The organism is Aliiroseovarius sp. Z3 (assembly GCF_029105185.1).
Classification (GTDB): domain Bacteria; phylum Pseudomonadota; class Alphaproteobacteria; order Rhodobacterales; family Rhodobacteraceae; genus Aliiroseovarius.
Window position 1 is genome coordinate 1 of record NZ_JAFMZK010000004.1, and the last position, 57,162, is coordinate 57,162.

The window sequence follows — 57,162 nt, forward strand, 5'->3', positions numbered from 1 at the left end:
TTCGGTGCTTCGGTGCTTCGGTGCTTCGGTGCTTCGGTGCTTCGGTGCTTCGGTGCTTCGGTGCTTCGGTGCTTCGGTGCTTCGGTGCGTCTAAGAGGGCGCTGCTCGTGTGTGGCATTGTCGGCGTGACAAATTGCATACGGTCGAATAGGGCAGCGATTTCGTTGTTTCTTTGCGGTTTCCATCCTAAGCTAAAATTGAATTTCACTATGAGCGAGCAAATGAGCGAAGAACGGTTTAAACAACTGATGTCGCGTCTCGACCACATCGAGTCGAACATGCTCACGAAGTCCGATGTTTGCCAATCGGTTCTGACGGCTCAAGGTTTCATGCTCGCGATTGTTGTTGGTGTCGTCGTCTTGAACTCGATGATCGGCTTCGGTTGACATGGCTGCGGTCGAGGCAAGCTAAGGCTATGTGCTGACGGGCGGCACCTGAGGAAGTAAATTGCCTGTCGAACCCAAATTGCCGAAATTCGGTGATCCAATGTGCGAGCGCACCTCTTGAAGTATGTGAAGGGGTTTGTCGCGTTGAAGATGAAGGAAGCGCGATGACTGATTCAAACACTTTGCAGAGCTGGAACCATCCAGATTCTCACGAGCTGAACGACTGGCATCTCTTTGGCCCCAAGAATTCGGAAGTCGCTGATCTGGTCCTTAGGTTGGCGTACGAGAAGGGAATGCGCCTTGCTGACATAGAACAACTGATGGTGAAGGCGCTGAGCGAGCGGCTTTTTCGAGACGACTAGAGATGGTTCAAGAACTGGTTCAGGCGGGTCAATCCTGGTGTTTTCCAAACACCTTCTTTATGCGATCTTCCAAGCCGTCCAGGTCAACATCATCGGTTACCCAATCAAAAAGCCCGTTGCCGTCCATTTCTCGCACTGACGTTACGCGGTTCAACGCGTTATCGATCACGTCTTTTTTGCCGGTGGAGTAGGCATCCGAGATCATCTTCAATTGCGCTGCAAGGCTTTTAGCAAGATCTTTGTCTTCGATTGTAGTACGCACAAATGCCTCCTTTCTGCTGTGGTAATGTTTGCTCGGGGAGCGGGTCAGAATGGCCACTTAACCACGAAAGCCGCTCGGCTTTAGATTGCCAACTATGTCTGGCAAAGTGCTTTTCGATTGTGTCCATTGTTTTTCATTTTCAATCACCTGCTTACACTTTATGGTTGCGGAGAAATTGAGGTGTGAACGAATTGAACGAAATCAACCAAAATCCGGAACAGATTGCACGCGACAAGATTGATGAGCTGCTTCGGTCATCGGGTTGGGTTGTTCAAAACAAGTCAGAGCTTAATCCCTCGGCATCACTAGGTGTCGCGGTGCGTGAATACCAAACCGATATCGGTCCGGCTGACTATGTCTTGTTTGTTGACGGGAAAGCTGTGGGGGTGTTGGAGGCCAAACCCGTGGAATGGGGGCAGAAGCTTACAACAGTAGAAGAGCAGTCCGGGGGCTATGCGTCGGCGCAGCTGAAATGGATCAGCAATTCCAGCCCGTTGCCGTTTGTATACGAAAGCACTGGCGCAATTACCCGGTTCACAGACGGTCGTGATCCCAAGCCAAGATCTCGGGAAGTGTTTTCGTTCCATAGACCAGAGACTCTGGCGGAGTGGAGCAAACAAGCCCAGTCTCTCAGAGCAGCGCTGCAAGACCTGCCTGAGCTGAACGAAGATGGGCTAAGGGAATGCCAAACAAGCGCGATTTCTAGGCTGGAGGGGTCTCTCAAGGAAAATCGTCCCAGGGCGCTGATCCAGATGGCGACGGGATCGGGCAAGACCTTCACAGCGATCACAGAAATCTACCGGCTGCTCAAGCACGCGGACGCCAAGCGGGTTCTTTTCCTTGTCGACACCAAGAACCTTGGGGAACAGGCCGAACAAGAGTTCATGTCCTTCGTCCCAAACGACGATAACAGGAAGTTCACCGAGCTTTACAACGTCCAGCGCCTTAAGTCGCGCCACATCGCCGGGGATAGCCAGGTTTGCATCTCAACCATCCAACGCATGTACGCGATCCTCAAGGATGAGGAGCTGCCAGAAGGCGCAGAAGATGAAAACCCGGCCGAACAATGGAAGCGGAAACGAGAGCCTCTTCCAGTGGTCTATAGCGACAAAATACCGCCTGAGTATTTCGACTTCATCGTCATCGATGAGGCGCACCGCTCGATCTACAATTTATGGCGTCAGGTCATTGAGTATTTCGATGCCTTCTTGATTGGTCTTACTGCCACGCCCGATGATCGCACCTTCGGGTTTTTCCAAAAGAATGTTGTGAGCGAATATACACACGAAGATGCCGTTGCTGACGGTGTGAATGTCGGCAACGAAATTTATGTGATCGAGACCGAGGTTACCCAGAAGGGTGCAAAACTGGTCGCGAAGCAGCAAGTCGAACGCCGTGAAAAGCTGACCAGAAAGAAACGCTGGGAACAACAAGACGAGGATGAGGCCTACTCGGCAAAGCAGCTCGACCGGTCCGTAGTGAATGCTGACCAGATCCGGACAGTCATCAGGGCCTTCAAAGACAACCTGCCCAATATTTTTCCGGGTAGAAACGAAGTGCCAAAAACTCTCATTTTCGCCAAGACCGACAGCCATGCAGACGACATCATTCAAACCGTCCGGCAAGAGTTTGGCGAGGGCAACGAGTTCTGCAAGAAGATCACCAGCAAGACGGATGGTGACCCGAAATCCGTTCTTGCGGCCTTTCGCAATGACTTCTACCCGCGCATCGCGGTCACAGTGGACATGATCGCCACGGGAACGGACGTGAAGCCGCTCGAATGCCTCTTGTTCATGCGCGACGTGAAATCAAAGAACTACTTTGAACAGATGAAAGGGCGCGGCACACGTGTGGTGAAAGCTGACGATCTGAAAAAGGTCACGCCATCAGCCCGCGCAAAAAGCCACTACGTGATCGTCGATGCAATCGGCGTGACGAAGTCGGTGAAAACGGCAAGCCAGCCATTGGACACCAAGCCCTCCGTTCCTCTCAAAGACCTCGCAATGGGTGTTATGATGGGCGCGGCGCGGGATGAGGCATCGGTCACGTCCCTTGCGGGCCGTCTGGCGCGGATAGATAGGCAAATTGACGATCAGCAACGCACGCAAGTTGAGGCTGCTGCGGGTCGCACCTTGCGCTCGGTGATCAAGGGCCTGTTCGACGCGATCGACGCCGATGCTGTCTTGGCCGATGCCAAGGCCGCAACGGGCCAGGATGAACCTGATGAGGCCGCTCAGGACGCCGCGCGGGCCAAGCGTGTGGGTGAAGCGGCAAAGATGCTGAACGGCACGCTCATCAATACGCTCGACACCATCCGCCGCGACTTGGAGCAAACGGTCGATCACGAAAACCTTGATCACGTGACCAAGGCGGAATGGGCGGGTGATACGGATGAAAACGCAAAAGCGCTCAGCCAGGATTTTGAAACCTACCTCAATGACAACCGCGACAGGTTGGAGGCGTTGACGATCTTTTTCAACCAGCCCGCCCGCCGCTCAGAGATCACTTTCGCCATGATCCGCGACGTGTTGGAGGCATTGCGCGCCGATGCCCCGCGCTTGGCCCCGCTCAATGTGTGGCGGGCCTACGCGCATCTGGACGAGGTGCAAGGGGCCGCACCCGAGAAAGAGCTGGAAGCCCTGGTTGCCCTGATCCGCCGCGTGGTTGGGTTGGATGACAAGCTGACGCCCCATGCGGATCGTGTTCGCAAGAATTTCCAGAACTGGGTTCTGAAACGCCACGCGGGCAAAGGCGCGAAGTTCGACGAGATGCAAATGACCTGGCTGCGCATGATCCGAGATCATCTGGCCAGCAGTTTCCATATCGCGCGGGATGATCTGGACTTTGCCCCCTTTGACGGGCAAGGCGGATTGGGCCGGATGTATCAACTGTTCGGTGATGAAATGGAGCCTCTGATGGCCGAGATGAATGAGGCTGTGGCGGGATGAGTGAGTTACCGAGTGGGTGGGTTTCCGTCACTATTTCTGACTTGGGCGAGGTTGTTTCCGGCGGGACGCCATCAACTAAGGTGCCAGAGTATTGGGGAGGCGATATCGTCTGGTTTTCCCCTGCTGATCTTACGGGGTACACTCGGAAAACCATTAGGACCGGCGCGAAAAATATCACCGAGAAGGGGCTTGCGAACAGCTCAGCGAAACTGATGCCTGCTGGCAGCATTTTGTTCTCGTCCCGCGCGCCGATTGGCTACGTTGCAATCTCAATGTCAGAATGCGCGACAAACCAAGGTTTCAAGAGCCTTGTCCCGTCGAAGCATATCAGCAGCGACTACGTTTTCCACTACTTGAAGTCCGCTAAGCAGCTGGCTGAAAAACATGCTAGCGGAACCACGTTTAAAGAAGTCTCTGGCAGGGCATTTGCGAGATTGCCCGTGCCTCTCCCTCCCATCGACGAGCAACGCCGCATCGTTGAGAAGATCGAGCAGCTCTTTGGTCTGCTGGACAAGGGCGAGGAGAGTTTGCGGGTGGCGCGGGACAAGGCGGGGCTGTACCGGCAATCCCTGCTCAAACACGCGTTTGAGGGCCACCTGACCGCCGACTGGCGCGCCGCCAACCCCGACAAACTCGAAGCCCCCGAAACCCTCCTGACTCGCATCCAGGAAGAACGCGACACCCGCTACAAACAGGCCCTCGACGATTGGCAAGACGCCATGGCCAAATGGCGCGCGGAGGGTGAGGAAGGGAAGAAGCCTGCGAAGCCGAAGCGGCTCGCAGAAGTAATTGGCAAACCTCAGATCCCCGATGATCTTGCCCAACATTGCTTCGAGGATTGGACATGGTTGCCGGTTTCCGATGTAGCAGTTGTCACGGGTGGGCTGACCAAGAACCAAAAGCGAAACTCGCATCCGTTGAAGATGAAGTACCTTCGCGTAGCCAACGTCTACGCAGACCGGCTTGAGCTGAACGAGATCACTGAGATTGGCGTCACCAAAGAAGAGTTCGAGAAGCTCAAATTAGAAGAAGGCGACCTTCTTGTTGTCGAGGGCAATGGGTCAATCGAGCAGATTGGTAGGGTGGCACTTTGGAACGGCAGACTGGATGACATCGGCCACCAGAATCATTTGATCAGAGCGCGGTTTGAAACAGCGATTGTCCCGCGTTTTGCGCTGCTGTTCTTGATGTCGCCTCTGGGTCGCAAGCTGATCATTAAGAAAGCAAATTCGACATCCGGTCTGCATACCCTGAGTATCTCGAAGGTCAGCTCATTGGCCTTGCCAGTGCCATGCGTTGCAGAACAAGCCGAAATCGTCAGCCGCCTCGAAGCCAAACTCTCCACCCTTGACGCGCTCGAGGCGGATATCGACCGCCAGCTCGCCCGCTCTCGCGCACTGCGCCAATCGATCCTCAAACGCGCCTTCGAGGGCAAACTTGTCCCACAAGACCCAACAGATGAACCCGCCTCAGCGTTGCTGGAACGCATCAAAGCCGAGCGGGATGCAGCCCCAAAGCCTAAACGCAAACGAAAGACGCCCGCATGACATCGCAAGGACGCTCAATCGAACTCTTTTTCCATGACGGCGATCCCGATGGGATGACGACGGCAACAATCCCATTTCAGTGGACAGGGCATGTCTTAGTCACAAACCGAACGCAGGTTTTCGATGCGCTCAAGGAACCGGAGGCGTCTCAGCCTGGCATCTACCTTCTGGTCGGTGAAACCGAAAACGGCCTGACGCTTTACGTAGGAGAGACGGACGAGATCCGCACAAGGATCAATCAGCATATTAAGGATGCGTCCAAAGACTGGTGGGAGCGGGCTATCTTTGTGACGGCACAAGGCGAGCCACTCAACAAGGCGCATGCGCGCTATCTTGAAAGCCGGATTTATGGGCTGGCATCGCGGATCTCAAAGGTTGCACTGGCAAACAATAAGGCTCCTACTGAAAGCCCGCTCAGCAAAGCAGCCCTCGCACATATGGAGGACTTTCTGAAGAATTTGCGGCTGGTTTTGCCTGCATTGAGGTTTGATTTCCTGACGGAACAAACCAAGCCGAAGGTTGCCACCACGTCGAGTGAGCCTGAAAATCAGCCCGTGTTCTTTGTGCTTTCGACTAAGGAAGTAGCCGCTCGAGCGAGGCAAGAGGGTGGAGATTTTGTCGTTGAGGAAGGTTCCGACGCACGTAGTAAGTGGGTCGGATCAACAAGCAAGGATTCAACATACGGTCGGCTCTATGAATCGCTCGTGTCGCAAGGCGTGATCGGGGATCAAGACGGGGCTAGGAAATTTCTGCAAAGCTATGCCTTCAACAGTGTGAGCGCTGCCGCATCGGTTGTGACCGGGCGACCAACGTCAGGCACAGGTGCTTGGCTGCTGGAGAGTGATCAAACGAAGAACTATGGCGACTATGAAGCCGCGAAGGCAGAGCAGACAGAGGAAGAGGCAACAACATGAATACAGCCCCCATTGTTTCAAAGGTCTGGAGCTTCTGCACTACTCTGCGTGACGACGGCGTGGGGTATGGCGACTATCTGGAACAGCTGACTTATCTGATCTTTCTCAAGATGGCTGATGAGTATTCCAAGCCACCACACAATCGGAGCGTCGGTGTGCCTGAGGGTTTTGACTGGGCATCGCTGAAGGCAAAGCGCGGCGCGGAGCTTGAGGTTCACTACGTCGATCTGCTTCGAACGCTTGGTACTAAGCCGGGGATGTTGGGACAGATTTTCACGAAGTCGCAGAACAAGATTCAGGATCCAGCGAAGCTCTACCGGTTAATCGACATGGTGGATGGCGTCGATTGGGTCATGCTTGGCGCGGATGTTAAGGGTGATGTCTACGAAGGGCTTTTGGAAAAAAACGCTGAGGATACGAAATCCGGCGCGGGTCAGTACTTTACGCCTCGTTCCCTTATTTCAGCCATGGTGGAATGCCTGGCGCCAGAACCGGGCAAGACGATTGCGGACCCAGCTTGCGGAACCGGTGGCTTTTTTCTTGCCGCATACGACTATCTGAATGACCCGAAACACGGTGGTCTAGACCGAGATCAGAAGGCGTTCCTTAAACATGATACCTTTTTCGGGAACGAGATCGTCGCCAATACGCGCCGGATGTGCCTGATGAACATGATGCTGCACAACATCGGCGAGATTGATGGTGACAGCCTTGTATCGCCCAACGATGCATTGGTGACCGCTTCACCGCAGACCTTTGACTACGTCCTAGCGAACCCGCCGTTTGGCAAGAAAAGCTCAATGAGCTTTACCAATGACGAGGGCGAGCAGGAAACCGATGATCTGACCTACAATCGTCAGGATTTCTGGGCGACCACATCGAACAAGCAGCTGAACTTTGTCCAGCACATACGGTCGATGCTGAAGAGTACTGGCCGCGCAGCTGTGGTTGTGCCTGATAACGTGCTTTTCGAGGGCGGTGCAGGTGAGACGGTGCGGCGCAAGTTGCTGCAATCCACCGATTTGCACACCATTTTGCGCCTGCCGACAGGTATCTTTTATGCGCAAGGCGTGAAGGCGAACGTCCTGTTTTTCGACAACAAGCCGGCGAGCCCAGAGGCCCAGACGAAAGAGGTCTGGTTCTACGATTACCGCACGAATGTCCATCACACGTTGAAGAAGAAGCCGATGACCTATGAGCACCTGGCCGACTTCGTGGCGTGTTTCAAAGCTGGCGAGACGCACCATCGGGTCGAAACCTGGTCTGAAGATGCGCCAGACGGCCGCTGGCGGAAGTATCAGCTGAAAGAGCTGCTCGACCGGGACAAGGCCAGCCTTGACGTGTTCTGGCTGAAGGACAAGAGCCTGACGGACATGGAGAATCTGCCTGCACCTGACGTGCTGGCTGAAGAGATTATTGAAGAGCTAGAGGCAGGGTTGGAGAGCTTTCGAAGAGTGCGGGCGGAATTGACCGTAGTAGAAGAGTGATCAGGCTGCCGAGGTTGGAGAGTAATTGATGGCTAAAGAGTTTCTCGGAGCAGGTGACAAGGGCGCACACTATCACCGCTGCGATTTTCAGGTGCACAGTCCAAGGGATCGCCAGTGGAAAGGTGATGCGTGCGTCACTGACGAAGAGCGGGCGCAATATGCAGCCAGCTTAATTGCCGCATGCCGCGAGAAAGGCCTCGACGCTATAGCCGTGACCGATCACCATGACATGGCTTTCGTGAAATATGTGCGGGAAGCGGCTGCACAAGAAACCGACGCAGAAGGAAACGAGTTACCAGATCGAGAGCGCATTGTAGTTTTCCCTGGTATCGAGCTGACTTTGGCCGTTCCGTGCCAAGCTATCCTTATCTTGGATGCCGATTTTGAGGATAATCGCTTCGATTCTGTTCTAACAGCGTTGGCGGTCAATCCCGCGCCGGGTGCTGACGCAAAGACCGCTCAGACAGAACGCCTGGAAACCATCGACTCTTTCAAATTGCTCAAAACGAAACTCGATGAACATAGCTGGCTTAAGGATCGCTACATCATATTTCCAAATGTCAGTGGCGAGGGGAAATTCTCGCTTCTGAGAAATGGTATGGCTCCAAAGTACAAGGATATGCCGTGCGTCGGCGGCTATCTCGATGGCTCCAAAAGCGGGCTCAAACCAGGCACCCTGAATATTGTGGGTGGTAAAGAGAAGGCATGGGGACACAAGCGTATTGCCTGCATCCAGACATCGGACAACCGACGAGCTGATCACGCCGATCTTGGTAATCATTCGTCATGGATTAAGTGGGCGAACCCTACCGCAGAAGCATTGCGGCAAGCATGTCTGGCTCAAGAGTCGCGGATCGCCGATGACGCGCCAAATCTTCCCACGGTGGTAATCACTTCAATCAGTGTCCAGAATAGCGCATTTCTCGGTCCGGTAGAGTTGTCCTTTAATCCCCAGTACAACGCCCTGATCGGGGGGCGTGGTACAGGCAAGTCGACAATACTTGAATACCTAAGGTGGGCGCTTTGCGACCAACCCCCGGCATCTGACCGAGAAGACACACCTGACTACCAAGCTCGCAGGACGCGTCTCATCGATGGAACTCTAAAACAAATGGGAGCAACGGTGGATGTGTCATTCACTGTAAACGGGGTTCCTCATCAAGTTCGACGCTCAAGCAAGGACGGCTCGACTCAGATCAAGGTTGGCGAAGATGAGCTTCGCCCCTGTTCAGAAAGTGAGGTACGAACCCTTCTGCCGATCCAAGCATACAGTCAAAAGCAACTTAGCAATGTCAGCGTCCGACTAGATGAACTGGGGCGGTTCATCCGAACACCAATTCAGACCGAACTCGGTTCCCTTCAGAGGAAAATAGAAGAGCAGGAAACGAAGTTAAGGAAGAGTTTTTCAACACGCCAACGCCAAAAAACCATACAAAGAGATATTGGGCGTATCCAGCTTGAAGTACGTTCATATCAAGAGCAGGCCAACCAAATTCGAACGTCGCTGGCTGGTCTATCGGACGAAGATCGGCAGTTGCTTGAACTTGGCCCGTACTTTGATCGTGCTGAACAGGCTGTCGAAATGCGTGAAGTGCGTCTTGAGGCAATCAAGGATCGCATCGCGGATTTTCGGGTCGAGGATGAAGAAGTTGCGGATGAACAAGTCTTGGTGTTGCCGGAAGGGTTCCCCAATCGAGAGCGGGTAGATGCGCTAATATCTGAATATGATGCACTTATCGAAAGTGTTGAAGCCTCTCTTGGAAGCGTGGTCAGGCGAATTGATGAAGCCCTTTCCGCTGGAGAAGGTAGCACGAAGTCCGTTTGGGATGCCCAACTTGAAGCCTATCGACTAGCCTATGATGAGGCGGTGGAGCGTTCTTCGACCCATAGAGACCAGATGGGTCAACTAAAATCCTTAGAAGCTAGGGTTGGCGATCTTCAAAGAGAACTTTCGAGGCTTAATGATGAGGTTAAATCTTATCAAAAAGCCGTTGAAGCTTATCAACTCGATCAGGAAAAACTGCATGAGTATCGTCAGCAGCGTGATGCATTAATCCAGACACAATGTGATGCTCTGACTGAAAGTTCTGGTGCAGCAATACGAGCACAGGTGCAACGATACGCCGATGCTGAGCGGTTCTCTTCGATGCTCAAGTCAAAACTGTCTGGGTCAAACATCAGAACAGCAAAACTTGATCAAGTAATAGGGTATATCCTTGATGCCGAAGATCCTCATCGCGCTTGGGAAGGCGTTTTGGAGGATCTTGAAGGCCTTGCTAGTTTGAATCTGGACGCTGAGGTAGCCGATCAGATGCCCGATAGCCCGTTTTTGTCGGATGCAGGTGCGACAGCGGGCGACTGTGAAAAACTCTCGCGGAAGCTTGATCCTGAGGATTGGTTGGCTCTGTCCCTGACTGAAATTGAAAGCAAGCCAAAATTTGAATATCGCTCGCGTGAAGGAGAATACATCGAATTTTCAAATGCTTCGTCAGGTCAACAGGCTACTGCGCTACTTCGTACCCTGCTGAACCAGTCTGGACCGCCGCTGTTAATCGATCAGCCCGAAGAAGATCTTGATAACCCTGTAATGCAAGAAATAGTCGAGCAGATTTGGGCGGCGAAGAAACGGCGTCAGATCATTTTCGTCAGTCACAATGCTAACTTGGTAGTAAATGGCGATGCGGAATTGGTAGCTTGGTGTGAGTATCGTAAAGCAGGCGATCAGTCAGGTGGAAAAATCGCCGGTGAGGGCGCAATAGATATTCCTGCCGCTCGCGATGCGATTAAACGGATCATGGAAGGCGGAGAAGCTGCATTCAATCTGCGGCGAGAAAAATATGGTTTTTAGCAAAGACCTCAGCTTGGCGTGGTATTAAGTGTGGTATAATTCATTATCCATTCAAAAAAACTATTTACTTACAATTAATTAAATAACAAGTATGTAAGACTTCGTCTCCGCCACCAAACCTTATGTCTTTCTGCCAAGCAGCTTTATTGCGTCACAAGACCGAGGCAAGAAACTCTTTTGTGCGTTTTGTTTGTGGGGTGTTGAAGATCTGATCTGGTGTGCCGGTCTCAATGATCTTTCCGCCATCCAGCACACAGACCCTGTCAGCGGCTTCCTTGGCAAAACCCATTTCATGGGTGGCAAGGATCATCGTCATGTTCTGGGTTTTCAGCTTTAGCAGGGTTTCCAGCACTTCGCTGACCAGTTCCGGGTCCAAGGCCGAGGTCACTTCATCAAACAGCATGATTTTCGGCTGCATCGCCAGCGCACGAACGATGGCAACACGCTGTTGTTGTCCCCCCGACAGCTGATCGGGATAGGCGTGCATTCGGTCTTTCAGATTGAACCGTTCGAAAAGCTGGGTCACGTCCGGCAACAGGTCTTTCTTTGACCGCTTGAATACGCGGGATGGTGCAAGCAGCACGTTTTCGACCGCAGTCATATGTGGAAACAAGTTGAAGCTTTGAAAGACAAGACCGATCTTGCGGCGGACAGGTTGTGGGGCGACATCGGGCAGAGAGATGTCGCGGCCGTCGAACCAGATCTCGCCCTCGTCAATCGGCTCTAACAGGTTGATCGTGCGCAGAAGCGTAGATTTTCCCGAACCGGAGGCCCCGATCAGGCAGACCATCTCGCCTTCGTTAACCTCCAGATCAATGCCACGAAGCACTTCGGTGGCGCCGAACGATTTGGTGACATTTGACAGATGAAGAATGGGCATCAACTGCGCGCCTTGTTCTGTTTTGCGATCAGGTAATCGGCAAAGCGGGTCACCGGGATCGTAACCGCCAGAAATATGATCGCGGCCCCGACATAGGGTGTGAAATTCGCCAGCAGGGATTTGTGGACACCGGCTTGGCGCAGCAATTCCACGGGTCCGATGAAGGACAGAAGCGCCACGTCTTTTTGCAGGGCAACCAGCATGTTCATGTTGGCTGGCACCACGCGGCGGATCGCCTGCGGCAAAACCACATAGCGCATGATGTCGGTATGCGACAGTCCAAGCGACTTGGCTGCCGCCCGCTGGCTTTCATGAACGCTTTCTATGCCGGCACGGAAGATCTCGGCGACATAGGCGGAGTAGGTCAGGATCAGGGCAAGCGAGCCCCAGATGTATGGGCTGTTCCATGGGCGTTGCAGACCAAGGCCGGGCACGCCGAAGCCGATCAGGAACACGATCAGGATCACTGGGACGCCGCGAAAAATATCGGTGTAAAGCACACCGAACACGCGCAAGGGAAACAGGGCGGGTGCGCGTGCGTCGCGGCACAGCGCGATAAGCAGCCCGAGTATGGCGATGATGGGGGTGCACCACAGAAAAATGGCAACGTCCCACCGAAAAGCAGACAGAAGTGATGGAAAGGTCTTTGCGAGGATTTCCCAATCGAAGAAGCTGCTGCGCACCCGGTCCCAGCCCGGTGTCATCGGCAAAAGAATGACGATCAGGCCTACGACAACAATGGTGCTAAGCGTCGCGACCATCACCGATTTGCGCCGCGCCTTTTGTTCATAGATTTGGCGGGCCGTAAGGCCCGCGCTTGTCGTTTTCATGGAATGTGTCGTTATTTAATCAGCGGAACGCCGGTGGTTTCTTGCAGCCACTCGGCCTCGATCGCGGCGAGGGTTCCGTCATCCTTCATCGCAGACAGTGCTTCATCCACGCAGGCTTTCAGTGGGTTTCCTTCTTCCATCAGGATGCCGAACTGGTCGGGATTTTCGCTGCGGTCGGCGGGAAACTGACCCAGAAGCGCACCATCATCCAGAACCACAGCGCTGAGATAGAGCGCGGTCGGAAGATCGAACAAGGCCGCGTCGATCTGGTTGGCTTTCATCGCCTCGACCACGTTCACGTTATCATCGTACAAAAGCGGCGTATCAGCGGGCGCGATTGACGAATTGACGGTTTCAAGCGCCGTGGTGCCTGCCATGACGCCCCATTTCAGGTTTTTCAGTGATTCAAGCTCGGCGGTTGCGCCACCATCGACTGTCGGTTGGCGCACCAATACGGCCATGGCGGCAGAATAGTAAGGCTCGGAGAAATCGACAACTTTCTCGCGGTCCTCGGTGATCGAGAATTGTTGCAGGTTCACGTCGAACTCTTTTGCGCCCGGCTGAATCGACTGGTCAAAGGTTGCGCGTGTCCAGACGACGGCGTCCTTTTCAAAGCCCATGCGCTTGGCCACCTCATAGGCGACGGCGGCTTCAAAACCGGCCCCGCTTGCCGGGTCGTCATCCATCACCCAAGGGTAATAGGCGGGGTTGCCCGTCGCGATGGTCAAAACATCGGGGGTCAGGGTTTTCCCATCGGCACAATGGTCGTCGGCAATGGCAGATGTTGCGCCCAGCAGGCTGAACATCAGGGCGGTTGTGAAAATCGGTTTCATCGGAATCTCCATTTGGATGGCGCCCAGTGACTTTAGGGCGGGCAGAACTTGGCTGTCCAGATGAAGTTGCGATTTGATGTCAGGAACGCAGTTGCCGCGCCGGGCCGGGGCGCGCGGCCAGTTCCCTGACCGCGCGTGCCATCATTCTTCGCGAAACGCCAGATCAAGATAGTCCGTGAAGGGTTTCAACAGGTAAGAGGCCGGGCTCTGTGCTCCGGTCTGGATGAACGCCTCGACCGGCATGCCGGGTATAATCTCGTTTTCACCCAAGAGATCGTAGGCGGCTGGATCAATCTCGACCTCACCCGCGAAGTATCTCTGACCGGTTTGTTCGTCCGTTATGGCATCGGCCGAGATCAGGCTGATCTGCCCAGACAGTTCTGGCGTCGTGCGGGCATTGAATGCCGGAAACTTCAGAACGGCTTCTTGCCCAACGGTGACCCGGTCAATCTCCAACGGGGCCAGCTGCACAGATACGATCAGCGGGCTATTGTCAGGCACGATCGCGGCCACTTCGCCCCCGGCTGGTACGACCGAACCGACGGTGTAAACGGTCATGCCATAGACCACCCCATCCACAGGCGCCTTCAGGTTCAGCCGGGACAGGCGTGTTTCGACAGCACGCAGTTTTTCCTGCAGCTCTGCCTCGCGCGGTTGCAGGTTGCGAAGCTCTTCCTGCGCACTTTCCTGACGTTCCGACCGGGCTTTCAGACGCTCAATCTCGTAGCCCGCGATGGCATTGCGCGTGGCCGCGATTTGTGCCTCGGTCTCGCCGGTCAGGCCATTGATCTGGGCCATCTGTTTTTGCAGGTCCAGAACCTGTGACCGTTCGGTCAGGTTCCTGTCCAGCAGATCCTGAAAGGTCTTCAGGTTGTTGCGCATCAACTCGGCCTGCTCGCGATTGGCCGCGAGTTGCTTTTCAAGCCCGACAATTGACGCTTCGGATTGCGCGCGTCGTTCGCGCAACTGATCGTCGGTCTGGCCAAGCGTTTTGCGGCGGGTGTCGAACAGTTTTTGTTGTGTATCCAGAATGCCTTGCAGGTCGAGGTCACCCTTGGCACCGGACAGAAGTGCAGGGCGGAAGGTGATTTCCCCCGCTTCCACCGCTTCGGCGGACAGACGATCAATGTTGGCTTGTACTTCAAACAGGGCGTGGCTGATGATGTTTTGTTCAGACCGCAGTTCGGCATCGTCCAGCAGGATTATGGTTTCCCCTGCTTTGATCGTGTCGCCATTGCGCACAAGGATGTCTGCGACCACACCGCCATCCGGGTGTTGCACGACCTGTTTGCGTTGGTCGACCTCGACATAACCCGACGCCACAACCGCCGCGTTGATGGTTGAATACGCGCCCCAAGCCAGCAATCCGCCCAGCCCGATGATCAGCGCCCACATGCCCTGTGCTACATAGGTTTTTGCATTCCAATCACTGGGCATGTTCAAGCCTCCGGCTGTTTTGTGCCGGCACAACGGCCGGGCTTTTTCTGACAAATTTTTCCAGAATATCCTGGCGCGGACCAAAGGCGCGCATCTTGCCATTATCAATGAGAAGCACCCGCTCGCATTGCGCCAAAGCAGAAGGGCGGTGCGAGATAATCAGGACCGCCTGACCGGCCTCTTTCGCGTTCGAGATCGCCTTGTTCAGCGACCGGACCCCGCTGTCATCCAGGCTGGAGTTTGGCTCGTCGAGGATCAGAACGGCGGGATCGCCGAACAGTGCACGGGCCAGCCCTACACGTTGGCGCTGTCCCCCAGAAAGCCGACTTCCTCCGTCGGATATGACTGTGTCGTACCCATTGGGAAGGCCAAGGATCAATTCGTGCGCCCCCGCAGCGCGTGCGGCTTTGACGATATCTTCGGGGTCGGCGTCTGGATCAAACCGCGCCACGTTCTGCGCGACCGTGCCCGGAAACAACACCACGTCTTGTGGCAGATATCCCAACAGACGACCAAGCCGATCCGGCGCGTATTGATGAAGGTCGGCACCACCCAAGCGGATTTCGCCGGTGCGGGGCGGCCAGACCCCGGTCAATGCTTTGGCCAAGGTGGACTTTCCAGCCGCACTTGGTCCGATTACGGCGACGGCTTCGCCCGGCTGAATGTCAAAGCTGACCCCCATCAGCAATGGTTTGGTCGCACCAACAGGTGCCACGGTAAGTCCTTTAACCTGCATTCGACTTTCGGGTGCGGGCAGCGGCATCAGGGCAGGGCGGGGCGGTGTATCGGTCAAGACCGAGCGCAGCGAACGCCATCCTTGGGCAGCTGCCTGAAACACGCCCCATTGCGCGACCGACTGCTCGACCGGAGCCAGCGCCCGACCCAGAAGGATCGAGCCTGCAATCATCGCGCCCGGCGTCAGCTCGCCACGCAATACCAACCACGCGCCAAGCGCAAGGATGCCGGACTGTAACAACAGCCGGAACGCTTTGGTCGCGGCTGCAAGTCGCCCGCGTTTGTCTGCTGCAAATATCCGGCTGCTCAGGGCGTCGCGCCGCACCTGGGTCCAGCCGTCGGTCAGCGGTTCTTCCATGCCAAGGCCCTGCACCGTCTCGATGGATTTGCGCATGTAATCGGTGCGACCGTCGGCCTGTGCCGAAAGCTGGCTTGCCTCGGACAGCGCAGCACTTGTGACGCGTTGATTGGCGAAAGCCAGAATGAACAAAACCAATCCACCGGCCAAGGCAAACCAACCCATCATCGGGTGGAAGATGAACAAAAGTGCAAGAAATGCCGGTGCCCATGGCAGGTCGATCAAAGCAGTCAAAGCAGGAGAGGCAAGCAGCGACTGAATGCTGGTCAGATCACGCAACCCGGTTGCCGGGCGTGACCGCTGATCTGCGTTTTCGGCCTGTCGCAGTACGGCGTCAAAGACGCGTCGGTCCAATGCCGACTGAAACCCTGCGCCAACACGAGCCAGCACTCGTCCCCGCACGTGATCCAGAAACCCCATCAGCGTGTAAAGAAACACCACAAGGCCAAACAGGGCGACCAATGTGGCCGAGGATCGGCTGGACAGGACGCGGTCATAGACTTGCAGCATGAACAGCGGACCAGTCAGCATCAGCAGGTTGACTGCTGCACTGAAAATGACAACGCCGATAAGTTCGTATCGAAACCCCGCCAGGGTGTGGCTGAGTTCGCGGGATTGGTGTCTTGGATCGGTCATATCCGCTCCGTTTTGGTCAGACGTGGCAGCAGGCGTGCCGCGTTGGTCATGCGACACGCCGTGGATACGGTTGGAAACGATCTGAGGAGGGGTGCTGCAGCTTTACCTGCTCTGCACACCCCATTGGCCGTTTTGTCTCCGTGAGTGGTCGGGGTTAAAAAGGGCGAAAGTGAAGAAATGGGGAGTCCTCTCCACTGGGTCGAGCGTGTTGGGCGATCCGACGCCTGTTTTGTGGTGGAGATCGGCAATCTTGTGCCAGTCAGGTGGCTCGGATGGTCTCGCAGTCGCGATTCCGCTCAGCCCTTGCCGCCAAAATGGTGTGAAAGCGCCGACCATGCGATCGGTCAGCCCGTTCTCGGGAGGGCAGAATTGGTGAGTCGCCTTGCCGGTCGTCGTCTTTGTCGCCTTCAGCAATTCAGACAGCTAAGCCTCGGTCAAGTATCAGCACGGTGCAGGGTACTGGTCTTCGGGGGCGGGGTCGTCCTATTGTCGCAGCATGACAATCTCTGCGTAACGGCCACACAGAGGAACCAGAAACAAGGAAGGCACAGGCGCCCATGCGTTGGTTCAGACGACGAAGCAGAGGACTCTCAGACACGAGCGCGCCGCGGTTTGATGCGCCGTTCTTGCCTGTTGCCCCATTTTGCGTGGTCGGCGATATCCATGGCCGAATGGACCTTCTGGCCGGTGCTTTGGAAGGGATTGCAAACCATTGGCCCGAACAGCCTGTGGTGTTCGTCGGGGATTATATCGACCGAGGGCCAAACAGCGCAGAGGTGTTGCGTCACTTGTTTGGTTTGCAATCGTCCAACCCGGACAGGATCATATGCCTTCTGGGAAACCACGAAGACATGCTGCTGGGCTTTCTCGACGGCACGCTACAGGATCATCGCATCTGGTTTCAGAACGGAGGCGACGCGACCCTACGAAGTTTCGGGATCAGCCTTCCGACCAAAGCGCCTACAACGGACGAGGTTGGTGAAATCCGTGACAGCCTGCAACAGGCCATGGGGGCGGATCTGATGGCATGGCTGCGCGATCTGCCACTGGTCTGGCGTGCGGGTAATGTCTGGGTGACACATGCTGGCGCGGATCCTTTTGTTGATATGGAGCGACAAGACCGCACCGCCCTTTTGTGGGGGCATCCTGATTTCCGAAAACTGACGCGGACAGACGATCAGTGGGTTGTGCACGGCCACACGATCGTTCCCGAAGTTCTGTGCAACGACGGGCGCATCGCAATTGATACGGGTGCGTATCACACGGGGCGGTTGTCGGTCGTTCATGTTTCAGACGGTGGGATAAAGCTGCTGCCCTGATCACAGCGCCGGGTTGCGACGATTTTTCCGCTCTTTTCCCACGAATACGGGTTGATGCGCGCTGCATGTGTGACAACATCCGGTTGTGAGATAGAAGGGTTACATCGCCCAAACAGATTAGCGGTGACAACCATGAGCTTTGATGGCGGCGAAGTCAGCCGCACGCCGATCTACCGGATGCAGGATCTGACCAAGACCTACCGGACCGAGGCGGTCGAGGTGCACGCCTTGCGTGGCGTCAGTGCCGAACTTCCGGCGGGCGAGATCATCGTGCTGCTGGGGGCATCAGGGTCAGGCAAATCAACGCTTTTGAATATTCTGGGCGGCTTGGACACCGCGACGTCCGGCAAGGCCTGGTTTCGCGATCAGGATTTGACGACAAAGTCCGACCGCGAATTGACGCGCTATCGCCGCGAGCATGTGGGGTTTGTTTTCCAGTTCTACAATCTGGTCCCGTCGCTGACCGCGCGGGAAAACGTGGCGCTCGTGACCGAGATTTCGACCCATCCGATGTCGCCTGAAGAGGCGCTGGAGCGTGTCGGGCTTGGTCACCGCATGGATCATTTCCCGGCCGAGATGTCGGGGGGGGAACAGCAACGGGTTGCCATTGCCCGCGCCATTGCAAAACGGCCCGAGGTTCTGTTGTGCGACGAACCCACAGGGGCGCTGGACAGCAAGACCGGTGTTCAGGTGCTGGAAGCGCTGCACACTATCAACACCGAACTTGGCACATCCACGCTGGTGATCACTCACAACGCGGGCATTCAGGCGATGGCGCACCGGGTCGTGTTCTTCGCGGACGGCACCATCACCGAGATCCGCGAAAATGCCGACCGGATCGAACCGACCGAGATCGAGTGGTAGCCATGCGGGTTCTGGATCGAAAACTGTTTCGCGATCTCAGGCGGCTTTGGACGCAGAGCCTGGCCATCTCGGCGGTGCTGGCGGTCGGGGTCATGATCATGGTCATGTCCAACGGGGCCGAACGCAGCCTGCGTGAAACCCGCGATACCTTTTACGAACGCAATCGGTTCGGCGACCTGTTCGCCAGCGCCTCGCGCGCGCCGAACGCGCTGGCGGCCGATATCCTGTCGATTGATGGCGTGACCCGGGTCGATACACGCATTTCCGATTTCGCCATACTGGACATTGCGGATATGTCGGAACCCGCCGTGGGGCAGGTATTGTCACTGCCGGCATCGGGTCTGCCTGCGATGAACATCCCGACCATCACCAAGGGCCGTATGCCGGAACCCGGACGGCGCGACGAGGTGTTGGTGAACCAGAATTTCGCGGATGCGCACGGGTTTTCGCCGGGGGACCGGTTCGGTGTCACGCTGAACGGGCAGAAGCGGGACCTGACGATCACCGGCACCGCGCTCAGCCCAGAGTTCATTTACACGATCGGCCCGAACTCGATCATGCCTGACGACCGGCGCTTCGGCATCCTGTGGATGGCCGAGGATGTGCTCGGCGCGGCCTTCAACCTGACCGGGGCGTTCAACGCGGTGTCGGTTCAACTGGATCGCGATGCTGACCCAGACGCCGTGACCGATAGGCTGGACGAGGTGCTGAAACCCTATGGCGGCACCGGGGCCTATCCGCGCAAGGACCAAATCTCGAACGCCTTTCTGGATGGCGAGTTGACGCAACTGGGCGTCATGGCCGAAGTCGTGCCGCCGATCTTTCTTGTGATCTCGGCCTTTCTTGTGAACATGGTGCTGGGGCGGCTGATCGCGTTGGAACGTGAACAGATCGGGCTTCTGAAGGCGCTGGGCTATCAGCGGGCCGAGATCAGCTGGCACTACATCAAGCTGGCGCTGGTGATCGGTTGTGTCGGCGTGGCACTTGGCTGGGGGTTCGGTATGCTGGCCAGCCACGGCATGGCCCAGCTTTATGCCGAGTTCTTTCATTTTCCCTATCTGGTCTTTGTCCAGTATCCGTCGGTCTATGCCATCTCTGCCGGGGCGGGGCTTCTGGCCGCCGGGCTTGGGGCGGTCAGCGCGGTTCGGCGGGTGGTCGGGTTAAGCCCCGCAGTGGCCATGGCGCCGCCTGCGCCGACTCGGTTTCGCCGCGGATTGCTGGATCACCTGATTGTCTGGTTGAAACCGCGCCAGCCCTCGATGATGATCCTGCGCGCCATCGGTCGCTGGCCGGTCAGGGCCGCGCTGACAACGCTGGGGATCGCTACATCAGCCTCGGTCATGATTGCCGCGCTGTTCATGTTCGACGCGATGGACGAGCTTCTGGATGTGAGCTTCGTGCAAATCAACCGGCAGGATGCGATTGTGCAATTCGCCGCGCAACGGTCCGAAGACGTGCTGGAAGATGTGGCCAACCTGCCCGGCGTCACGGCCGCCGAGGGCGTGTGGGCCATGCCCGCACGGCTGACCAACGGGCATCTGACCCGGCGCATCGCAATCGAAGGACGTCGGCCCGAGAACAGCCTGTCCCGGGTCTTTGACACGGAAACAAACCTTCTGGTGCGTCCCGAGCACGGCATCGTTCTGGCCCGCCGTCTTGCCAATCATCTGAACGTCGGGGTCGGGGACGAATTGACGGTCGAGTTTCTTACGATCCCGGACAGCCAGCACAGGCTGACGGTCACGGGGCTGGTCGGGCAGTATTTCGGGCTGGGGGCCTATATGAACGCCGAAACCCTGGCGCGTCTTGTGGATCGGCCGGTGCAGGTCACACAAGCCAATCTGCTGATTGACGCCGCGCAGGAAGACAGGCTTTTCGAAACCATCAAGGCGGCACCGGCGGTGGCCGGGCTGACCCTGCTTGCGCAGGTTCGGCAATCGTTCAACGATACGATTGCCCAGAATGCGGGCATGACCACCACGATCAACTCGTTCCTCGCTGCGCTGATCGCAATCGGTGTGGTCTATAACTCGGCCCGTATCCAACTGTCCGAGCGGGCACGCGAATTGGCCAGCCTGCGCATCCTCGGGTTCACCCGGGGCGAGGTCAGTTATATCCTGCTGGGCGAGCTTTTCCTGCTGACCGCCGCTGCGATCCCCCTGGGTTTGGTGATCGGTCGGCTTCTGGCCGGGGCGATGGTGGCGAGTTTCGACAGCGATCTGTATTCCATCCCGCTGGTGGTGTCGCGCGGCACCTATATGTGGGCGGCGGGTGTGGTGGCCGTGGCATCGGTCGTGTCGGCGATGATCGTGCGGCGGCGGATCGACCGGATGGATCTGGTCGCCGTTATGAAGACAAGGGAGTAACCGGATGAGCTGGAACATGCGCAACACGATATTGGCCGGGGTGGCCGTGGTCGCGGTGGCGGGCTTTGCCTATATCGCGACCAAACCGGAACCCGTTCCGGTCGATATCGCGACCATCGCCCAGGGACCGATCGAGGTGACGGTCAATGTCGAAGGGCGCACGCGCGTGCGCGATGTGTATGACGTATCGGCTCCGGTGGCAGGGCAGTTGACGCGCAGTCCGGTGGCAATCGGGGACATGGTGACGGCGGGCGAAACCATCGTGGCCCGGATCGCCCCGGGTGATCCGGCGTTTCTGGACGTGCGCTCGCGGGCGCAGGCCGAAGCGGCAGTGGCGCAGGCCACGGCTGCGGTATCGGTGGCAGAAGCGCAGATTTCCATGGCCGAGGCAGACCTTGCCCACGCACAGACGATCCTGAACCGCCTGCACGATCTGCATTCGCGCGGCACCATCCCGCAAGCACAGCTTGAGGATGCCGAACTGGGGGTCGATGTGGCGGCGGCGAAACTGGACAGCGCACATGCGGCTTACGACATGCGGGTGGCTGAACTGGCCGCGCAGAAGGCCACGCTGATCGAACCGCGCGATCAGGACGCCGCCGGTCAGGGTGACGCCTGCTGCATCGACGTGAAAGCGCCGGTGTCGGGCAAAGTGCTGACCGTCGCGAATGAAAGCGCGCGTCCGGTTCTGCCCGGCGCCCCGATTCTGACGATTGGGGAAACCGATGACCTTGAGATCACCGCCGAGATTTTGTCCACCGATGCCGTGCGCCTGTCCCCCGGGGCGGGTGCCTATGTCGACAGGTGGGGCGGTGACGGTGCGCTGGAGGCGCGCGTTCGGGTGATCGAACCCGCAGGGTTCACCAAGGTATCCGCCCTTGGCATCGAAGAACAACGCGTGCGCGTGGTACTGGACCTGCTGACCCCGAAAGAAGACCGCGCCGCGCTGGGCCACGGGTTCCGCACCTTTCTGCGGATCGTCGAATGGCAGGGCGAGGGGGTGATCGTGCCCCTGTCGGCCCTGTTCCGCGATGGCACCGACTGGGCGGTCTTTGTTGTCGACGGGGACCATGTCGCCTTGCGCAAGGTCGAGCTGGGGCAGCGCAACAGTGACGAGGCGGTGGCCTTGTCCGGTCTTGCCGAAGGCGAACAGGTTGTCACCCATCCCGGCGACCGCGTGGCGGACGGGGTGCTGGTGGTGGATCGCAGCACGCTTTGAGCTTCGACACCCAAATTCCGTTTGACAGGACAGCCCCCTTTCACCAAAGATCGCGCCATCCGCAGCGATGGCGTCGCTGCCCTGCGCCCTGGCCCAGCCGCCAGCGCAAGGTCCGGAGATCAACTGCCCTGCACGCCGGGGAGTTTGGTTGGCCGGGCACACATGACTCGGCCTCGGAATACGGAGACCTGAGATATGTCACGCACCCAGTTTTTTATTTGTGAGAACGGTGAAAAAGCCCCGCTGCCCTTTTCGGATGCGGAGTATGAGCGCCGGTTGAAGACCCTGCGCGGGATCATGGCGGACCGCGGGGTCGAGGCGGTTCTGTTCACTTCGATGCACAACATCGCCTATTATTCGGGCTTTTTGTACTGCTCTTTCGGGCGGCCCTATGGCTGTGTGGTGACGGCGGATCGCTGCACGACCGTGTCAGCCAATATCGACGCAGGCCAGCCCTGGCGGCGCAGCTTCGGCGACAACGTCATCTATACGGACTGGGAGCGCAACAACTACTGGCGCGCGGTCAGGGACGTGATCGCGGGGGCCAAATCAATCGGGATCGAAGGGGATCATCTGACGCTGGCCCAACGGACGCTGGCCGAGGAGTTTTTGGGCGACGCCAGTTTCACCGATATTGCCCCGGATGCGATGCAGGCACGGATGGTGAAATCCAACGAGGAAATTGCCCTGATCCGCGAAGGCGCACGAATTGCCGACCATGGTGGCGCAGCCATTCGCGATGCCATCCGCGTTGGTGCGCGGGAAATCGACATCGCAATGGCTGGCCGGGACGCAATGGAGGAAGAAATCGCCCGCGCCCATCCCGACAGCGAAATCCGCGACAGTTGGGTCTGGTTCCAGTCCGGCATCAACACCGATGGCGCCCACAACCCGGTGACGACGCGCAAGCTGGAAGCCGGTGATATCCTGTCCTTGAACACCTTCCCGATGATCTCGGGCTATTACACCGCGCTGGAACGCACCCTGTTTATCGGTGACCCCGACAAGGAAAGCCTGCGCATCTGGGAAGCCAATGTCGCCGCGCACGAGCTGGGCATCTCGCTGATCAAACCCGGTGCGACCTGTTCCGGTATCACCGCCGAGATCAACCGCTTCTTCGAAAGCGAGGGGCTGCTGCAATACCGGTCCTTCGGGTATGGGCACAGTTTCGGGGTGCTGTCGCATTACTATGGCCGCGAAGCCGGGCTGGAATTGCGCGAAGATATCGACACCGTGTTGGAGCCGGGAATGGTCGTGTCCATGGAACCCATGCTGTTCCTGCCCGAAGGTACAGCGGGCGCTGGTGGCTATCGCGAGCACGATATTCTTGTTGTGGGCGAAACGGACGCCGAAAACATTACCGGCTTTCCTTATGGTCCCGAACACAACATCGTGTCCGTATGACGCGAAATTCACAAAAAGTGTCGGGATCGAGCAGCGAAACTGTCATAATTAGTTAGAGGCTATGGCTGTCGCGAGGGTGATCTTCGCGACGGCCTGCGGATTTCCTGTTGATATTCTCGTTAGGTTCGTGTTGGCTTATGCCCAACAAACGAAAAGAAAAACATAGACCAGGGGGGTCACTTGGCTGATGCAGCTTCCAACGACGGGTTCGTCGTTTTTGATCGTGTCCAGAAAAGCTATGATGGGGAAACGCTGGTTGTCAAAGACCTGAACCTCTCAGTGGCCAAGGGCGAATTCCTTACCATGCTTGGGCCGTCGGGGTCGGGCAAAACAACATGTCTGATGATGCTGGCCGGTTTCGAAACCGCAACGCACGGAGACATCCGGCTTGGTGGTCAGCCGATCAATAATATCCCACCTCACAAGCGCGGTATCGGAATGGTGTTCCAGAACTACGCGCTTTTCCCTCACATGACGATTGCCGAAAACCTGTCCTTCCCGCTGGAAGTGCGGAAGATTGGCAAATCCGACCGTGAAGCGAAGATCAAGCGCGCTTTGGATATGGTTGAGATGGGTGATTTCGGTGGACGTCGCCCGGCCCAGCTGTCCGGTGGGCAACAGCAGCGTGTTGCCTTGGCGCGGGCGCTGGTGTTCGAGCCCGAGCTTGTTCTGATGGATGAACCCTTGGGCGCGCTCGACAAGCAGCTGCGTGAAAAGATGCAGTTCGAGATTACGCATCTTGCACACGAGTTGGGGATCACCACAGTTTACGTGACCCACGACCAGACCGAGGCGCTGACCATGTCCGACAACGTGGCGGTGTTCGACGATGGCCGTATTCAACAGCTTGCGCCACCAGATCAACTTTACGAGCGGCCGGAAAACAGCTTTGTTGCGCAATTCATTGGTGAAAACAACACCTTGGAAGGCGTAGTGACCGAGATCAATGGTGACAAGTGCATCGTCAAGCTGGACGATGGCGAAATCATTGACGCCACACCCATCAACGTCAACAAGGTCGGTGATCGGACCATCGTGTCGATCCGTCCCGAGCGTGTCGAATATAACAAAGAGCGTTTGCAGGAGGGGGTCCATACCCTGAAGGCGGAAGTGCTCGAGTTCATTTACATGGGCGACATTTTCCGCACACGGCTGCGGGTGGCGGGGAATGATGAGTTTATCATCAAAACCCGGAACGCCCCGGATGTTGAGCGTCTGACCCCCGGTCAACAGATCGAGATCGGATGGTTGCCGTCCGACTGTCGCGCGCTGGACGCCTAATTCGAATTGCTTCGGGGCCGTATGACCCCGGGCATACTAGCCAGAGGTTTGCGATGTACCCGTTCATGCAAACCCGACCAATCGAACGGGGATAACTAGGGAGAATAAAGTATGAAACTTGTGAAGACTCTTCTGGCCAGCTCTGCACTGACCGTCACCGCAAGTGCGGTGTCGGCGCAGGACATGGCCAACGAGATGACCCTCGTTTCTTGGGGTGGCGCTTATCAAGCCAGCCAGGTGAAGGCATATGTTGAGCCTTATCTGGAAATGCACCCCGAGGTCAGCGTCACATGGGACGAAAGCTCGGCGGAAGCCGTGGCCAAGCTGCGTGCAATGAACGAAGCTGGCAATGTCACGTGGGATCTGGTTGATGCCGTTGCATCGGATTCGATGCGTCTGTGCGACGAAGGTCTGGCAGAAGAGCTGAACCATGACGAAGATCTGGCGGCTGCCCCGGACGGCACTTCGGCGTCCGAAGATTTTGGCGATCTGTTGGTATCGGATTGCTTCGTACCTCAGATTGTCTATTCGACCACGTTCGGCTATCGCACCGACATGGTGGGCGATACCCCACCGTCCTCGGTCTGTGATGTGTTTGATCTGGAGAAATATCCGGGCAAACGCGCGCTGCAAAAGCGCCCGATCGACAACATGGAATGGGCGCTGTACTGCGATGGCGTCGCCAAGGACGAAATCTATGACGTTCTGGGCACCGACGAAGGTGTTGCCCGTGGCCTTGCCAAGCTGGACACCATCAAGGATCAGGTTGTCTGGTGGACGGCTGGCGCAGAAACGCCCCAGCTTCTGGCAGATGGCGAAGTTGTGATGGGTTCGACCTTCAACGGTCGTCTGTTCTCGGCCATTGCCGAACAGAACCAGCCGATCGGTATGCTGTGGGATATGCAGTCCTTCGACCTTGACGGTTGGGTTGTTCCTGCTGGCCTTCCGGAAGATCGCAAAGCCCGTGTGATGGACTTCCTGAAGTTTGCGACCGACACGCAGCGTCTGGCGGATCAGGCCGCTTACATTTCGTATGGTCCGGCACGTAAGTCGTCGGCTCCGCTGGTTGGTAAACATGCAGAGCTTGGTATCGACATGGCACCACACATGCCGACCGATCCCGCGAACTCGGGCAACGTTCATGTTTATGACTATGAATGGTGGGCCGATAACCGTGACGATCTGAACGCCAAGTTCGAAGCTTGGCTGGCCAAGTAATTCTGGCTGACGGGAGGGGCCGCTCGGCCCCTCCCACCCAAATAAAGTTTAGGCACGATTTGTTTGTCACTTTGACTGAATCGAAACCGATAACGACAAAAAAGCTTACGCTGACAGGGATGACATGAGCGATATGACCGATACGAGCGGCCCCGTTCTGGCCGCAGATGGAACGCCGCTAAAGCGCAGCTTGGCAAAGGCACTCAGGCGACAGAAGCTTCGTGCGTTGATGCTGATCGCGCCGTTGTTGCTGTTCATCCTGGTCAGTTTCATTCTGCCGATTGGCGACATGCTGTATCGCTCGGTCGAAAACAAAATTGTGGTGAACACGCTACCGCGCTCGGTCGAAGCCCTGAGCGGCTGGGATGCCGACAGCGGCGAGCTGCCTGACGAAGCGGTGTTCGCCGCAATGGCGGCAGACTTGCAAGAAGCCTATGAAGCCCGAGCGCATACCAGAGTCGGCTCGCGGCTGAACTATGAATATCCGGGCATCTCGTCGGTGTTTCGTAAGTCGGGGCGAAGCGCCGGTCGGTTCGACCTGGAAAGCGGCGGCCCCTGGAAAGAGGTATTGATCGACCTGGACGACGGCTGGGCCGACCCGGGTGTCTGGCGCACGATTCAAACCTATTCGCCGCCGGTCACGTCGGGTTATTTCCTGAACGCTGTCGATATGCGTGTGGGGTCGGACGGGGCGGAAATGCGCCCTGAAGCCGAGCGGATTTACATGAACCTGCTCGTCCGCACCCTGTGGATGTCGCTGCTGATCACCTTCTCGTGCATCGTTCTGGCGTATCCCGTGGCGTGGCTTCTGGCGAACCTGCCAACCCGTCAGGCCAACCTTTTGATGATCCTGGTGTTGTTGCCGTTCTGGACATCGCTTCTGGTGCGAACCTCGGCGTGGAAAATCCTGCTGCAACAACAGGGCGTGATCAACGATATCCTTGTGTGGATCGGGCTGGTCGATGACAATGCGCGGCTTATTATCATCAACAATCAGTTCGGTACGATTGTCGCGATGACCCATATCCTGCTGCCATTCATGATCCTGCCGATGTATTCAGTGATGCAGACCATTCCGCCCAGCTATCTTCGCGCCGCGAAAAGCCTTGGCGCTACGGACTGGACAGCGTTCTGGAGGGTCTATTTCCCGCAGACCATTCCGGGTATCGGAGCTGGCTCGATCCTCGTGTTCATTCTGGCCATTGGCTACTACATCACGCCGGCACTGGTTGGCGGTACCAAGGGGACGTTCATCTCGAACCAGATCGCGTTCCACATCTCGACATCACTCAACTGGGGTCTTGCCTCGGCGCTGGGTGCCATTCTTCTGGCGGTCGTTCTGGTCCTGTACTGGGCCTATGACAAGATCGTCGGCATCGACAACGTGAAGCTGGGGTAACGGACATGGCCAAACTTCCTCCTTATACGACGACCGGCCAGCGCATTTGGCATTATACGTTCCTGGTGATCTGCGGGTTGATCTTTTTCTTCCTGATCGCGCCGATTGCCGTGGTGATCCCGCTAAGCTTCAACTCGCAAAACTTCTTCACCTTCACCAAGGAGATGCTGAGTTTGGACCCCGATGGGTATTCACTGAAACACTATCGTGACTTCTTTTCGAACCCCGATTGGCAGAATGCCATGTGGAACTCGATCAAGATCGCGCCGGTTGCGACGGTGCTTTCGGTGTCGCTGGGCACTCTGGCCGCGATCGGGCTCAGCCAGCCGCATGTGCCCGCACGCCGGGCGATCATGGCGATCCTGATTTCGCCGATGATCGTGCCGCTGATCATTTCGGCGGCGGGTATGTATTTCTTCTATTCGAAGATCAACCTTGCCGGCACCTATTGGGGTGTTGTGCTGGCCCATGCGGCGCTGGGCATTCCTTTTGTGATCATCACGGTGACGGCGACGCTGGTTGGGTTCGACCGGTCCTTGACGCGGGCGGCCGCGAATATGGGGGCGGACCCGGTGACAACCTTCTTCCGCGTTCAGATGCCGCTGATCTTGCCGGGTGTCATCTCGGGGGCGCTCTTTGCCTTCATCACCTCATTTGACGAGGTTGTGGTGGTGATCTTCGTCGGGTCAGCCAAACAACAGACGCTGCCATGGCAGATGTTCACCGGCCTGCGCGAACAGATCAGCCCCACCATTCTGGCGGTTGCGACGATCCTTGTGGCCGTGTCGATCGTGTTGCTGACAATTGTCGAACTTCTCCGCCGCCGCTCGGAACGGTTGCGTGGGATGAGCCCCGGCTGATTGTCGCGCACCATCGAACCAAACAGCGGCACCCTTTCGGGTGCCGTTTTCATTTCGGAAATCCAACCGCACTTAGATCAGAGAATTGTTAACCAAATTCAGGCATCCCTGTCGCGAATGTGCCGATGTGGGTCTGGCCGGGGAAGCACCCCCCTTGCAGCCCCTTTCCAGCGGCACTAACATCATGCGTCAGGGGCCGACCCAACGGCGCTGGCGTGAACATGAAAGCAGGCTGAAATGCACGATTCTCTCGAAATTTATAACAACACCCTTGTGCCCATGGTTGTGGAGCAGACATCGCGGGGCGAACGGGCCTATGACATCTTTTCGCGCCTTTTGAAGGAGCGGATCGTGTTCGTGAACGGACCGGTTCACGACGGCATGTCCAGCCTGATCGTAGCACAGTTGCTGCACCTCGAGGCCGAGAACCCGAAGAAAGAGATCTCGATGTATATCAACTCGCCCGGCGGCGTGGTGACGTCGGGCCTGTCGATCTATGACACGATGCAATATATCAAACCGGCCGTGTCGACACTTGTTATTGGGCAAGCTGCCTCTATGGGGTCGTTGTTGTCAGTGGCCGGCGAAAAGGGCATGCGCTTTTCGCTGCCGCATTCGCGCATCATGGTCCATCAGCCGTCTGGTGGTTACCAAGGGCAGGCCACGGATATCATGATCCACGCAGCCGAGACCCAGAAGGTCAAGGACACGCTGAACCAGATCTATGTGAAGCACACCGGAAACGCGTTGAAAGACGTTGAAAAAGCGCTGGAACGCGACAACTTCATGTCACCGCAAGAGGCCAAGGATTGGGGCCATATTGACGAGATCGTCGAGAATCGCGGCAAGGGAGATGACGAAGAATAATGATGCGGCCCGGTTCTAAATCGGGCATTGCCACACCGGGTCAGGCACAGGGAAAAACCGGATTGTGCCTGCCCGGACACTGCCCTAGACTTGCGGTAACGGTAGCAACGGCCGCTCGATTGGGCGCAAACCGGGTTCCGGCGCGGACCCTATAGGACGAAATGATGGCGAATAATTCTTCCGGCGACAGCAAGAACACACTCTATTGTTCGTTCTGCGGCAAAAGCCAACATGAAGTGCGAAAGCTGATTGCGGGGCCGACCGTATTCATCTGCGACGAATGTGTCGAGCTGTGCATGGACATCATTCGCGAAGAAACCAAGACGACCGGTCTGAAAGCCGCCGATGGTGTGCCGACACCGATCGAGATTTGTCAGGTTCTGGATGACTACGTGATCGGGCAAGCCCACGCCAAGCGTGTGTTGTCCGTTGCGGTCCACAACCACTACAAACGCCTGAACCACGCCGCGGCGGCAGGCGATGAGATTGAACTGGCCAAATCCAATATCATGCTGATCGGTCCGACCGGATGCGGCAAGACGCTGCTGGCGCAAACGCTGGCGCGCATTCTGGATGTGCCGTTCACCATGGCGGACGCGACCACGCTGACCGAGGCGGGATATGTTGGCGAGGATGTCGAGAATATCATCCTGAAGCTGCTTCAGGCATCGGAATACAATGTCGAACGCGCGCAACGCGGCATCGTCTATATAGACGAGGTCGATAAGATCACCCGCAAGTCGGACAATCCTTCGATCACCCGCGACGTGTCGGGCGAGGGCGTGCAGCAAGCCCTGTTGAAGATCATGGAAGGCACGGTTGCCTCGGTCCCGCCACAAGGCGGGCGCAAGCATCCGCAGCAGGAATTCCTGCAGGTCGACACGACCAACATCCTGTTCATCTGTGGCGGGGCGTTTGCCGGTCTGGACAAGATCATCGCGCAGCGCGGCAAGGGCTCGGCCATGGGCTTCGGCGCCGATGTGCGTGAAAACGATGACCGGGGCGTGGGCGAGTTGTTTCAGGAGTTGGAGCCGGAAGACCTGCTGAAATTTGGCCTGATCCCGGAATTTGTCGGCCGTTTGCCAGTAATCGCGACACTGGAAGATCTGGATGCCGAAGCTCTGGTCACCATTCTGACCAAACCGAAGAACGCTTTGGTTAAGCAGTATCAGCGCCTGTTCGAACTGGAAGACGCGCAACTGACCTTTACAGACGATGCGCTGAAGGCCATCGCCAAGCGTGCCATTGAACGCAAGACTGGCGCGCGCGGCCTACGCTCGATCATGGAAGACATCCTGCTGGATACGATGTTCGACCTGCCGGGGCTTGAGAATGTCGATGAGGTTGTGGTGAACGAAGAGGCCGTGACCTCGGACGCCAAGCCGTTGATCATCTATGGCGAGGCTGCGAAGGAAGAAGTTAGCGCAAGCTGATCAATCCCGACACAATAGCCAAAAGGCCGAAAATCGAGCCACCGCCCGCGCGGTGGCTTTTTCGTTGGACAGCAGAACTGCGCCAACCTGCCGCATTTCGCCCAAAGCCCGACGGAACCGCCGCAAAACACTGGACCTTCCGGCCCGCTTGCGCCATATGAAGTGAGAACAAAACCGGAGACTGACATGCGTTTCATCTTGTCCCTGCTGACCTGGTATCACCGCGAAACCATTGGCACGCGTCTGTTCACTTGGCGCAAAGGCGTGAAAGTGGGAGAGGATGAGCAAGGCAATGTCTTTTATCGCAACCGCGATGACAGTCGCCGTTGGGTCATCTTTAACGGTGAGCCCGAGGCAAGCCGCGTCAGCCCCGATTGGCATGGTTGGCTTCATCACACGTTTGACAACAGCCCGGCGGATGCACCGCTGGCCCACAAACCGTGGGAGAAGCCGCATCAGGACAACCTGACCGGCACTCCTCTGGCCTATGCGCCTGCAGGGTCGTTGCGCCAGAGCAAACCGGCTGACCGCCGCGATTACGAAGCCTGGCAGCCTGAGTAAGCTTTCAGCGCCGTCAGACAGACCCGAGTTCCCTGATCGAAAAGGGTTGCTATGAGCGATAGCCACACAACAGAAGTCGTTACCGGCAGCGTGGTTCTGGCCGCGGCGGTCGGGTTTTTCCTTTATGCCGGCCAAATCGTCGGGCTGTCCGGATCGGGTGGCAGCACCAGCTACTCGGCCTCTTTCCGTACCGCCGATGGTATTTCTGTCGGGACGGATGTCCGGCTGGGCGGCGTGAAGGTCGGTACCGTCACCGGCATTGAGCTGAACCCGGAAACCTATCGTGCGGACACCGCGTTTACCGTGCAGTCCGATGTGGCGTTGCCCGATGACACGGCGATCATCATTTCGTCCGAGGGGTTGCTTGGTGGTTCTTATGTCGAGTTGTTGCCCGGTGGTTCGCCGTTCAACCTGGAACCGGGGGCCGAGATCGAGGATACCCAAGGGTCCGTCAGCCTTGTCCAACTTCTGCTCAAATACGTCGCCGGAAGCGAGGATACAAAGTGATCTTGCGCGCTGCCATGACGGCCGTTTTGCTGATCGCCAGTGCGGTTTGTGCCAGCGCGCAGACCGGCAAGGCGACCGGCGCGTTGCTGCGTGGTCTGGACAAGGTCTCTGGCACGCCCATCGACTTTTCGATGAAGGTTGGCGACACGGTCGAACTGGGCAAGCTGCGGGTCACGCTGGGCGAATGCCGCTATCCCACGGACAACCCATCAGGTGACGCTTATGCGTGGCTTGTGATCCGGGATGGGAACGACGATCAGACCACCTTTGAAGGTTGGATGATCGCCTCTTCCCCTGCGCTGAACGCGCTGGATCATCAACGCTATGACGTCTGGGTTTTGCGCTGCACGACAGACTGAGCGTCGGGCAGGGGCTTGGACGTGATGTCCGCAGTGCCATGCGAAAGGGCGGCCTCTAACCTATCGTGATAGGTTTTGCGGGGGATTTCGATCGCACCCAAGCTGGCCAGATGCGGTGTCAGGAACTGGGTGTCGAACAGGGTGAAACCTGTATTTGCAAGGTGAAGGGTAAGATAGGCCAGAGCAATTTTTGACGCGTCACGATGACGCGAGAACATGCTTTCACCAAAAAACGCCCGTCCAAGTGTTACGCCGTAGACACCACCAACAAGCGCGTCGCCGTCCCACAGCTCCAGTGAATGGGCGTGGCCCATATGATGCAGTTGAGCGTACAAATCGAAGATGGTTGTGTTGATCCACGTCTCATCCCGTTTGGCGCAGGCCGCGACGGTGCCCGAAAAATCCCTGTTCAGCGCGACCTGAAACGGAGCGCGCCGAATGGTGCGCGCCAGGCTGCGCGAGATACGAAACCCATCCATGGGGAAAACCCCGCGCGCTTCTGGGTCCACCCAGAAGACGCGCGGATCGTCGCGGCCTTCGGCCATGGGAAATACACCCATCGCGTAAGCACGCAGCAGAAGTTCGGCGCTAAGGGGCGGCGGATCTTGGGGCGGGGCCAACGGCCCCTAACCCAGATTTTCTTCCAGCCAGCGTTCCAGCCAGTGGATGTTGTAATTGCCGGTGTGAATGTCCTCTTCCGCCAACAGTTGGTGGAACAGGGGCACCGTGGTATCGACCCCGTCGACGATCAATTCACCCAAGGCGCGTTGAAGCCGGGCAAGCGCCTCGGGACGGTCGCGGCCGTGCACGATCAGCTTGCCGATGAGGCTGTCATAGTAGGGCGGAATGGAATAGCCATCATAGAGGGCGCTGTCCATCCGCACCCCCAACCCACCCGGTGCATGATACTGCGTGATCTTGCCGGGGCAGGGGGCGAAATTGGGAAGGCGTTCGGCGTTGATGCGAATTTCGATCGCATGGCCGTTCACTTCAAGGTCATCCTGTCCGAAGGACAGCGGCATACCCTCGGCCACACGAATTTGTTCGCGGACGAGGTCGACACCGAAAATGGCTTCGGTCACCGGGTGTTCCACCTGCAAGCGGGTGTTCATTTCGATGAAATAGAACTCGCCATCTTCGTACAGAAACTCGATTGTCCCCGCGCCGCGATAGCCCATTTCGGCGATTGCCTTGGCGCAGATGCCACCAATATGGGCGCGTTCTTCGGGGCTGATACTTGGGCCGGGGGCTTCTTCAAAAACCTTCTGGTGTCGCCGTTGCAGCGAGCAATCCCGCTCTGCCAGATGCACTCCCGCGCCTTGCCCATCGCCGAATACCTGCACCTCGATATGGCGCGGTTTCTGAAGGTATTTTTCGATATACACTTCGGAATTGCCGAAGGCGGCTTTCGCCTCGGATCGCGCGGTCGAAAACGCGGTGTCAATCTCGGCCTCGGAGTTGGCGACCTTCATGCCGCGCCCGCCGCCGCCCGCGGTCGCCTTGACGATCACAGGATAACCCATCTCGGCCGCCAGTTTGCGGGCTGTCGCAATGTCGGGCACGCCGCCATCTGAGCCCGGTACAACTGGAATGCCCAGATTGATCGCGGTTTCCTTTGCGGTGATCTTGTCACCCATCATACGGATATGTTCCGCGGACGGGCCAATAAACGTGATCTCGTGATCTTCCAGCACCTGAACGAATTGTTCGTTTTCGGACAGGAAGCCATAGCCCGGATGAACCGCTTGTGCGCCGGTGATTTCGCAGGCTGCAATTATGGCGGGGATCGACAGGTAGCTGTCTGTGCTGGACGGTGGGCCGATGCAGACACTTTCATCCGCCATGCGGACATGCATTGCGTCCACGTCGGCGGTCGAATGCACCGCCACTGTCTTTATTCCCATCTCGCGTGCGCCGCGGATGACGCGCAACGCGATCTCTCCACGGTTGGCGATAAGGATTTTGTCGAAGTGGGCCATGTGATGTCCCTTATTCGATGATCATCAGGGGTGCACCAAATTCAACGGGGGCACCATCTTCGACCAGAATGCGTTTGACCGTGCCAGCACGTGGCGCCGGGATCTGGTTCATGGTTTTCATCGCTTCAACGATAAGAAGCGTCTGACCTTCTTCCACCTTGTCGCCGATGCTGACAAAGGCTGGCGTGCCCGGTTCAGCCTGAAGATAGACCGTGCCGACCATTGGTGATGGAACCGCGCCCGGATGACCTGCCGGGTCGTCTGACGCACGGGCAGAGCCGCCAGCGTCGGGAGCTGTCGCCGCAGGGGATGGTGCCGGTGCCGGAGCTGCCGCCACGGTCGGCGCCGCTGCGGTCATCTGTACAACCTCTTTCGCGCGGCTGACGCGGACGTTCAGGCTGTCATTTTCGCCATAGTCGCGCATGACCTCAACCTCGGACAGGTCATTTTCTTGTAGGATTTTCGCCAGTGCCTCGATGAAGGATACGTCATTTTCATGATGTTTTTTCGTCATGGGTCCTCACCCTTGTTTCTTTTGCCCAGTGTTTGCGCGGGCAATGCATGATTGCAACGCTTATAGGACGCTAGGTAAGGGGAGAAAAGCGATTAAAATGTACTGTGGAAAACCTGAGCTGTCGTTTCCTGCGAAACGCAAGCAGCGCGAACATGCTGCCCGAGGTGCGAAACGTAGCATTGAGCCGTCCACTCAATCCCGAGTGGGCGCCGGCGGCTCACGGTCCGGAGTTGGGTCCGAGGCATGTTCTCCCCGGAAATCCATGCTGTCTTGATCAGATTGCTGAGCTCTTGCACGTTCGGTTTCTATCCGGGCCAGTTTTTGCTGGAGCATCTGGTCTAACTCCAGAACATTAACCTGAAAGCTGGGTGGCGGCCCGGCCAAAGTGTCGGGTTCGACCTCAACCTCTGTCGAGGCAGGAGCCGTCTTGTCCTGTGCTTGGAAAGCCGTGCTGTTGTGCGCCGCGTTGTGCATGTCGGCGCGCGCCTTCCCGGCATCCGGTGCGGCTTCTATCTTCGAGGTGTCAGGAGGTTTGCGTATGTGTGAATTGGCCAGCAGACTGGCCTGAGGCCCCATTGGGGCAGGTATCGTGAATTCCATCGCCTCACTCCGTCTGCAGTTGGTCCCCACCGGCAACGAAAGTAATTAAGTATTCTTTCGAAAGTGTTAACGGGAACGCTCTGAAATGGGGAGTGGTTAACGCTAGAGCGGCATACCCGAAAACTTCGCGACCAGCTCCGGCAGTTTGCGCGCCCCGAACTTTTGCAACAACCGCGCGCGATGGGCTTCGACCGTTCGATAGCTGAGGTTCAGCATCAGGCCGATTTCCTTTGACGTGCGACCCTGACAGGTCAGGATCGCGACATCCCGTTCCCGCGGCGTCAGTGCCACCACCGGCCGTTCAGCGGACAGGTCTGCAAAGCTCCAGACGCCTTGTTTGAATGGGTTTTCCGGCGTCAGGCTGGTTCCCCGCACGCGGCACCAGAACAAATCGCCATCCAGTCGCCGCATGATGCGTTCGTCTTCGTAGCGACCCGTTTTCCGAAGGCGGTCGCCGCCAACCCGCTCGACCTTTTCGTAATCCTTCAGGGACGGGTACAACCGTTCCAGAGGCATGTCTTCAAATGCGCCCACGACATCGCCGAACATCTCGGCGAAGCGTAGATTGCATTGCCGCACGATCCGGTTTTCAGTCAGCGCAAGCCCGGTCGGCGCGTGCATGAAGGCAAGGTCCATTTGCGTCATTATGGCATCCTGCCAAAGGTTGCGCGGCAATTCAATTGAATGCGATGTCGCGACGAACCCGAGTTGGGGGTGTTTGCTTCTTATGGGCGACCTGGATTTGTGTTGTGGCTGTGATGCCCACCAAATCGAACATTTCGGCGGCGAAACCACCAGCACGACGCCGTCTGAACAGCACAAAGTCGCGATTGATCGACATTCTTCGGCTCACGCCGCTTGACCGATCACACAAAAAAGGCGCGTCCTAAGACGCGCCCCTTAATAAGCTGTGATGCGCCGATCAAACCGGGCAGGGACGAGTGCGATAAGTGCCGTCGCCGTTCGAATATGCGCACTGGTTGGTGTGGTAGTTACGGGCAACCAAAAGCCCAGCCGCTGCACCTGCCAAAGTGGTCAGCACGGTCCAGTTCTTGTTCGCGCCGATCGCATTTGCTGTGATCAACCCGGCCCCAATACCGGCCACACCGCCAACGATGGTTTTTTCCTGATCGGTCAGCGGGCGATTACAGGCGGGTAAAGCCAGCGTTGCAACGCAGGCGAGGGTCAGAATGGTTTTCTTCATAGTATCCTCCTGGATGAATCATAAGTTCACCTTAGTTTGTAAGGATTTGTAGCGGCAAGGGAATGTTGTGCGCCGCGTCGGGGCAGTAAGCGGCGGGAACCCGCCAAGCGTGCTGGATTGCCTTGTAAGAGGTGTGGAAGATCGACGGATTCTTGCGTCACGAATGCCTTCGCGGTCTGAAACATTAGATGATTTGCTTGACATCTAGGTGGTCGCGACAAGCGCTGCTGTTGCTTTACACTTTCTGGTCAAACGGGAGTTTACCAAAGATAATTGTTCATTAAATATTTTATATCTATCAGAAATATTGTAAAAAGATCGGAAACAAGTCAGCGTTTTTGTAAAATCTTGGCAGTGACCCTGCTCAGGACGCCATGGGAGAACGGCCATAACTCAGTCCCGCCTTACAGGAAGTCGCATTCGTGAGCGCAGATTGTTTCTTGGTCAGAAACAATCTGCTCTGGCCACAGCGGTTGGTATATCGGCAGCCTATCTGAATTTGATAGAACACAACCGCCGTCGGGCCGGTAGCAAGCTGTTGCAAGACCTTGCGCAGGAACTCAAAACGGATCCAAGATCCCTGACCGAAGGGGCCGAAGCCGCACTGCTGGGGGCGCTGCGAGAGGCCGGGCAAAGAATGCCCGAAATCGCGCCGGAACTGCATCGGTCCGAGGATTTGGCGGGACGGTTCCCGGGATGGTCGGCGCTGGTCGCCGCCCAGCATCAGCGCATTCGGGATCTTGAACAACTGGTCGAAGCTCTGTCCGACCGTCTGACCCACGACCCGGAGCTTGCCGCATCCTTGCACGAGGTTATTTCCGCCGTCACGGCGATCCGGTCGACCGTCGGTATTCTGACCGGAGGCGGCGAGATTGACCCGGAATGGCAGTTGCGTTTCATGGGCAATATGCGTGACGAGGGGCGGCGCTTGTCCAGCGCTGCGCAAGGGCTGGTTGAGTATCTTGAACCGGGGGCTGATCGCGATATGGCCCCGGTCGTTCCGGGTGAGGAACTGGCAGCGTTTCTTGATCAGCGCGACCACCATATCGCCGAACTCGAAGGATTGGACGACGCAACGCCGGAACAGGTCGCGGCCCGTATTGATGCCCTGACCGCGCAAGTGGGCGGTCTGGAAACGTCAGCGGCAAAAGATGTCGTGCGCCACCATTTTCAGCAATATCTAGACGATGCTGTCGCGATGCCGCTCGCTGCGTTCCAGGCGGCGCGTGCCGAAACCCTTGGCGATCCAAGCCGACTGGCGGACCTGTTCGACCAACCCTTACCCGCAGTCATGCGTCGTTTGGCGTTTGTTCCGGCGTGGGATGACCATCAGGACGTAGGGCTTGTGTCATGTGATGGATCCGGCACGTTGTCGATACGCAAATCCTTGCCCGGTTTCTCTCTGCCCCGGTTTGGGGCTGCCTGCTCGTATTGGCCTTTATATCAGTCGCTTAGCCGCCCGGGGCACCCGTTGCGCACTGTGGTTGAAATGCCCGGGCCGACCCCTCGCAGGTTCCTGTGCCAGTCTGTCTGCCTGCCACGCGATGCGCTGCGGTTCGACCTCCCCCCGGTCCATGAAGCGTTTATGCTGATTGAACCACTGGACGATACGCGGACGGGCGGTTCGGATGGTCCGGTATTGCCTGTGGGGTCATCGTGCCGCGTCTGCCCACGAGAGGGATGTGCAGCCCGGCGCGAGGCGTCGCTTTTGTCAGCAGATGCCCGTTGATGCCAGGTTGGGCCAGAGCCTCGCGTTCAGCTTGGGCCGATGCCCCGCTGCCATCCGGTTTGGTTTGTTTTGACATGGGTCTGTGCATTGTCGATATTCATCGGCAAGGGTGCGGCGAAAGCCAACCCAAGCGGAGGGATAGATGACAAAGCAAGTGCTCGTCATTGAGGACGAACCGAATATCGTCGCGGCGATCAGTTTCATCCTCAGTCGGGATGGCTGGACGGTAGGCACTCATACCAATGGAGAAACGGCGGTGCAGGCGGTGTTGGACGCAAAACCCGACGCGTTGATCCTTGATGTAATGCTGCCGGGTCGGTCTGGCTATGACATATTGCAGGATCTGCGTGCCCATGACGTGACGCGCAGGCTGCCTGTCCTGATGCTGACCGCACGCGGTCAGCGCACGGATCGTGAACAGGCGGAGCGTCTTGGCGTGAACCGGTTCATGACCAAGCCTTTCTCGAATGCCGAGGTTGTCGAAACCCTGAACGAGCTTTTGCCGGGGTAACGACGCGATGCCGTGCCGCAAGACACTCATGTTAGGCAAGCGGGCAAACCCTGTATGAGGTTTCGGCGCGAACCTCTGTTTCTGGCGCGCCAAAGTTATCGGCGGCGACGGTTGGAAGATGCCGCGCGGCTGTTGCCAATGCTAGGCGTGTTCCTGTTTCTTCTGCCGTTGTTGGCCACCGATATCGGCACGGCGGCGCAGGGATTATACCTTTTCACCGCATGGTTTGGCCTGATCGTTGCAACAGCGGTCATCGCGCGGGGGCTGACCCGTAGGCCCGATATCTCGTACGACCCGGACAGCAATCATTCACCAACCCTGTCGGACGCGCCATCGACCTCCGCGAAACGGCGTGAGGGACGGGATTAATGCTCAGCTTCAATACGCTGGTCGCGGTCTGTCTGCTGTATGTGATGGGTTTGTTTCTGGTGGCATTCGCGGCTGATCGCAGTGCCGCGCGCGACAAACGCCGGCTTCTCAGTTCTCCGCTGATCTACACATTGTCGTTGTCGGTTTATTGCACGGCGTGGACTTTCTACGGTGCTGTTGGCTATGCCGCACGGTCCGGGCTTGAGTTTGTGACCATCTATCTTGGACCGACCCTTGTGATGATCGGCTGGTGGTGGTTTTTGCGCAAACTGGTGCGGGTTGGCCGCGCGCAGCGTGTGACGTCGATTGCAGATTTGCTGTCGTCTCGTTACGGCAAGTCGAACCTGCTCGGGGTCATTGTAACGCTAAGCGCCGTCATTGGAACGACGCCCTACATCGCATTGCAGTTGCAGTCGGTCACATTGGCGTTCTCGGTCTTTGCGCGGGATCGCTCGGCGGGCTGGAATGTTCCCGATCTGGATGCCACGGCCCTTTGGGTTGCGGGTGGGCTGGCGCTGTTTACCATTCTGTTCGGCACACGGAACCTTGATGTCAACGAACGTCACCACGGTGTGGTCACCGCCATCGCGGTCGAGGCTGTGGTCAAACTGGTGGCCTTGCTGGCCGTCGGGGTCTTCGTGGTTTGGGGTATTGGTGGCGGGCCGGCCAACATCGCGCAGACCGTGGATGAGGCGATGCGGGCCACCCCCAAAGATGCGTGGACCATCACGGGGGGGCGCTGGGTCGGGTTGACCTTCTTGTCTGCCGCCGCGTTTCTGACCCTTCCGCGTATGTTCCACGTGCTGGTGGTGGAAAACCCGGGCGAGCGCCAGCTTGCCGTCGCCTCGTGGGCTTTTCCCGCCTATCTGTTTCTGATGAGCCTGTTTGTCCTGCCCATCGCCGTGGTCGGGCTTGGCACTTTGCCTGCCGGTGAAAACCCCGACCTGTTCGTTCTGACCATACCGCTGCATTTTGATCAGGATGGTCTGGCGATGCTGTCCTTTCTTGGGGGGTTCAGTTCAGCGACGTCGATGGTGATTGTGGCGTCGATTGCCCTGGCCACGATGGTCTCAAACCATGTTATCATGCCGATCTGGCTCTCCATCCGCCCGAAAGAGGCCACGGTGTCGGGCGATGTGCGACAGGTGCTGCTGGCGGCCCGCCGCCTGTCGATCATCGGCGTATTGGTGCTGGGCTATCTGTATTTCCGCATGTCAGGCGGCGGCACCGCGCTGGCGGCAATCGGGATGATTTCCTTTACCGGCGTTGCGCAGGTCTTGCCCGCGATGGCGGGCGGCTTGCTGTGGCGGGGGGCTTCTCGAAACGGTGCAGCGGCCGGGCTTATCACCGGATTTGTGGTCTGGGCCTATACGCTGTTTCTGCCCAGTTTCGGCGATGCAGGTTTGATGAGTGCTGGTTTTCTGGCCGAAGGCCCGTTTGGGATCGCATGGCTGAAACCTCAGGCATTGTTCGGCGTCTCGGGTTTGGATCCCGTGGTTCACGCGGTTTTCTGGTCGATGATCCTGAACAGTTTTGCCTTTATCGGCGTCTCGCTGATGTCGTTTCCCGGTCCACTGGAGCGGCTGCAAGGGGCGCAGTTTGTTAATGTGCTTGATCATACCCACCAGACGCATGGTGGTGTTTTTCCGGCAGCCGTGGCCGAGGATTTATTGGTGATGGCCCAACGCACCATGGGGGCAGACGCGGCACAAAACCTATTCCAGACACAAGCCCGCGCGCAGGGGAAGGAAGGATATCTGCCTGACACCACCCCTGATTTCATCGCTCGGTTGGAGCGGGCGCTTTCCGGTTCGGTCGGCGCCGCGACGGCCCATGCCATGATTGCGCAGATCATGGGCGGGGCAACCGTATCGGTCGACGACCTGATGGCGGTTGCCGATGAAACTCAACAGATGCTGGTTTACTCGTCTCAGTTAGAGGAAAAGCAGAAAGAACTGACCAGCACCGCGCGGCAACTGTCTGCCGCTAATGAAAAACTGACGCAATTGTCGATCCAGAAAGATGCGTTTCTAAGCCAGATCAGCCACGAGTTGCGAACCCCCATGACCTCGATCCGCGCGTTTTCCGAGATTTTGCGCGATGGGGGTGCCAAAGATGCGCAGGCCGCTGAACAACATGCTTCGATCATCCACGACGAGGCGTTGCGATTGACCCGGCTGCTGGATGATCTTCTTGATCTCAGTGTGCTTGAACACGGGCAGGTGCAGTTGAATCCGCAACGCGAGGTGCTGTCGAAGGTTCTGGATCGCGCCGTCGCAGCGACCCAATCACTGATCGTTGCTGAAGATTTGCGGATCCATCGCGACCATGCGCGCGAACAGATCGTCATAGCAACGGACACAGACCGGCTGGCGCAGGTGTTTATCAACCTGATTGCCAATGCAGCCAAATACGGGGATGCCAAGTATAAACGTCTGACCATTCGTGTTAGTGTGCGAGACGGAGTTCTGCGACTTGATTTCGTGGACAATGGATCGGGAATTCCCACGGAAAGCCAGGCGATGATCTTCGAGAAGTTCGCGCGGCTGACGGACAATGCCGCAGCCGGTGGGGCAGGGCTGGGATTGGCCATTTGTCGCGAGATCATGGACCGGCTGGGCGGGGCAATCACGTATCTGCCGGGGCAACGCGGGGCGGCTTTCCGGGTCACGCTGCCGCTTGAAAAAATACCCCATCACGGGTGGAATTAAACCGATTGTCAACTTTGTTTTGGCAGGTCTGTTGCTATGCGACCAGAACGGACCAGACATGGCTGACCCCGATCAGATCAGCGCGATCCGCCAAAAGGCCGGTGCGCGTCGCCCGCCGCCCGAAATCCCGCCGGTGACAGCCGCCGGGGCGTTGGGAAAGGCGTTGGCGCGTGCCGGTGTTGCGACGGCGGGCCTAACCATCAATGCAACAGATGTCACGGAAGACCGTGTTGTTCTGTCAGGGTTGGGCGGAACCGCCATGGACAGTGATCTGCTGGCCATTGCCGAAGGTGCGGACAGCCGATTTGGCTTGTTGATTGCAGACCCCAATCTGGTCGCGGCGGTGATCGAAATACAAACTGTCGGTCGGGTGCTGCCAACCCCGGCGCACCCGCGTCCCGCCACGCGCACGGATGCGGCGATGTGTGCGGACTTCTTCGATCATGTGTTGGAAGGGCTGGAGGATGCGTTGACAGCGGCACAGTTGCCCGTGGCCGCCCTTTGCAATGGGTTTCGTTTCGCCGTCCAGATGGACGACATGCGCGCCGCTAAAATGGCGTTGCCCGACATTGCGTATCGCCGCTTTCACGCTGCGCTGGATCTGGGGGATGGCGGCAAGCAAGGGCATCTGACGCTTCTGCTGCCGTTTGATGCGGCCACGCCGTCCAAATCCCCTGAAACCATCGCCGATCAGGACAATGCGTCAGAAATCCCTCCCATCCTTTTGGATGCCCACGTTGAGCTCCATGCCGTCCTGCATCGCACACGAATGTCATTGGACGATGTTACGGGATGGACGTCCGGCATGACCGTCATCCTGCCCCGCGACGTTCTTGGCGCAGTTGTGCTGGAGGATCTGTCCGGCCATGCGCGCGCCACCTGTCGGCTGGGGCAGGCGGGGGGGCAGCGGGCAGTGCGGATCGGGTCGGACCGGTCGGGACAGACGGAGGATTTGCCTGCGCCGCCGATCACGTCGCAACCCGAACAAGTGGCTGTTCCACCAGCGTCACTGCCGAAGGACGAGGTCAAGACCGGCGCGGTTTCGACAGCGGCGGAAAGTCCTGCCTGACAACCGCGCGTGGTCGGCTTGACCTGTGTCAAAGCAACCGGCTTTGCTTGGTTCCAATATCAGGCCGAGAAGGAGAAACGTTATGGTTGATGTGAACAAGTATCAAAGCATGTTGAAGGCGCGTCAGAAAGAGCTGAATGCCCGGCTTCACGAGATCGAAGAAGAACTGGAGAGCCATAGCTCCAAGGACTGGGAAGAGCTGGCGGTCGAGCGCGAAGAAGACGAAGTGCTTGAAGGTTTGGGGACTTCCGGGCAGGATGAACTTGTGAAGATTAAGGCGGCGCTCGCGCGTGTAGACGAGGGCGAGTTCGGTTTCTGTGTAACCTGCGGTACCGAGATTTCGCCGGAGCGTCTTGATGTAGTGCCGCACACACCATTCTGCCGTGATTGTGCCGCGAAGCATGCTTGACGCATCGCTGGGTGCAGGCGGGGTGCGAATACCAGAACACATCAACACGAACCGTGGAGGAGAAAATGGCATTTGAAGAGCTGAAAGCCTCGATCAGCATGATCCTGGACGAAATTGCCAAGCGACCCGAAGACCGTCATGTGTTGCAAGAGCAGCTGCGCGAGAAAATCTCGGAGCTGGAGAAAACCGGTCAGCCGGTGCCCGAGGATTTCCGGAAATTTGAAGCCGGCCTTGAGGATGATGACGCCGACGATCTGTTCGACAACATGCCCGTCTGATCGGAAAATGCCGGCAAACTGCCGAGCGAGCGTTCACCGCCCACGCTATGTTATTTGTGCAGCATTTCCGACCAATTGGTCGGAAATAGCTGGTTTTCGCCCCCAGACCATTGACAAAAGGCGCTTTTATCTGGCGACTGAGTGCAGGCAGGGACGGAGGCGCAGATGACAGCACAGGTTCAATATGACGTCGTGGATGGCGTCGCCCTCATCAAGATTTCAAATCCTCCGGTCAATGCGCTTAGTCAGGTGATCCGACAAGGCTTGATGGATGCGTTTGAAGCTGCCGATACCGATGATCGCGTTGGTGCCATTGTCCTGTCTGCCGAAGGGAAAACGTTCCCGGCCGGTGCCGATGTGCGCGAATTTGGGCGCCCGCGCGCCGCCCCTATCCTGTCAGATGTCTGCGCCCGGATCGAAGCCTGTCGGAAGCCGGTTCTGGCTGCCATTCACGGCCATGCGCTGGGCGGCGGGTTTGAACTGGCGCTGGCTTGCCATTATCGGATCGCACTGCACGACGCGACCATGGGATTGCCCGAGGTTAATCTGGGCGTGCTTCCGGGTGGCGGTGGGACGCAACGCACGCCACGCATCGTCGGTGCCAATGCGGCGCTTGAGCTGATGATCACTGGCAAACCAATCACCGCCGAACGGGCAGCCGAGATGGGTCTGATCGAAAAGGTGATCCACAAGAACCTTGATCGGGCGGCACTTGCCTCAGCCAAAAACATGATTGAACAAGCGACCCCCACGCGCCCGACGCGCGAACGAACCGAAGGGTTCGCAGATCCGGTTCGTTTCACCGAAGCGATCAAGTCCTGGCGCAGTCGTGTGGTCGGGAACTATGTTCCCTCTGTCCGCTGCATTGTCGACTGTGTCGAAGCGGCCCTTTTATTGCCCTTCGAGGCCGGTATCGCATTGGAACGCCAGTGTTTCGATGATTGCGAAACAGGGGCCGAGGCGACGGCATTGCGCCACGCGTTCTTTGCCGAACGGCGGGCCGCAAAAGTACCTGAACTGAACGGCGCCAGGTTGCGGGATGTGTCGACCATCGGTGTTGTTGGTGCCGGCACGATGGGCGTGGGTATTGCGATTTCCTGTCTTGATGCGGGTTTCCCCGTTACCTTGGTTGAACGCAGTGATGACGTGCTGGCGCGCGGTGTGACCCGGATCAAGGACAATTACGAAAAATCGGTTGGCAAAGGGCGTATAGATCAGGCGGCCGCCAATGAACGTATGGCGCGCCTGCATGGCACCACGGATATGGATGACCTGTCACAAGTCGATCTGGTGATCGAGGCTGTGTTCGAAGATGAAACCGTCAAACGCGAGGTGTTTCAACAATTAGACAAGGTCATGCGCCCCGGTGCCATTCTGGCGACCAACACGTCCTATCTGGACATTGATGCGCTGGCCGCAACGATCTCGCGACCTCAGGATGTGGTTGGGTATCACTTCTTTTCACCCGCGCATATCATGAAGCTGCTCGAAGTCGTCGTGGGGAATAAAACCCACCGTGATGTTGTGGCGACGGGTTTCGCGTTGGCGAAGAAGCTGAGAAAAGTACCGGTGCGGGCTGGCGTCGCAGACGGGTTCATCGGTAACCGTGTCCTGGCGGCCTATCGGCTGGCCGCGGATTTCATGCTGGAAGACGGGGCAAGCCCCGCACAGATCGACGCCGCGATGCGGGCCTATGGGTTCCCGGTCGGTCCGTACCAGGTTCTGGACATGGCGGGGCTTGATATATCCTGGGCGCGCCGCAAACGCTTGGCCGCCACGCGCGATCCCGAAGACCGATATGTCTCGGTCGGTGACCGCATGTGCGAAGAAGGGTGGTTTGGTCAGAAAGCGGGCCGGGGCTACTATGTGCATGGACACGGGCTTGGGCCGGTGGAAAATCATGATGCGCTGGCAATTATTGAAGATGAGAGGCGCAAGAAGAACATCACGCCGCGCACGTTTTCGGATGATGAGATTCAACAACGGTGCCTAAATGCCATGGCGAATGAAGGCGCACGGCTGTTGGATGAAGGTGTCGCGCTACGACCGTCAGATATTGATGTGGTCTTGCTATATGGCTACGGGTTCCCGCGTTTTCGCGGTGGTCCAATGATGGCGGCAGATACCCGTGGGTTGTTGGCGGTGAAGAATGCGTTGATATCCTATCAACCGGAAGAGCCGAAATTCTGGGCACCGTCACCGCTGTTCGACGAGTTGATCAAGAATGGGCGCCACTTCAGCGATCTGAACGACGACTGAGGTAGACGGCAGCCGCGGTGCCCAGCGTCAGGACAGCGAAACACCCAGAATTACGCACATCAGCCCAATCACGGATAAAGCCAATCCACCCATGTTCAGGGTCATCGCCTTTTGAACGCGCGCGCGCAGGGCTGCGTCGTCAAGATTTTCACGCTTGGCCTTCATGACCCTGAACGCGCTTGCCAGCAACCCGGCCAGTCCGACCAACGACATGATTGCACCGATAATGATAAGCCAATCCATGGCGTCCTCCGATCTGATGAGGATCGCCTAGCGTGCTGTGGGGATCGGCGCAACCCCGGCGGTGGCTTGCCGTTCTACATTTTTCTGGTGTCTGACGCACTTGAAGCGGGCAGGGCGACGGGCTAGTCAGGGTCAACCCGAAGAAGAGGATCACATGGACGACACTCAGGCCGACAACAGCTATCGCGTAACCGCCAATGAACTGCGCCAATTCGTCGAGCGGATTGAGCGGCTGGATATGGAAAAGAAAGACCTTGCCGACCAGCAGAAAGAGGTGATGGCCGAAGCCAAGGCACGCGGTTACGACACAAAGGTCATGCGCAAGCTGATCGCACTGCGAAAACGCGACAAGGACGATATCGCCGAAGAAGAGGCGGTGCTGGAGATGTATAAGGAAGCGTTGGGCATGTAAGCCTGACCACGCACGACGATGAAAACCCGCCCTTGTTGGCGGGTTTTTTTGTTGATCACGTCAGCAGAAGGGTGACGCCCTCAATCCTTTGGATTTGCTCAAGATCACGGTCATAGGCGTCACTCAGATCGTCAACCATTGCCGCCGTCCAGCCCGGAAGGTCGATTTCTTCTTCGACCGCATCTTGGATGGCAAATTTTTCAAGGAACGTGATGATCACGCGCTGACGCTGTTGTGGGCTGGGGATCTCGGTCTTGCCCATATAATCCACCATGCGATCAAACCCGTCCGGTGTCATGATGGGCCTGAGTATGTCCAGCGCGCCGTCCATCGGTGTGCTGTCGCTGACGCCAGCGATCACCTGCATGATCTCAAGCCACAGAAGGGGCGTGTCTTCGTTACACCAGACAGTGATCGGTGTGCCGGGATTGGCTTCGCGGATTGTCAGCAGCATATCCGACCATCGCAGGCCATGCGGATCAATCTGGGCCAGAAGAGATGCCCGGTCATGTGCGGGCACCGCGTTCAGAATGGCCGGTACAAACGTCGCGGGGTTGCGCAGACCGATGAAAAAGCTGACCTCGTGATTGGCAAACAGATTACGGATCCAGACCGTATTGCGTTTGGCAAGATGATAGAGCTGGTTGTTTTCGATCGACCGGTGGGGGGCACCCATGAAGTTCTTGTGCCCCAGGATCAGGCGCTTTGCATCTGTTCTGTCAACAAACGTGTCCAGCAGCATGTCTTGCGTATCATCATCGGCGCGGGCCCCCTGTAGCTTCACCAACGCGTCAGCAAGCAGCCCGCGATACCGGCCGGGGCCGGGAACTGCGACGCCCATTTTTGCCAGATTGCCGCTGTTTTTCAGCAGTGACTTCGTCAGATTGTCATCGTCTGTGCAGTGGGCACCAAGATGGAAACAGATTTGCATACAGAGCTGGCCTTTTTTGCAGTCGACCCTATGAAACATATGGTGGATTTCTGGACAGTTAAACCTGTTTCGGGCTAAACGCATATTCGATGACTGACCAAAAGACTCAGATTGCGACACCGCGGCCCGCTCGGCGCTTGCTCGACCTTTGGTCCGTCGGAGCAATGGTAATCGCGCTTTTGGTGCTGTTGCCCATCCTGTCGATCATCTGGATGGCGATGACCCCGGCCGAGAACGCATGGCCGCATCTATTGGCCACGACGCTGCCCCGATATGTCTCGAACACGCTGCTGTTGTGTCTTTCCGTCGGTCTTTTGTCGGCCGCTGTTGGGACCGGGGCGGCCTGGCTGATCACCATGTATCGGTTTCCCGGCTCGCGCTGGCTTGAATGGCTATTGCTGACACCTTTGGCGATCCCAGCCTATGTTGGCGCCTATGCCCTTGTCGATTTTTTGGAATATGCGGGCCCTGTGCAAACGGGAATGCGCGCCTTGTTCGGATGGGAGAGCGCGGCTGATTATTGGTTCCCCCAAATCCGCTCGCGCGGGTCAGCTGTTCTGGTTCTGGCCGCTGCCCTGAACCCCTATGTATTCCTGCTGGCCCGTGCAGCTTTTCGTGAACAGTCTGGTGACGCGTATGAAGTCGCCCGCGCCTTGGGGGCAGGGCCGTTTGCACGATTTTGGCGGGTCGGAATGCCTTTGGCACGCCCAGCCATCGCTGGCGGGGTCGCCATTGTCATGATGGAAACCGTATCAGATTTCGGTGTGGTGGATTACTTTGCCGTTCAGACCCTGACGACGGGGATATTCACCGTCTGGCTGGAAAGCCACAACGCCGGAGGGGCGGCCCAGATCGCTATGGTGATCCTTGTCTTCGTGTTCCTGTTGGCTGCGCTTGAAAAAATCAGCCGCTCACGAAGCCGATTTTATCGCATGTCCCGCCAAAGCCGCCCGGTTGAGGCGCGTGCGCTATCGCTGGTGCCCGGCATTCTTGCGCTGATCGCATGTGCTATCCCCTTCGTTATCGGATTTGTTCTGCCGGTTGGCGTGTTGTTGGCGCATGCGGTTGCAAAGCCGGAGTATTGGTTGTCAAACGGGCTAGCGTCCGCATTGTGGCATACACTCGTGGTGGGTGGCATTGCCGCGGTTGTGACTGTCACAGCCGCATTGTTTTTGGTGTATGGCGTCCGTTTGACCGGGCGGCCACTTCCAAGAAAGCTGATGCCGCTCACGACAATTGGCTATGCGGCGCCTGGTGCAGTGCTTGGCATAGGCATTCTGATCCCGATGGCAGCGACGGACAATATGCTCGCCGATGGCGTTTTGGCGGTGACAGGGTGGGATCCCGGTCTGGTGATGACCGGAACCGCCTTCGCGGTGGTCTATGCATATTGCGTGCGCTTTTTTGCCATTGCACAGGGGGCAGCCGATGCGGCGATCGAACGGGTTTCGCCCAATTTGCCGATGGCCGCACGGTCGCTGGGACGATCAGCGCGCGGCGCATTGTCTGAGGTTTATGTTCCCCTGATCAGAAGTTCCGTTGGGACTGCTTTGCTGTTGGTGTTCGTGGACAGTGTGAAAGAGCTGCCTGCAACCTTGCTTTTGCGCCCTTTCAACTACGGCACTTTGGCCACCAGAGTCTATGAACAGGCGTCGCTGGAACAACTCGGCCAGGCCGCGCCCCCCGCCTTGATGGTGATTGCCGTGGGCCTGTGCGCCGTGGCCCTGATGGCCCGCGCAAGCCGTCGCTAAACCTTTTGCTTGAACCCGCTTGCAGAACCCCTTAAATGCGCAGCAGTGCCCCTATAGCTCAGCTGGTAGAGCAACTGATTTGTAATCAGTAGGTCCGCGGTTCGAGTCCGTGTGGGGGCACCATAATTCCCTGTAATCGCTGATATTAATCGCTCGACCATTCTGGACTTGTGATTTGGATACCGGTGTTGAGCCGAATGGTGTCCAATCGAGATTCGTATAACGCGGTTCGACCTGCTGTCGACCAGAGTACCAAAGGCGATGATGCAGTTAGCAACGCAAGGTGCGCCGGTCCGTCTGGCCCTTCTCAAACGTCGAGCAGCGTTTAGAAGGACCAGCCGCTGATCAAGTGATATCCCGATAGTGCCCGTAGATGACGTTGGATGGATGCGAGTGTCTTGGCCAGATTCGCAGCGGTCAGTTCGAGCCGGGTGTGATCTGTGGCTTTAGAAAACCGACCGCGATGGCTGATAGTGCAATCATCACGGTTGCGGTCCCCAGCATCAGGGCAAGCCCACCGATTTGAAAAGTCAGGCCTGATAAGACGGTTCCCAACAGGCGGCCAGCGGCATTGGCCATGTAATAGAACCCCACATCCATCGTGACCCGTTCGGCGCGGGTGAATGTCAGGATCAGATAGGAATGGAGTGATGAGTTGACGGCAAAAATGACGCCGAACAGAAGCAGCCCTGCGATCAATATCGCGGTCAGCCACGTTTGAGGTTGCGGAAGGATAAAGGCCGCCAAGGTCAAGAGGGCGGGCACAACTGAAAGCCCCCAAGCCCAATGCCGGGCGCTTGTGATCAGGTCGGCATCAGTATCGTTGGCGGCTTGCAGCAAGCGGGGAGCAGCGGCTTGCACGGCACCATAAAGGATGGTCCACAGCGCCATGAAAGAGCCGATCAGGAAGAATGCCGCTTGGTTGCCCTGTTCGCTGCCGTCCGACAGCACCGCGTAGAAGTAGATGGGGATCCCGACCACGAACCAGACATCGCGCGCGCCGAAAAGAAAAACGCGTGCAAGGGAAAGCCAGTTCACGTTTGATGATTTCGAGAAGACTTCGGAAAACTTTGCCCCTTTTCGCCCTTTCGGCAGGCCGGGAGGCATGGCGATCAGAATGGCAACAAGGATGACAGCAAGAATGCTGGCCATGCCCAGCACAGCTGGCACGAACCCAAAGGTAGCCAACAGGCTGGCGCCAAGCAAGAAGCCGATCCCCTTGACCGTGTTTTTTGAACCGGTCAGCAACGCGACCCAGCGGAACAAACCGCCTTCTGCGGTTGGGGCCAACAATTTTACAGCTGACTTTGACGACATCTTGGCAAGGTCTTTGGCGACCCCGCTCGCGCCCTGAACCGCCATGACATATGCAACGGACAGGCCGATGGCCCAGTCCGGATCAAGTTGCGCCAGCGCCAGAAGGGCCACGACCTGAAGGCCAAGCCCGGCATAGAGGGTCGACGTCAGCCCGAACCGTGCGGCGATCCATCCTGCACCCAGATTTGTCACCATACCTGCAATTTCGTAGAGCACGAACAGGTAGGCCAATTGCACAGGCGAGAAACCCAGCCGATGGAAGTGCAGAAGAACCAGCATGCGAAGCGCGCCATCGGTGAGCATAAACGCCCAATAGGCGGCGGTGACCGCGATGTAAGCTGATAACCCGTCTGGCCGGGTGGGCGCGTTGGTCACACCGATCCTCCGACCATCAGGGCGACGTCGACCAGGCGGTGGGCGTATCCCATTTCGTTGTCATACCAGATATAGACCTTCAACTGCGTGCCATTCACCACCATGGTTGAAGCTGCGTCAACAATGCCTGACCGTTCATCATTTGTGTAATCGGTCGACACAAGGGGCCGCTCTTCATAGCCCAGAATCCCCTTGAGCGGGCCGTCAGCCGCAGCTTTGAACAGGGCGTTGACCTCCTCTACGGTGGTGGGGCGGTCAACCTCGAACACGCAATCGGTCAGCGAGGCATTCAATAGCGGCACGCGAACCGCGTGGCCGTTCAGACGCCCCTTGAGATCAGGATAGATCAGTGTGATTGCCGTGGCGCTGCCCGTGGTGGTCGGAATCAGGGAGTTCAAGGCCGATCGCGCCCGCCGCAAGTCTTTTGCAGGCCGATCCACGATGGTTTGGGTGTTGGTCACGTCGTGGATCGTGGTGATCGACCCGTGTTTGATGCCTAGGTTTTCATGTATGACTTTCACCACGGGTGCCAAGCAATTTGTGGTGCAACTGGCCGCTGTCACAATGTTGTGGCGGTCCGGTTCATAGGTGTCATCGTTCACGCCATAGACGATGTTTGCGGCGTTTGCGTCCTTGACGGGTGCTGACACCACCACTTTCTTCACACCTGCGTCGAAAAACGGCGCGAGTTTGGCCTCGGACTTGAACGCCCCTGTGCAGTCGATCACCACATCGACGCCATCAAGAGGCAGTTCGGCAATGTCGCGAGTTCCAATAAATGGCAACCGCACCCCGTCGATGGTCACGCTGTCAGCATCGAATGCGAATTTCGCATCCCAGCGGCCATGCACCGTATCGAATTCCAGCAAATGCGCGTGCATTTCTGGATCGCCGACGGCATCGTTGATCCACGCGATTTTCGCGCCACGCTCAAGCAGAGGCCGTAAAGCAAGTTTGCCAATCCGCCCCAATCCGTTCACTGCATAGACGGTCATGCGGACGCCCCTTTTTCCATTTGGCCGATCTCATCCACGACCTTTTGCAACGAGATCCGATCCAGCGACGCAAACGGCAATGCGGCAAAGGCGATGATCCGGTTGCGCAGCGCACCATAGGCGTGTTGAAACGCCAGGCTTTTTTCCGCGCTGGACCCGTCGACCTTGACCGGATCAAGCATCCCCCAATGGGCGCTGACCGGCTGCCCGGTCCAGGCGGGGCAGTCTTCGTTGGCGGCGTGATCGCAGACGGTGAAGACGAAGTCGAAATCGGGCGCGTCGTTGCCCTGAACGGCTGCGACATTCTTGGCGTTCAGAACGGAAATATCATGGCCCTTTTGTTCCAACACCTCCAACGCGAAGGGGTTCAGTTCGGAATAGGGTTTGGTGCCGGCAGAATAGGCGTTGAAGCGGTCGCCTGCCTCCTTGCGCAGGATGGCTTCGGCGAAGATCGAACGGGCCGAGTTGCCGGTGCAGATGAACAGGACGTTGTATTTCCGGTCAGTCATGGGACGGGTTCCGTGCAAGGTGGGATAGGAAACGGGTGAGCAGATATCGGGGCGACCACGACAGCAGTCGAGCAGCAGATGGTCGAACGTCTCGCGCACTGTTTCGATATCAACCGAATAGCGCAGCGATGTGCCAGCACGTTCTTGCGTTACCAGTCCGGCCTGCATAAGCGCGCTGACATAGGCCGACAGCGTGTTTGGCTTCAGGTCAAGCGCAAGCGCGATTTCGGTTGCCGGAACACGATCCGGGAAGCGGCGCATGAGCAGCCGGAACACAGCCAGTCGCTGAGGATGTCCAAGTGTGGACAGGCGTTGGGGAATCAATATTTCCATAATTCTGGAATTAGAGAATTAGTAGAGGCGACGCAACCCACCATTGCTCCTACCGCGTCATTGGCACCGCTTAGGCAGGGAAATCGTTTGCGTCGATGGGACCAAGACGATTTAGCTGCTCATGCACCTCGGTCCGCAAACGCGCATCTGGCGACAGCTGCGTCAGTGGCAAGTTGGGCAAGCGCAAAGCAATGCGTCGCCATCGGTGCAGGATCAAAAGGCGGATGGCGGCGCGGGACAATGCTGTCAGATCGGAATGATCCAAGTTCCGCGTGACCTTTAGCGCAGTTGCGAAGCGTTGCGCTTCTATTCGGACCGCATCGGGAAGCAGTGTTTGCATTATGTTATCTGGCAAAACGGGCGTGCTGTCCGAAAACAGGATAAATCCGGCACGGCTTTCCGGGCTGGACGTGCCAAGAAAGATGCCCGGGGCGAGTTCGGTAAATCCCTGTGTCATCAACGATTGTTCGTATTCAGATTGGTCGGGGGACAGAAGCGTAACAGCCAGGAACCATCGTTCGGGGCTGGGCAAGCCGGGGCCGTAGATGCGTTCGGCGACGGCGTTGGTTTGCGCGCGCCCGTGGTCTGTGAGCGAATAATGCGACCCGCGACCTGCACGCCGACTGGTGATCCAGCCATCCTTGCGCAGTCGATGCAGGGCGACGCGTGTTGCCTCTGGCCGAATGCCAAGTGCGCCCATCAATGCACCCAACGTGGTGCCGGAAACGGTTTCACCCCGACCACGCGCCATGTCGCCCATGATGGTCACGATAACTGACCAGACGCGCAAATCCCCGTCGCCCCGAATGTGGGACAAGATGTTTTGTACCTCGTCAGAGAGCGCGGGTGTATCCATGTGATGTCAATACGCGTTCATGGTCAGCAGCTCGTATTCCGCCACCAGCTCGCTGTTCTGATTGGTAAGCGTCACGTGCCAACGGACCTCGCCATAGTCATCGGTGCGCCGGGTTTTGGCTTTGACTGTCAGGCGCACGGAAATGCTGTCACCCGCTTCGACCGGCTTCATGAAGCGCAGATTGTCCAGACCGGTATTGGCAAGGACCGGTCCTTCATCAGGGGACACGAACAGCCCTGCAGCAAAGCTGATCAGCAGATAGCCATGCGCCACGCGCCCCGGGAAGAACGGGTTTCGCTTCGCTGCCGCGTCATCCATATGCGCATAGAAGGTGTCGCCGGTGAAATGGGCGAAGGTCTCGATTTCTTCCAAGCTGATTTCGCGCGACTTGGTGTGCAGCGTCTCGCCAATCGACAGCTCGCCATATTTACGGGTGAACGGGTGGGCGGGGCCTTCGATTTCCGTGGCGCCCGGCACCCAGCGGTTGCCGATGGCGGTCAGGATGTCGGGGCTGCCCTGAATGGCGGTTCGTTGCATATAGTGCAGAACGCCACGCACGCCGCCCATTTCCTCGCCGCCGCCAGCGCGACCCGGACCACCATGCACCATATGGGGCAGGGGCGAACCGTGACCGGTCGCCTCCTTCATCGAGGTCGCGTTGTTGAAGTAAAGCCGCCCGTGGAAGGCTCCGGCGCCCATGGCGACCTCGCGGGCCACATCGCCCGAGCCGGTAATGACCGAGGCGACCAGCGAGCCTTCGCCTTTGTTCGCCAGTTCGATGGCGTGGGCAATGTCTCGGTATCCCATGATGGTCGAAACGGGGCCGAAAGCCTCGCATTCATGCACGATGGTTGCCGTGTCAGGATTTTCGCAGTGAAACAGCATCGGTTTCAAGAAGGCACCTGCATCCACGTCCCCAGCGAAGTCACTATCATCGGGATTGCCATAGACAAGCTTGCTTTCCGATCCGATCGCGGCGGCTTTTTCCAGCACGTCCGCCTTCTGGCTGGCCGAGACCAAAGCGCCCATGCGCACGCCTTCGGCGCGCGGGTCTCCGATGACGGTTTTGTCCAGACGGGCTGACAGGGCCTCGATCACATTCTGAACCTGTGCTTCCGGTGCGATGATGCGGCGGATGGCGGTACATTTCTGACCGGCTTTCGTGGTCATTTCGCGATGTACCTCTTTGATAAAGAGGTCAAATTCGGGGGTGTCGGGCGTCACGTCCGGGCCAAGGATCGACGCGTTCAGGCTGTCCTGTTCAGCGACAAACCGCACTGAGTTCTTCAGGATGTTCGGGTTCGAGCGCAGCATCGACGCGGTTTGCGCCGAGCCGGTGAAGCTGACGATATCCTGCGGGCCAAGACGATCCAACAGGTCGCCCGTACCGCCGGAAATAAGCTGCAACGCGCCCTCGGGCAGGATGCCGCTATCCAGCATGATGCGCACGGCGGCTTCGGTCACGTAAGACGTGGCCGTCGCCGGTTTCACGATGGCAGGGACACCGGCCAGCAGGGTCGGGGCCAGCTTTTCCAGCATCCCCCAGACCGGGAAGTTGAAGGCGTTGATGTGGACGGCCACGCCTTGCAAGGGCGTTGCGATGTGCATGCCAAGGAAGGTGCCGTTTCGCGACAGCTGCTCGATCTCGCCGTCAATATAGACCTTGCCATCGGGCATCTCGCGACGCCCTTTCGAGGCGAAGACGAACATGGTGCCGACCCCGCCGTCGATGTCGATCATGTGGTCCGACTGTGTGGCGCCCGTGTCAAAGCTGAGGTCGTAAAGTTCCTGCTTATGGCTCCCCAGATGCAGCGCCAGAGCTTTCAGCATCTTGGCGCGGTCGTGAAAGCCCATCTCGCGCAGGGCAGGGCCGCCTTTGTCGCGCGCATAGTCGATCATCGCCTGCATATCCAGATCCGCGCCGCCTGCTTCTGCAAGCGGCAGCCCGGTGATGGCCGAGGCGATGGGGCGGGCATTCGCACCCGGTGCAATCCATTGACCAGCCGCGAAGCTGGAGACTTTCATCAGGGTCATGCTCTGTCCTCTGTTCGAATTCGGTCGGGGGCGCTTACGGTGCACTCAGCCCCAGTTTTTTCAGTTGTGTGGCGGCGGCGGCTTCCCATTCCTCGCGCAGTTCCGCGTTCGACGAATGGCGCAGGCCGAAGGCTTGCAGCTGGCTGGCGCGGGTCGATACGTCCTTGCCGAAGCTTGCCGCCACACGGGGCCACCAATAGTCGACGCTGGCTTGTAGATCGGACGTGCTGGTGCCGGTTTCCACCAGACGCTCGATGCCCTCGGCGGCTAGTTCGGCGTGACGGGCCTCGATGGGTGCAACAGCGCGGAAGGCTTCTGCGAGCGGCGCATAAGAGACGCGCTTGAACTCGCTCATCTGCACGCCCACGGCCAGACCCATCAGAAGGTTCATGACCACCGCATCCGCCCAGCCCTGCATCGGGTAGTTGAAGACCGACAGGCGCATGTCCGTGTCGGTGCGCGAGGTGCCGATATCGGCGTCGCGCGACAGACGATCGGTCCACGGGTGGTGGTTGGCATAGCGCGCGGTGTTGGCGCCGAAATCGCCCATGATCGACAGAACCTTGTCGGCATTGTCGGTCTTTTCCAGCACGATCTTGGCCGCTGCGATGCGTTCCTTGATGCCGGGGCCTTCGTTGATAATGTCGGCAAAGCCAGCAGCCCCTGCCAGCGCCGAGTCCACAAAGGTGGCCATCAGGCGCATCAGTTCGGCGCGATAGCGCGCTGGGACGTTTTCGGGGTTGGTCAGGACACCGCCCTGAGCCAGATAATCGGTGATGCTCATATCAGACATTGGGGTCTCCTTACTGGTCGAAATCGACGACGATTTTGCCCGAACGCGCGAAAGACTGGCACGAGAGGACATAGCCTTTCTCGACCTCGTAATCTTCCAGCGCGTGGTTGGTGATCATGTCCACGTCGCCTTCCAGAACCTTACAGCGGCAGGTCGAGCAGACACCGGCCTTACAGGCGTAAGGGGCGTCCATGTCGTTGGCGAGGGCTGCATCCAGGATCGAGGTTTCGCCGTCCATGGTGATGGTGCGGCTGGCGCCGTCCATTGCGATCACAGCCTCGATGCCGTCGTCGGTTGCAGCGGTCGAGCTGGCGGCTTTCTTGGCCACACGGCCCGGTTGGCTAGATGCAAACAGCTCGAACTTGATCTGTGTGTCGTCCAGCCCGTGATCGCGCAGCGCCTTGGCGATGCCCAGCATCATCGGCTCGGGGCCACAGATGAACGCGGTGTCGACGGATGTGATGTCGATCCAGTTCTTGAACAGGGCGGCACATTTCGCCTCGTCCACCAACCCGGTGAACAGGTCGATTTCTTGTGCGTCGCTTTCCAGAATATGGATCACGTTGAAGCGGCCCATATAGCGGTTCTTCAGGTCTTCCAGTTCCTCGCGGAACATGATCGTGGTCACGGCTTTGTTGGCATAGACCAGCGTGAATTCCGACTGCGGTTCGCGGGCCAGCGTGGTCTTGATGATCGACAGAACCGGCGTAATGCCCGAGCCACCGGCAAAGCCCAGATAGTGGCGGTTGGTGGCGGCATCCAGCGGGATGTGGAAACTGCCCATCGGGGGCATGGCTTCGATGGTCGCGCCCGTCGCCAGTTCTTCATTGGCCCAGGTCGAGAACGCGCCGCCATCGACCC

At 57.8% G+C, this 57,162-nt stretch carries 52 protein-coding genes, 1 tRNA gene and 1 pseudogene (1 of these 54 only partly in view); 32 read left to right on the plus strand and 22 right to left on the minus strand.

Going from position 1 to position 57,162, the window contains the following annotated elements:
• Positions 1 to 386 (plus strand): hypothetical protein (locus J3R80_RS08115; protein WP_275393271.1); only part of this gene is annotated, 386 nt, incomplete at its 5' end.
• A gap of 164 nt (positions 387 to 550) precedes the next feature.
• On the plus strand, positions 551 to 748 hold the full coding sequence (locus J3R80_RS08120; RefSeq protein WP_275393272.1) for a hypothetical protein: 198 nt from the start codon (positions 551 to 553) through the stop codon (positions 746 to 748).
• Between the two features lie 28 nt (positions 749 to 776).
• Here the strand turns inward: J3R80_RS08120 and J3R80_RS08125 are convergent, their stop codons facing one another.
• Complete coding sequence (locus tag J3R80_RS08125; RefSeq protein ID WP_275393273.1) at positions 777 to 1,067, minus strand: hypothetical protein; 291 nt, start codon at positions 1,065 to 1,067, stop codon at positions 777 to 779.
• Between the two features lie 125 nt (positions 1,068 to 1,192).
• Between J3R80_RS08125 and J3R80_RS08130 the strand changes: the two genes are divergently transcribed.
• Genes J3R80_RS08130 through J3R80_RS08150 form a run of 5 tightly spaced genes read left to right on the plus strand, consistent with a single transcriptional unit; the run spans position 1,193 to position 10,754 of the window.
• Entirely contained in the window at positions 1,193 to 3,958 is a 2,766-nt protein-coding gene (locus J3R80_RS08130) for a DEAD/DEAH box helicase family protein (RefSeq protein WP_275393274.1), read from the plus strand.
• Complete coding sequence (locus J3R80_RS08135; RefSeq protein WP_275393275.1) at positions 3,955 to 5,505, plus strand: restriction endonuclease subunit S; 1,551 nt, start codon at positions 3,955 to 3,957, stop codon at positions 5,503 to 5,505. The genes J3R80_RS08130 and J3R80_RS08135 overlap by 4 nt, the downstream gene beginning before the upstream one ends.
• Complete coding sequence (locus J3R80_RS08140; RefSeq protein ID WP_027263522.1) at positions 5,502 to 6,419, plus strand: GIY-YIG nuclease family protein; 918 nt, start codon at positions 5,502 to 5,504, stop codon at positions 6,417 to 6,419. The genes J3R80_RS08135 and J3R80_RS08140 overlap by 4 nt, the downstream gene beginning before the upstream one ends.
• Complete coding sequence (locus J3R80_RS08145) at positions 6,416 to 7,906, plus strand: class I SAM-dependent DNA methyltransferase (RefSeq protein ID WP_275393276.1); 1,491 nt, start codon at positions 6,416 to 6,418, stop codon at positions 7,904 to 7,906. Before J3R80_RS08140 ends, J3R80_RS08145 begins: the two co-directional genes overlap by 4 nt.
• A 28-nt stretch (positions 7,907 to 7,934) precedes the next feature.
• The gene (locus tag J3R80_RS08150) at positions 7,935 to 10,754 is read left to right on the plus strand and encodes a TrlF family AAA-like ATPase (RefSeq protein WP_275393277.1); all 2,820 of its coding nucleotides are present in this window, start codon (positions 7,935 to 7,937) and stop codon (positions 10,752 to 10,754) included.
• A gap of 151 nt (positions 10,755 to 10,905) precedes the next feature.
• On the opposite strand, the gene J3R80_RS08155 is transcribed toward J3R80_RS08150, so the two are convergent.
• The 5 genes from J3R80_RS08155 to J3R80_RS08175 form a co-directional block, all read right to left on the minus strand.
• On the minus strand, positions 10,906 to 11,634 hold the full coding sequence (locus tag J3R80_RS08155) for an amino acid ABC transporter ATP-binding protein (protein WP_275393278.1): 729 nt from the start codon (positions 11,632 to 11,634) through the stop codon (positions 10,906 to 10,908).
• Positions 11,634 to 12,464, minus strand: coding sequence for an amino acid ABC transporter permease (locus tag J3R80_RS08160; RefSeq protein ID WP_275393279.1), 831 nt, complete (start codon positions 12,462 to 12,464; stop codon positions 11,634 to 11,636). Before J3R80_RS08160 ends, J3R80_RS08155 begins: the two co-directional genes overlap by 1 nt.
• A gap of 11 nt (positions 12,465 to 12,475) precedes the next feature.
• The gene (locus tag J3R80_RS08165) at positions 12,476 to 13,297 is read right to left on the minus strand and encodes an ABC transporter substrate-binding protein (RefSeq protein WP_275393280.1); all 822 of its coding nucleotides are present in this window, start codon (positions 13,295 to 13,297) and stop codon (positions 12,476 to 12,478) included.
• A gap of 141 nt (positions 13,298 to 13,438) precedes the next feature.
• Positions 13,439 to 14,734, minus strand: a complete 1,296-nt coding sequence (locus tag J3R80_RS08170; protein WP_275393281.1) for an HlyD family type I secretion periplasmic adaptor subunit — start codon at positions 14,732 to 14,734, stop codon at positions 13,439 to 13,441.
• On the minus strand, positions 14,724 to 16,463 hold the full coding sequence (locus tag J3R80_RS08175; RefSeq protein WP_275393282.1) for a type I secretion system permease/ATPase: 1,740 nt from the start codon (positions 16,461 to 16,463) through the stop codon (positions 14,724 to 14,726). Before J3R80_RS08175 ends, J3R80_RS08170 begins: the two co-directional genes overlap by 11 nt.
• 647 nt (positions 16,464 to 17,110) lie before the next feature.
• On the opposite strand from J3R80_RS08175, the gene J3R80_RS08180 reads away from it, so the two are divergent.
• The 14 genes and pseudogenes from J3R80_RS08180 to J3R80_RS08245 all read left to right on the plus strand — a co-directional run bounded on the left by J3R80_RS08180 (position 17,111) and on the right by J3R80_RS08245 (position 32,120).
• Complete coding sequence (locus tag J3R80_RS08180) at positions 17,111 to 17,782, plus strand: metallophosphoesterase family protein (RefSeq protein ID WP_275393283.1); 672 nt, start codon at positions 17,111 to 17,113, stop codon at positions 17,780 to 17,782.
• A gap of 132 nt (positions 17,783 to 17,914) precedes the next feature.
• Positions 17,915 to 18,646, plus strand: a complete 732-nt coding sequence (locus J3R80_RS08185; protein ID WP_275393284.1) for an ABC transporter ATP-binding protein — start codon at positions 17,915 to 17,917, stop codon at positions 18,644 to 18,646.
• Between the two features lie 2 nt (positions 18,647 to 18,648).
• Positions 18,649 to 21,012 (plus strand): ABC transporter permease, encoded by a 2,364-nt coding sequence (locus J3R80_RS08190; protein WP_275393285.1) that lies wholly within the window; start codon positions 18,649 to 18,651, stop codon positions 21,010 to 21,012.
• Positions 21,013 to 21,016: 4 nt separating this feature from the next.
• On the plus strand, positions 21,017 to 22,231 hold the full coding sequence (locus tag J3R80_RS08195; RefSeq protein ID WP_275393286.1) for an HlyD family efflux transporter periplasmic adaptor subunit: 1,215 nt from the start codon (positions 21,017 to 21,019) through the stop codon (positions 22,229 to 22,231).
• 195 nt (positions 22,232 to 22,426) lie between these two features.
• A complete protein-coding gene (locus J3R80_RS08200; protein WP_275393287.1) occupies positions 22,427 to 23,635 on the plus strand; it encodes an aminopeptidase P family protein in 1,209 nt (402 codons plus the stop codon).
• 180 nt (positions 23,636 to 23,815) lie between these two features.
• Positions 23,816 to 24,916: an ABC transporter ATP-binding protein gene (locus J3R80_RS08205; RefSeq protein WP_275393288.1), complete on the plus strand. Its 1,101-nt coding sequence runs from the start codon at positions 23,816 to 23,818 to the stop codon at positions 24,914 to 24,916.
• A gap of 111 nt (positions 24,917 to 25,027) precedes the next feature.
• Positions 25,028 to 26,134 carry an extracellular solute-binding protein gene (locus J3R80_RS08210; RefSeq protein WP_275393289.1) on the plus strand — a complete coding sequence of 369 codons (1,107 nt, stop codon included), beginning with the start codon at positions 25,028 to 25,030 and terminating at the stop codon, positions 26,132 to 26,134.
• A gap of 124 nt (positions 26,135 to 26,258) precedes the next feature.
• Positions 26,259 to 27,533 carry an ABC transporter permease gene (locus J3R80_RS08215; protein WP_275393290.1) on the plus strand — a complete coding sequence of 425 codons (1,275 nt, stop codon included), beginning with the start codon at positions 26,259 to 26,261 and terminating at the stop codon, positions 27,531 to 27,533.
• 14 nt (positions 27,534 to 27,547) lie between these two features.
• A pseudogene (locus J3R80_RS08220) lies at positions 27,548 to 28,393 on the plus strand (ABC transporter permease); the annotation flags it as partial.
• Between the two features lie 237 nt (positions 28,394 to 28,630).
• On the plus strand, positions 28,631 to 29,260 hold the full coding sequence (locus J3R80_RS08225) for an ATP-dependent Clp protease proteolytic subunit (protein ID WP_275393292.1): 630 nt from the start codon (positions 28,631 to 28,633) through the stop codon (positions 29,258 to 29,260).
• Positions 29,261 to 29,424: 164 nt separating this feature from the next.
• Positions 29,425 to 30,693 carry an ATP-dependent Clp protease ATP-binding subunit ClpX gene (gene clpX, locus J3R80_RS08230; RefSeq protein WP_275393293.1) on the plus strand — a complete coding sequence of 423 codons (1,269 nt, stop codon included), beginning with the start codon at positions 29,425 to 29,427 and terminating at the stop codon, positions 30,691 to 30,693.
• A 186-nt stretch (positions 30,694 to 30,879) separates the two neighbouring features.
• Positions 30,880 to 31,254, plus strand: a complete 375-nt coding sequence (locus J3R80_RS08235; RefSeq protein WP_275393294.1) for an NADH:ubiquinone oxidoreductase subunit NDUFA12 — start codon at positions 30,880 to 30,882, stop codon at positions 31,252 to 31,254.
• Positions 31,255 to 31,305: 51 nt separating this feature from the next.
• Positions 31,306 to 31,761, plus strand: a complete 456-nt coding sequence (locus J3R80_RS08240; RefSeq protein ID WP_275393295.1) for an outer membrane lipid asymmetry maintenance protein MlaD — start codon at positions 31,306 to 31,308, stop codon at positions 31,759 to 31,761.
• A 14-nt stretch (positions 31,762 to 31,775) separates the two neighbouring features.
• A complete protein-coding gene (locus J3R80_RS08245) occupies positions 31,776 to 32,120 on the plus strand; it encodes a DUF2155 domain-containing protein (RefSeq protein WP_275393296.1) in 345 nt (114 codons plus the stop codon).
• Here the strand turns inward: J3R80_RS08245 and aat are convergent.
• The 7 genes from aat to J3R80_RS08280 all read right to left on the minus strand — a co-directional run bounded on the left by aat (position 32,084) and on the right by J3R80_RS08280 (position 36,417).
• Entirely contained in the window at positions 32,084 to 32,740 is a 657-nt protein-coding gene (aat, locus tag J3R80_RS08250; RefSeq protein WP_275393297.1) for a leucyl/phenylalanyl-tRNA--protein transferase, read from the minus strand. The two genes, J3R80_RS08245 and aat, sit on opposite strands and share 37 nt — an antisense overlap.
• Before the next feature lie 6 nt (positions 32,741 to 32,746).
• Positions 32,747 to 34,099: an acetyl-CoA carboxylase biotin carboxylase subunit gene (accC, locus tag J3R80_RS08255; protein ID WP_275393298.1), complete on the minus strand. Its 1,353-nt coding sequence runs from the start codon at positions 34,097 to 34,099 to the stop codon at positions 32,747 to 32,749.
• Between the two features lie 10 nt (positions 34,100 to 34,109).
• Positions 34,110 to 34,613 (minus strand): acetyl-CoA carboxylase biotin carboxyl carrier protein, encoded by a 504-nt coding sequence (gene accB / locus J3R80_RS08260; RefSeq protein WP_275393299.1) that lies wholly within the window; start codon positions 34,611 to 34,613, stop codon positions 34,110 to 34,112.
• A gap of 192 nt (positions 34,614 to 34,805) precedes the next feature.
• Positions 34,806 to 35,213: a hypothetical protein gene (locus J3R80_RS08265; RefSeq protein ID WP_275393300.1), complete on the minus strand. Its 408-nt coding sequence runs from the start codon at positions 35,211 to 35,213 to the stop codon at positions 34,806 to 34,808.
• Positions 35,214 to 35,315: 102 nt separating this feature from the next.
• A complete protein-coding gene (locus tag J3R80_RS08270) occupies positions 35,316 to 35,858 on the minus strand; it encodes a LuxR C-terminal-related transcriptional regulator (protein ID WP_275393301.1) in 543 nt (180 codons plus the stop codon).
• A gap of 31 nt (positions 35,859 to 35,889) precedes the next feature.
• Positions 35,890 to 36,054 (minus strand): hypothetical protein, encoded by a 165-nt coding sequence (locus J3R80_RS08275; RefSeq protein ID WP_275393302.1) that lies wholly within the window; start codon positions 36,052 to 36,054, stop codon positions 35,890 to 35,892.
• A gap of 81 nt (positions 36,055 to 36,135) precedes the next feature.
• Entirely contained in the window at positions 36,136 to 36,417 is a 282-nt protein-coding gene (locus J3R80_RS08280) for a glucose-6-phosphate isomerase (RefSeq protein WP_275393303.1), read from the minus strand.
• Between the two features lie 418 nt (positions 36,418 to 36,835).
• Between J3R80_RS08280 and J3R80_RS08285 the strand changes: the two genes are divergently transcribed.
• From J3R80_RS08285 to J3R80_RS08320, 8 genes are all read left to right on the plus strand, one after another.
• A complete protein-coding gene (locus J3R80_RS08285) occupies positions 36,836 to 38,146 on the plus strand; it encodes a short-chain fatty acyl-CoA regulator family protein (RefSeq protein WP_343075820.1) in 1,311 nt (436 codons plus the stop codon).
• 142 nt (positions 38,147 to 38,288) lie between these two features.
• Positions 38,289 to 38,657: a response regulator gene (locus J3R80_RS08290; protein WP_275393305.1), complete on the plus strand. Its 369-nt coding sequence runs from the start codon at positions 38,289 to 38,291 to the stop codon at positions 38,655 to 38,657.
• 54 nt (positions 38,658 to 38,711) lie between these two features.
• A complete protein-coding gene (locus J3R80_RS08295) occupies positions 38,712 to 39,026 on the plus strand; it encodes a hypothetical protein (protein ID WP_275393306.1) in 315 nt (104 codons plus the stop codon).
• Positions 39,026 to 41,737 carry an ATP-binding protein gene (locus tag J3R80_RS08300; protein WP_275393307.1) on the plus strand — a complete coding sequence of 904 codons (2,712 nt, stop codon included), beginning with the start codon at positions 39,026 to 39,028 and terminating at the stop codon, positions 41,735 to 41,737. Before J3R80_RS08295 ends, J3R80_RS08300 begins: the two co-directional genes overlap by 1 nt.
• A 58-nt stretch (positions 41,738 to 41,795) precedes the next feature.
• Positions 41,796 to 42,806: a flagellar motor switch protein FliM gene (locus tag J3R80_RS08305; RefSeq protein WP_275393308.1), complete on the plus strand. Its 1,011-nt coding sequence runs from the start codon at positions 41,796 to 41,798 to the stop codon at positions 42,804 to 42,806.
• An 82-nt stretch (positions 42,807 to 42,888) separates the two neighbouring features.
• On the plus strand, positions 42,889 to 43,215 hold the full coding sequence (locus J3R80_RS08310) for a TraR/DksA C4-type zinc finger protein (protein ID WP_275393309.1): 327 nt from the start codon (positions 42,889 to 42,891) through the stop codon (positions 43,213 to 43,215).
• 65 nt (positions 43,216 to 43,280) lie between these two features.
• Positions 43,281 to 43,493 carry a hypothetical protein gene (locus J3R80_RS08315; RefSeq protein ID WP_275393310.1) on the plus strand — a complete coding sequence of 71 codons (213 nt, stop codon included), beginning with the start codon at positions 43,281 to 43,283 and terminating at the stop codon, positions 43,491 to 43,493.
• A 165-nt stretch (positions 43,494 to 43,658) separates the two neighbouring features.
• Positions 43,659 to 45,752, plus strand: a complete 2,094-nt coding sequence (locus tag J3R80_RS08320; protein ID WP_275393311.1) for a 3-hydroxyacyl-CoA dehydrogenase NAD-binding domain-containing protein — start codon at positions 43,659 to 43,661, stop codon at positions 45,750 to 45,752.
• Positions 45,753 to 45,779: 27 nt separating this feature from the next.
• Here J3R80_RS08320 and J3R80_RS08325 read toward each other — a convergent pair whose 3' ends face one another.
• On the minus strand, positions 45,780 to 45,995 hold the full coding sequence (locus J3R80_RS08325) for a hypothetical protein (protein ID WP_275393312.1): 216 nt from the start codon (positions 45,993 to 45,995) through the stop codon (positions 45,780 to 45,782).
• 154 nt (positions 45,996 to 46,149) lie between these two features.
• Between J3R80_RS08325 and J3R80_RS08330 the strand changes: the two genes are divergently transcribed.
• Positions 46,150 to 46,407, plus strand: a complete 258-nt coding sequence (locus tag J3R80_RS08330; RefSeq protein ID WP_275393313.1) for a DUF2312 domain-containing protein — start codon at positions 46,150 to 46,152, stop codon at positions 46,405 to 46,407.
• A gap of 55 nt (positions 46,408 to 46,462) precedes the next feature.
• On the opposite strand, the gene J3R80_RS08335 is transcribed toward J3R80_RS08330, so the two are convergent.
• Entirely contained in the window at positions 46,463 to 47,338 is an 876-nt protein-coding gene (locus J3R80_RS08335; RefSeq protein ID WP_275393314.1) for a hypothetical protein, read from the minus strand.
• A gap of 89 nt (positions 47,339 to 47,427) precedes the next feature.
• Between J3R80_RS08335 and J3R80_RS08340 the strand changes: the two genes are divergently transcribed.
• Both J3R80_RS08340 and J3R80_RS08345 read left to right on the plus strand, forming a co-directional pair.
• On the plus strand, positions 47,428 to 49,089 hold the full coding sequence (locus J3R80_RS08340) for an iron ABC transporter permease (RefSeq protein ID WP_275393315.1): 1,662 nt from the start codon (positions 47,428 to 47,430) through the stop codon (positions 49,087 to 49,089).
• 47 nt (positions 49,090 to 49,136) lie between these two features.
• A tRNA-Thr gene (locus J3R80_RS08345) sits at positions 49,137 to 49,212 on the plus strand.
• 294 nt (positions 49,213 to 49,506) lie between these two features.
• Here the strand turns inward: J3R80_RS08345 and arsJ are convergent.
• The 7 genes from arsJ to J3R80_RS08380 form a co-directional block, all read right to left on the minus strand.
• Positions 49,507 to 50,781 (minus strand): organoarsenical effux MFS transporter ArsJ, encoded by a 1,275-nt coding sequence (gene arsJ, locus J3R80_RS08350; protein WP_275393316.1) that lies wholly within the window; start codon positions 50,779 to 50,781, stop codon positions 49,507 to 49,509.
• Positions 50,778 to 51,776, minus strand: a complete 999-nt coding sequence (locus J3R80_RS08355) for an ArsJ-associated glyceraldehyde-3-phosphate dehydrogenase (RefSeq protein WP_275393317.1) — start codon at positions 51,774 to 51,776, stop codon at positions 50,778 to 50,780. Before J3R80_RS08355 ends, arsJ begins: the two co-directional genes overlap by 4 nt.
• Entirely contained in the window at positions 51,773 to 52,618 is an 846-nt protein-coding gene (locus J3R80_RS08360; protein WP_275393318.1) for a helix-turn-helix domain-containing protein, read from the minus strand. The genes J3R80_RS08355 and J3R80_RS08360 overlap by 4 nt, the downstream gene beginning before the upstream one ends.
• A 70-nt stretch (positions 52,619 to 52,688) precedes the next feature.
• Complete coding sequence (locus tag J3R80_RS08365) at positions 52,689 to 53,474, minus strand: PaaX family transcriptional regulator (RefSeq protein WP_275393319.1); 786 nt, start codon at positions 53,472 to 53,474, stop codon at positions 52,689 to 52,691.
• A 6-nt stretch (positions 53,475 to 53,480) separates the two neighbouring features.
• Positions 53,481 to 55,508 carry a phenylacetic acid degradation bifunctional protein PaaZ gene (gene paaZ, locus J3R80_RS08370; protein WP_275393320.1) on the minus strand — a complete coding sequence of 676 codons (2,028 nt, stop codon included), beginning with the start codon at positions 55,506 to 55,508 and terminating at the stop codon, positions 53,481 to 53,483.
• A 34-nt stretch (positions 55,509 to 55,542) separates the two neighbouring features.
• Positions 55,543 to 56,301 (minus strand): Phenylacetic acid catabolic protein, encoded by a 759-nt coding sequence (locus J3R80_RS08375; protein ID WP_275393321.1) that lies wholly within the window; start codon positions 56,299 to 56,301, stop codon positions 55,543 to 55,545.
• A gap of 10 nt (positions 56,302 to 56,311) precedes the next feature.
• Positions 56,312 to 57,162, minus strand: partial view of a 2Fe-2S iron-sulfur cluster-binding protein gene (locus J3R80_RS08380; RefSeq protein WP_275393322.1) — the 3' portion only. Its footprint extends 214 nt past the window's final position; the window shows 851 of its 1,065 coding nt (coding positions 215-1,065); its start codon lies beyond the right edge, outside the window; it ends in the stop codon at positions 56,312 to 56,314.

What these genes read in the sequence shown, in the direction of transcription:
- J3R80_RS08375 (WP_275393321.1), bottom strand. Translation starts at nt 56,301, where the DNA reads ATGTCTGATATGAGCATCACCGATTATCTGGCTCAGGGCGGTGTCCTG.
- J3R80_RS08215 (WP_275393290.1), top strand. Translation starts at nt 26,259, where the DNA reads ATGAGCGATATGACCGATACGAGCGGCCCCGTTCTGGCCGCAGATGGA.
- J3R80_RS08305 (WP_275393308.1), top strand. Translation starts at nt 41,796, where the DNA reads ATGGCTGACCCCGATCAGATCAGCGCGATCCGCCAAAAGGCCGGTGCG.
- J3R80_RS08235 (WP_275393294.1), top strand. Translation starts at nt 30,880, where the DNA reads ATGCGTTTCATCTTGTCCCTGCTGACCTGGTATCACCGCGAAACCATT.
- J3R80_RS08320 (WP_275393311.1), top strand. Translation starts at nt 43,659, where the DNA reads ATGACAGCACAGGTTCAATATGACGTCGTGGATGGCGTCGCCCTCATC.
- J3R80_RS08185 (WP_275393284.1), top strand. Translation starts at nt 17,915, where the DNA reads ATGAGCTTTGATGGCGGCGAAGTCAGCCGCACGCCGATCTACCGGATG.
- J3R80_RS08140 (WP_027263522.1), top strand. Translation starts at nt 5,502, where the DNA reads ATGACATCGCAAGGACGCTCAATCGAACTCTTTTTCCATGACGGCGAT.
- J3R80_RS08365 (WP_275393319.1), bottom strand. Translation starts at nt 53,474, where the DNA reads ATGGATACACCCGCGCTCTCTGACGAGGTACAAAACATCTTGTCCCAC.
- J3R80_RS08315 (WP_275393310.1), top strand. Translation starts at nt 43,281, where the DNA reads ATGGCATTTGAAGAGCTGAAAGCCTCGATCAGCATGATCCTGGACGAA.
- J3R80_RS08145 (WP_275393276.1), top strand. Translation starts at nt 6,416, where the DNA reads ATGAATACAGCCCCCATTGTTTCAAAGGTCTGGAGCTTCTGCACTACT.
- J3R80_RS08195 (WP_275393286.1), top strand. Translation starts at nt 21,017, where the DNA reads ATGAGCTGGAACATGCGCAACACGATATTGGCCGGGGTGGCCGTGGTC.
- clpX (WP_275393293.1), top strand. Translation starts at nt 29,425, where the DNA reads ATGGCGAATAATTCTTCCGGCGACAGCAAGAACACACTCTATTGTTCG.
- J3R80_RS08190 (WP_275393285.1), top strand. Translation starts at nt 18,649, where the DNA reads ATGCGGGTTCTGGATCGAAAACTGTTTCGCGATCTCAGGCGGCTTTGG.
- J3R80_RS08275 (WP_275393302.1), bottom strand. Translation starts at nt 36,054, where the DNA reads ATGTCGATCAATCGCGACTTTGTGCTGTTCAGACGGCGTCGTGCTGGT.
- J3R80_RS08175 (WP_275393282.1), bottom strand. Translation starts at nt 16,463, where the DNA reads ATGACCGATCCAAGACACCAATCCCGCGAACTCAGCCACACCCTGGCG.
- J3R80_RS08310 (WP_275393309.1), top strand. Translation starts at nt 42,889, where the DNA reads ATGGTTGATGTGAACAAGTATCAAAGCATGTTGAAGGCGCGTCAGAAA.
- J3R80_RS08200 (WP_275393287.1), top strand. Translation starts at nt 22,427, where the DNA reads ATGTCACGCACCCAGTTTTTTATTTGTGAGAACGGTGAAAAAGCCCCG.
- J3R80_RS08290 (WP_275393305.1), top strand. Translation starts at nt 38,289, where the DNA reads ATGACAAAGCAAGTGCTCGTCATTGAGGACGAACCGAATATCGTCGCG.
- J3R80_RS08165 (WP_275393280.1), bottom strand. Translation starts at nt 13,297, where the DNA reads ATGAAACCGATTTTCACAACCGCCCTGATGTTCAGCCTGCTGGGCGCA.
- J3R80_RS08355 (WP_275393317.1), bottom strand. Translation starts at nt 51,776, where the DNA reads ATGACCGTCTATGCAGTGAACGGATTGGGGCGGATTGGCAAACTTGCT.
- J3R80_RS08120 (WP_275393272.1), top strand. Translation starts at nt 551, where the DNA reads ATGACTGATTCAAACACTTTGCAGAGCTGGAACCATCCAGATTCTCAC.
- J3R80_RS08265 (WP_275393300.1), bottom strand. Translation starts at nt 35,213, where the DNA reads ATGGAATTCACGATACCTGCCCCAATGGGGCCTCAGGCCAGTCTGCTG.
- J3R80_RS08150 (WP_275393277.1), top strand. Translation starts at nt 7,935, where the DNA reads ATGGCTAAAGAGTTTCTCGGAGCAGGTGACAAGGGCGCACACTATCAC.
- accC (WP_275393298.1), bottom strand. Translation starts at nt 34,099, where the DNA reads ATGGCCCACTTCGACAAAATCCTTATCGCCAACCGTGGAGAGATCGCG.
- J3R80_RS08160 (WP_275393279.1), bottom strand. Translation starts at nt 12,464, where the DNA reads ATGAAAACGACAAGCGCGGGCCTTACGGCCCGCCAAATCTATGAACAA.
- J3R80_RS08330 (WP_275393313.1), top strand. Translation starts at nt 46,150, where the DNA reads ATGGACGACACTCAGGCCGACAACAGCTATCGCGTAACCGCCAATGAA.
- accB (WP_275393299.1), bottom strand. Translation starts at nt 34,613, where the DNA reads ATGACGAAAAAACATCATGAAAATGACGTATCCTTCATCGAGGCACTG.
- J3R80_RS08300 (WP_275393307.1), top strand. Translation starts at nt 39,026, where the DNA reads ATGCTCAGCTTCAATACGCTGGTCGCGGTCTGTCTGCTGTATGTGATG.
- J3R80_RS08295 (WP_275393306.1), top strand. Translation starts at nt 38,712, where the DNA reads ATGAGGTTTCGGCGCGAACCTCTGTTTCTGGCGCGCCAAAGTTATCGG.
- J3R80_RS08245 (WP_275393296.1), top strand. Translation starts at nt 31,776, where the DNA reads ATGACGGCCGTTTTGCTGATCGCCAGTGCGGTTTGTGCCAGCGCGCAG.
- J3R80_RS08135 (WP_275393275.1), top strand. Translation starts at nt 3,955, where the DNA reads ATGAGTGAGTTACCGAGTGGGTGGGTTTCCGTCACTATTTCTGACTTG.
- J3R80_RS08210 (WP_275393289.1), top strand. Translation starts at nt 25,028, where the DNA reads ATGAAACTTGTGAAGACTCTTCTGGCCAGCTCTGCACTGACCGTCACC.
- J3R80_RS08170 (WP_275393281.1), bottom strand. Translation starts at nt 14,734, where the DNA reads ATGCCCAGTGATTGGAATGCAAAAACCTATGTAGCACAGGGCATGTGG.
- J3R80_RS08325 (WP_275393312.1), bottom strand. Translation starts at nt 45,995, where the DNA reads ATGGATTGGCTTATCATTATCGGTGCAATCATGTCGTTGGTCGGACTG.
- J3R80_RS08335 (WP_275393314.1), bottom strand. Translation starts at nt 47,338, where the DNA reads ATGCAAATCTGTTTCCATCTTGGTGCCCACTGCACAGACGATGACAAT.
- J3R80_RS08360 (WP_275393318.1), bottom strand. Translation starts at nt 52,618, where the DNA reads ATGGAAATATTGATTCCCCAACGCCTGTCCACACTTGGACATCCTCAG.
- paaZ (WP_275393320.1), bottom strand. Translation starts at nt 55,508, where the DNA reads ATGACCCTGATGAAAGTCTCCAGCTTCGCGGCTGGTCAATGGATTGCA.
- J3R80_RS08155 (WP_275393278.1), bottom strand. Translation starts at nt 11,634, where the DNA reads ATGCCCATTCTTCATCTGTCAAATGTCACCAAATCGTTCGGCGCCACC.
- J3R80_RS08225 (WP_275393292.1), top strand. Translation starts at nt 28,631, where the DNA reads ATGCACGATTCTCTCGAAATTTATAACAACACCCTTGTGCCCATGGTT.
- J3R80_RS08340 (WP_275393315.1), top strand. Translation starts at nt 47,428, where the DNA reads ATGACTGACCAAAAGACTCAGATTGCGACACCGCGGCCCGCTCGGCGC.
- J3R80_RS08270 (WP_275393301.1), bottom strand. Translation starts at nt 35,858, where the DNA reads ATGACGCAAATGGACCTTGCCTTCATGCACGCGCCGACCGGGCTTGCG.
- J3R80_RS08240 (WP_275393295.1), top strand. Translation starts at nt 31,306, where the DNA reads ATGAGCGATAGCCACACAACAGAAGTCGTTACCGGCAGCGTGGTTCTG.
- J3R80_RS08280 (WP_275393303.1), bottom strand. Translation starts at nt 36,417, where the DNA reads ATGAAGAAAACCATTCTGACCCTCGCCTGCGTTGCAACGCTGGCTTTA.